The sequence below is a fragment of the Streptomyces sp. RPT161 genome (assembly GCF_027533845.1).
Classification (GTDB): Bacteria; Actinomycetota; Actinomycetes; order Streptomycetales; family Streptomycetaceae; genus Streptantibioticus_A; species Streptantibioticus_A silvisoli_A.
In genome coordinates this window covers 625,819-681,591 of the sequence record NZ_JAPZVN010000001.1, presented here as the reverse complement: position 1 = coordinate 681,591, position 55,773 = coordinate 625,819, and the positions used below count along the sequence as shown (strand labels likewise).

At 71.0% G+C, this 55,773-nt stretch carries 55 protein-coding genes and 1 pseudogene (2 of these 56 cut by a window edge); 31 read left to right on the top strand and 25 right to left on the bottom strand.

Annotated elements, in window-relative coordinates:
• Positions 1–222, bottom strand: partial view of a succinate dehydrogenase, cytochrome b556 subunit gene (sdhC, locus tag O5O46_RS03080; RefSeq protein WP_269853616.1) — the 5' portion only. It extends 159 nt beyond the left edge of the window; 222 of the gene's 381 nt are visible here — the first part of the coding sequence; its start codon is at positions 220–222; the stop codon falls past the left edge of the window.
• Between the two features lie 155 nt (positions 223–377).
• Positions 378–1,007, bottom strand: coding sequence for a 2-oxo-4-hydroxy-4-carboxy-5-ureidoimidazoline decarboxylase (locus tag O5O46_RS03075; RefSeq protein ID WP_443072365.1), 630 nt, complete (start codon positions 1,005–1,007; stop codon positions 378–380).
• Between the two features lie 401 nt (positions 1,008–1,408).
• Between O5O46_RS03075 and O5O46_RS03070 the strand changes: the two genes are divergently transcribed.
• The 3 genes from O5O46_RS03070 (at position 1,409) to O5O46_RS03060 (ending at position 5,122) form a co-directional block, all read left to right on the top strand.
• On the top strand, positions 1,409–2,038 hold the full coding sequence (locus tag O5O46_RS03070) for an RNA polymerase sigma factor (RefSeq protein WP_269853615.1): 630 nt from the start codon (positions 1,409–1,411) through the stop codon (positions 2,036–2,038).
• Positions 2,035–3,090, top strand: coding sequence for a hypothetical protein (locus O5O46_RS03065; protein WP_269853614.1), 1,056 nt, complete (start codon positions 2,035–2,037; stop codon positions 3,088–3,090). Before O5O46_RS03070 ends, O5O46_RS03065 begins: the two co-directional genes overlap by 4 nt.
• A gap of 433 nt (positions 3,091–3,523) precedes the next feature.
• Positions 3,524–5,122, top strand: coding sequence for an acyl-CoA mutase large subunit family protein (locus O5O46_RS03060; RefSeq protein ID WP_269853613.1), 1,599 nt, complete (start codon positions 3,524–3,526; stop codon positions 5,120–5,122).
• 98 nt (positions 5,123–5,220) lie between these two features.
• Here O5O46_RS03060 and O5O46_RS03055 read toward each other — a convergent pair whose 3' ends face one another.
• From O5O46_RS03055 to O5O46_RS03045, 3 genes are read right to left on the bottom strand one after another with little or no spacing between them, the layout of a single operon-like run.
• Positions 5,221–6,348, bottom strand: coding sequence for an acyltransferase family protein (locus tag O5O46_RS03055; RefSeq protein WP_443072364.1), 1,128 nt, complete (start codon positions 6,346–6,348; stop codon positions 5,221–5,223).
• Positions 6,345–7,694, bottom strand: coding sequence for an alpha-2,8-polysialyltransferase family protein (locus O5O46_RS03050; protein ID WP_269853612.1), 1,350 nt, complete (start codon positions 7,692–7,694; stop codon positions 6,345–6,347). The genes O5O46_RS03055 and O5O46_RS03050 overlap by 4 nt, the downstream gene beginning before the upstream one ends.
• A complete protein-coding gene (locus tag O5O46_RS03045; protein WP_269853611.1) occupies positions 7,694–8,707 on the bottom strand; it encodes a glycosyltransferase family 2 protein in 1,014 nt (337 codons plus the stop codon). The genes O5O46_RS03050 and O5O46_RS03045 overlap by 1 nt, the downstream gene beginning before the upstream one ends.
• A gap of 187 nt (positions 8,708–8,894) precedes the next feature.
• Between O5O46_RS03045 and O5O46_RS03040 the strand changes: the two genes are divergently transcribed.
• From O5O46_RS03040 to O5O46_RS03010, 7 genes and pseudogenes are all read left to right on the top strand, one after another.
• Complete coding sequence (locus O5O46_RS03040; protein ID WP_269853610.1) at positions 8,895–10,196, top strand: DUF6716 putative glycosyltransferase; 1,302 nt, start codon at positions 8,895–8,897, stop codon at positions 10,194–10,196.
• 47 nt (positions 10,197–10,243) lie between these two features.
• A pseudogene (locus tag O5O46_RS03035) lies at positions 10,244–11,020 on the top strand (acylneuraminate cytidylyltransferase family protein); the annotation flags it as partial.
• Between the two features lie 59 nt (positions 11,021–11,079).
• On the top strand, positions 11,080–12,018 hold the full coding sequence (locus O5O46_RS03030; protein ID WP_269853609.1) for an N-acetylneuraminate synthase family protein: 939 nt from the start codon (positions 11,080–11,082) through the stop codon (positions 12,016–12,018).
• Positions 12,015–13,154 (top strand): hypothetical protein, encoded by a 1,140-nt coding sequence (locus O5O46_RS03025; protein ID WP_443072363.1) that lies wholly within the window; start codon positions 12,015–12,017, stop codon positions 13,152–13,154. Before O5O46_RS03030 ends, O5O46_RS03025 begins: the two co-directional genes overlap by 4 nt.
• On the top strand, positions 13,154–14,053 hold the full coding sequence (locus O5O46_RS03020) for an ABC transporter permease (protein WP_269853608.1): 900 nt from the start codon (positions 13,154–13,156) through the stop codon (positions 14,051–14,053). The genes O5O46_RS03025 and O5O46_RS03020 overlap by 1 nt, the downstream gene beginning before the upstream one ends.
• Before the next feature lie 114 nt (positions 14,054–14,167).
• On the top strand, positions 14,168–15,718 hold the full coding sequence (locus O5O46_RS03015) for a glycosyltransferase family 4 protein (RefSeq protein ID WP_269853607.1): 1,551 nt from the start codon (positions 14,168–14,170) through the stop codon (positions 15,716–15,718).
• A gap of 218 nt (positions 15,719–15,936) precedes the next feature.
• Positions 15,937–17,148 carry a M20 family metallopeptidase gene (locus tag O5O46_RS03010; protein WP_269853606.1) on the top strand — a complete coding sequence of 404 codons (1,212 nt, stop codon included), beginning with the start codon at positions 15,937–15,939 and terminating at the stop codon, positions 17,146–17,148.
• Between the two features lie 6 nt (positions 17,149–17,154).
• On the opposite strand, the gene O5O46_RS03005 is transcribed toward O5O46_RS03010, so the two are convergent.
• Positions 17,155–17,400: a DUF7848 domain-containing protein gene (locus tag O5O46_RS03005; RefSeq protein ID WP_269853605.1), complete on the bottom strand. Its 246-nt coding sequence runs from the start codon at positions 17,398–17,400 to the stop codon at positions 17,155–17,157.
• Entirely contained in the window at positions 17,388–17,612 is a 225-nt protein-coding gene (locus O5O46_RS03000; RefSeq protein WP_269853604.1) for a hypothetical protein, read from the bottom strand. The genes O5O46_RS03005 and O5O46_RS03000 overlap by 13 nt, the downstream gene beginning before the upstream one ends.
• Positions 17,613–17,763: 151 nt before the next feature.
• On the opposite strand from O5O46_RS03000, the gene O5O46_RS02995 reads away from it, so the two are divergent.
• From O5O46_RS02995 to O5O46_RS02950, 10 genes are all read left to right on the top strand, one after another.
• Complete coding sequence (locus O5O46_RS02995; protein ID WP_269853603.1) at positions 17,764–18,600, top strand: helix-turn-helix domain-containing protein; 837 nt, start codon at positions 17,764–17,766, stop codon at positions 18,598–18,600.
• Entirely contained in the window at positions 18,576–18,788 is a 213-nt protein-coding gene (locus O5O46_RS02990) for a DUF397 domain-containing protein (RefSeq protein ID WP_269853602.1), read from the top strand. The genes O5O46_RS02995 and O5O46_RS02990 overlap by 25 nt, the downstream gene beginning before the upstream one ends.
• 124 nt (positions 18,789–18,912) lie before the next feature.
• Positions 18,913–19,134: a type II toxin-antitoxin system HicB family antitoxin gene (locus O5O46_RS02985; protein WP_269853601.1), complete on the top strand. Its 222-nt coding sequence runs from the start codon at positions 18,913–18,915 to the stop codon at positions 19,132–19,134.
• A 350-nt stretch (positions 19,135–19,484) separates the two neighbouring features.
• A complete protein-coding gene (locus O5O46_RS02980; protein WP_269853600.1) occupies positions 19,485–20,543 on the top strand; it encodes a BMP family lipoprotein in 1,059 nt (352 codons plus the stop codon).
• A gap of 218 nt (positions 20,544–20,761) precedes the next feature.
• A complete protein-coding gene (locus O5O46_RS02975) occupies positions 20,762–22,330 on the top strand; it encodes an ABC transporter ATP-binding protein (RefSeq protein WP_269853907.1) in 1,569 nt (522 codons plus the stop codon).
• A complete protein-coding gene (locus O5O46_RS02970; protein ID WP_269853599.1) occupies positions 22,327–23,460 on the top strand; it encodes an ABC transporter permease in 1,134 nt (377 codons plus the stop codon). The genes O5O46_RS02975 and O5O46_RS02970 overlap by 4 nt, the downstream gene beginning before the upstream one ends.
• Positions 23,457–24,740, top strand: coding sequence for an ABC transporter permease (locus tag O5O46_RS02965; protein WP_269853598.1), 1,284 nt, complete (start codon positions 23,457–23,459; stop codon positions 24,738–24,740). Before O5O46_RS02970 ends, O5O46_RS02965 begins: the two co-directional genes overlap by 4 nt.
• Positions 24,737–25,135 (top strand): cytidine deaminase, encoded by a 399-nt coding sequence (locus O5O46_RS02960; RefSeq protein ID WP_269853597.1) that lies wholly within the window; start codon positions 24,737–24,739, stop codon positions 25,133–25,135. The genes O5O46_RS02965 and O5O46_RS02960 overlap by 4 nt, the downstream gene beginning before the upstream one ends.
• A gap of 31 nt (positions 25,136–25,166) precedes the next feature.
• Positions 25,167–26,444, top strand: coding sequence for a thymidine phosphorylase (locus O5O46_RS02955; protein WP_269853596.1), 1,278 nt, complete (start codon positions 25,167–25,169; stop codon positions 26,442–26,444).
• A 97-nt stretch (positions 26,445–26,541) separates the two neighbouring features.
• Complete coding sequence (locus O5O46_RS02950; protein WP_269853595.1) at positions 26,542–27,132, top strand: Uma2 family endonuclease; 591 nt, start codon at positions 26,542–26,544, stop codon at positions 27,130–27,132.
• On the opposite strand, the gene O5O46_RS02945 is transcribed toward O5O46_RS02950, so the two are convergent.
• Positions 27,129–28,385, bottom strand: a complete 1,257-nt coding sequence (locus O5O46_RS02945) for an MFS transporter (protein ID WP_269853594.1) — start codon at positions 28,383–28,385, stop codon at positions 27,129–27,131. The genes O5O46_RS02950 and O5O46_RS02945 overlap by 4 nt on opposite strands.
• 62 nt (positions 28,386–28,447) lie before the next feature.
• Between O5O46_RS02945 and O5O46_RS02940 the strand changes: the two genes are divergently transcribed.
• Complete coding sequence (locus tag O5O46_RS02940) at positions 28,448–29,446, top strand: LysR family transcriptional regulator (RefSeq protein WP_443072362.1); 999 nt, start codon at positions 28,448–28,450, stop codon at positions 29,444–29,446.
• Between the two features lie 161 nt (positions 29,447–29,607).
• Here O5O46_RS02940 and O5O46_RS02935 read toward each other — a convergent pair whose 3' ends face one another.
• Positions 29,608–30,318, bottom strand: a complete 711-nt coding sequence (locus O5O46_RS02935) for an alpha/beta hydrolase (protein ID WP_269853592.1) — start codon at positions 30,316–30,318, stop codon at positions 29,608–29,610.
• Positions 30,319–30,513: 195 nt separating this feature from the next.
• Between O5O46_RS02935 and O5O46_RS02930 the strand changes: the two genes are divergently transcribed.
• Together O5O46_RS02930 and O5O46_RS02925 are read left to right on the top strand one after the other, a co-directional pair.
• Positions 30,514–31,734: an adenosine deaminase gene (locus tag O5O46_RS02930; RefSeq protein ID WP_269853591.1), complete on the top strand. Its 1,221-nt coding sequence runs from the start codon at positions 30,514–30,516 to the stop codon at positions 31,732–31,734.
• Positions 31,735–31,911: 177 nt separating this feature from the next.
• A complete protein-coding gene (locus tag O5O46_RS02925; RefSeq protein WP_269853590.1) occupies positions 31,912–32,241 on the top strand; it encodes a hypothetical protein in 330 nt (109 codons plus the stop codon).
• Positions 32,242–32,323: 82 nt separating this feature from the next.
• Here O5O46_RS02925 and O5O46_RS02920 read toward each other — a convergent pair whose 3' ends face one another.
• From O5O46_RS02920 to O5O46_RS02905, 4 genes are all read right to left on the bottom strand, one after another.
• Entirely contained in the window at positions 32,324–32,866 is a 543-nt protein-coding gene (locus O5O46_RS02920; RefSeq protein ID WP_443072361.1) for a VanZ family protein, read from the bottom strand.
• 76 nt (positions 32,867–32,942) lie between these two features.
• Positions 32,943–33,536 carry a hypothetical protein gene (locus O5O46_RS02915; RefSeq protein WP_269853589.1) on the bottom strand — a complete coding sequence of 198 codons (594 nt, stop codon included), beginning with the start codon at positions 33,534–33,536 and terminating at the stop codon, positions 32,943–32,945.
• Entirely contained in the window at positions 33,533–35,110 is a 1,578-nt protein-coding gene (locus O5O46_RS02910) for a sensor histidine kinase (protein WP_269853588.1), read from the bottom strand. The genes O5O46_RS02915 and O5O46_RS02910 overlap by 4 nt, the downstream gene beginning before the upstream one ends.
• A 31-nt stretch (positions 35,111–35,141) precedes the next feature.
• The gene (locus tag O5O46_RS02905; RefSeq protein WP_269853587.1) at positions 35,142–35,819 is read right to left on the bottom strand and encodes a response regulator transcription factor; all 678 of its coding nucleotides are present in this window, start codon (positions 35,817–35,819) and stop codon (positions 35,142–35,144) included.
• Between the two features lie 204 nt (positions 35,820–36,023).
• Here O5O46_RS02905 and O5O46_RS02900 point away from each other — a divergent pair, with 204 nt between their 5' ends.
• Positions 36,024–36,794 carry a SigE family RNA polymerase sigma factor gene (locus O5O46_RS02900; protein WP_269853586.1) on the top strand — a complete coding sequence of 257 codons (771 nt, stop codon included), beginning with the start codon at positions 36,024–36,026 and terminating at the stop codon, positions 36,792–36,794.
• A gap of 65 nt (positions 36,795–36,859) precedes the next feature.
• On the opposite strand, the gene O5O46_RS02895 is transcribed toward O5O46_RS02900, so the two are convergent.
• Positions 36,860–37,534 carry a uridine kinase family protein gene (locus O5O46_RS02895; protein ID WP_443072360.1) on the bottom strand — a complete coding sequence of 225 codons (675 nt, stop codon included), beginning with the start codon at positions 37,532–37,534 and terminating at the stop codon, positions 36,860–36,862.
• Between the two features lie 128 nt (positions 37,535–37,662).
• On the opposite strand from O5O46_RS02895, the gene O5O46_RS02890 reads away from it, so the two are divergent.
• Positions 37,663–38,031 carry a hypothetical protein gene (locus O5O46_RS02890; RefSeq protein ID WP_269853585.1) on the top strand — a complete coding sequence of 123 codons (369 nt, stop codon included), beginning with the start codon at positions 37,663–37,665 and terminating at the stop codon, positions 38,029–38,031.
• Between the two features lie 36 nt (positions 38,032–38,067).
• Here O5O46_RS02890 and O5O46_RS02885 read toward each other — a convergent pair whose 3' ends face one another.
• From O5O46_RS02885 to deoC, 3 genes are read right to left on the bottom strand one after another with little or no spacing between them, the layout of a single operon-like run.
• Positions 38,068–38,931, bottom strand: a complete 864-nt coding sequence (locus O5O46_RS02885; RefSeq protein WP_269853584.1) for an aldehyde dehydrogenase family protein — start codon at positions 38,929–38,931, stop codon at positions 38,068–38,070.
• On the bottom strand, positions 38,924–40,354 hold the full coding sequence (locus O5O46_RS02880; protein ID WP_269853583.1) for an aldehyde dehydrogenase family protein: 1,431 nt from the start codon (positions 40,352–40,354) through the stop codon (positions 38,924–38,926). Before O5O46_RS02880 ends, O5O46_RS02885 begins: the two co-directional genes overlap by 8 nt.
• A 5-nt stretch (positions 40,355–40,359) precedes the next feature.
• Positions 40,360–41,301: a deoxyribose-phosphate aldolase gene (gene deoC / locus O5O46_RS02875; RefSeq protein WP_269853904.1), complete on the bottom strand. Its 942-nt coding sequence runs from the start codon at positions 41,299–41,301 to the stop codon at positions 40,360–40,362.
• A 286-nt stretch (positions 41,302–41,587) separates the two neighbouring features.
• On the opposite strand from deoC, the gene O5O46_RS02870 reads away from it, so the two are divergent.
• Complete coding sequence (locus O5O46_RS02870; protein ID WP_269853582.1) at positions 41,588–42,205, top strand: PH domain-containing protein; 618 nt, start codon at positions 41,588–41,590, stop codon at positions 42,203–42,205.
• Between the two features lie 501 nt (positions 42,206–42,706).
• Here the strand turns inward: O5O46_RS02870 and O5O46_RS02865 are convergent.
• The 3 genes from O5O46_RS02865 to O5O46_RS02855 form a co-directional block, all read right to left on the bottom strand.
• Positions 42,707–44,374 (bottom strand): phospho-sugar mutase, encoded by a 1,668-nt coding sequence (locus O5O46_RS02865; RefSeq protein WP_269853581.1) that lies wholly within the window; start codon positions 44,372–44,374, stop codon positions 42,707–42,709.
• A gap of 20 nt (positions 44,375–44,394) precedes the next feature.
• Entirely contained in the window at positions 44,395–45,210 is an 816-nt protein-coding gene (locus O5O46_RS02860; RefSeq protein ID WP_269853580.1) for a purine-nucleoside phosphorylase, read from the bottom strand.
• Between the two features lie 221 nt (positions 45,211–45,431).
• Positions 45,432–45,869: a gamma-glutamylcyclotransferase gene (locus O5O46_RS02855; RefSeq protein ID WP_269853579.1), complete on the bottom strand. Its 438-nt coding sequence runs from the start codon at positions 45,867–45,869 to the stop codon at positions 45,432–45,434.
• Positions 45,870–45,977: 108 nt separating this feature from the next.
• On the opposite strand from O5O46_RS02855, the gene O5O46_RS02850 reads away from it, so the two are divergent.
• Both O5O46_RS02850 and O5O46_RS02845 read left to right on the top strand, forming a co-directional pair.
• Positions 45,978–47,423, top strand: coding sequence for an NAD(P)H-quinone dehydrogenase (locus O5O46_RS02850; RefSeq protein ID WP_269853578.1), 1,446 nt, complete (start codon positions 45,978–45,980; stop codon positions 47,421–47,423).
• Positions 47,424–47,598: 175 nt separating this feature from the next.
• Positions 47,599–48,525, top strand: a complete 927-nt coding sequence (locus tag O5O46_RS02845) for a DeoR/GlpR family DNA-binding transcription regulator (protein ID WP_391858290.1) — start codon at positions 47,599–47,601, stop codon at positions 48,523–48,525.
• Position 48,526: 1 nt separating this feature from the next.
• Here the strand turns inward: O5O46_RS02845 and O5O46_RS02840 are convergent, their stop codons facing one another.
• Positions 48,527–49,093, bottom strand: coding sequence for a TetR/AcrR family transcriptional regulator (locus tag O5O46_RS02840; protein ID WP_269853576.1), 567 nt, complete (start codon positions 49,091–49,093; stop codon positions 48,527–48,529).
• Positions 49,094–49,215: 122 nt separating this feature from the next.
• Positions 49,216–50,988 (bottom strand): acetyl/propionyl/methylcrotonyl-CoA carboxylase subunit alpha, encoded by a 1,773-nt coding sequence (locus tag O5O46_RS02835; protein ID WP_269853575.1) that lies wholly within the window; start codon positions 50,986–50,988, stop codon positions 49,216–49,218.
• Between the two features lie 423 nt (positions 50,989–51,411).
• On the opposite strand from O5O46_RS02835, the gene O5O46_RS02830 reads away from it, so the two are divergent.
• On the top strand, positions 51,412–51,861 hold the full coding sequence (locus O5O46_RS02830; protein ID WP_269853574.1) for a hypothetical protein: 450 nt from the start codon (positions 51,412–51,414) through the stop codon (positions 51,859–51,861).
• Here the strand turns inward: O5O46_RS02830 and O5O46_RS02825 are convergent.
• The 3 genes from O5O46_RS02825 to O5O46_RS02815 all read right to left on the bottom strand — a co-directional run bounded on the left by O5O46_RS02825 (position 51,842) and on the right by O5O46_RS02815 (position 54,335).
• Positions 51,842–52,441 (bottom strand): nucleoside triphosphate pyrophosphatase, encoded by a 600-nt coding sequence (locus tag O5O46_RS02825; RefSeq protein ID WP_269853573.1) that lies wholly within the window; start codon positions 52,439–52,441, stop codon positions 51,842–51,844. The genes O5O46_RS02830 and O5O46_RS02825 overlap by 20 nt on opposite strands.
• Positions 52,442–52,502: 61 nt before the next feature.
• Positions 52,503–52,712, bottom strand: coding sequence for an acyl-CoA carboxylase subunit epsilon (locus O5O46_RS02820; protein WP_269853903.1), 210 nt, complete (start codon positions 52,710–52,712; stop codon positions 52,503–52,505).
• Positions 52,713–52,736: 24 nt separating this feature from the next.
• Entirely contained in the window at positions 52,737–54,335 is a 1,599-nt protein-coding gene (locus tag O5O46_RS02815) for an acyl-CoA carboxylase subunit beta (protein WP_269853572.1), read from the bottom strand.
• Positions 54,336–54,492: 157 nt separating this feature from the next.
• Here O5O46_RS02815 and O5O46_RS02810 point away from each other — a divergent pair, with 157 nt between their 5' ends.
• Both O5O46_RS02810 and O5O46_RS02805 read left to right on the top strand, forming a co-directional pair.
• Positions 54,493–55,395 (top strand): biotin--[acetyl-CoA-carboxylase] ligase, encoded by a 903-nt coding sequence (locus O5O46_RS02810; RefSeq protein WP_269853571.1) that lies wholly within the window; start codon positions 54,493–54,495, stop codon positions 55,393–55,395.
• Positions 55,396–55,569: 174 nt separating this feature from the next.
• Positions 55,570–55,773: the 5' portion of an adenylate/guanylate cyclase domain-containing protein gene (locus O5O46_RS02805; RefSeq protein ID WP_269853570.1), read on the top strand. It continues 1,038 nt past the right edge of the window; the window shows 204 of its 1,242 coding nt (coding positions 1–204); the start codon lies at positions 55,570–55,572; the stop codon falls past the right edge of the window.

The following is a 55,773-nucleotide window of genomic DNA, read 5'->3' as shown; positions in this document are numbered from 1 at the left end:
GGCGTGGAAGAGGATGGCCGCGACCAGGCCGTACTCCATCAGGTTCACGATGGGGTTCTTGTAGGTCGCGACCACGTTGTCGTAGGCCTGCGGCGACACGCGAACGAGCGAGGTGTCGAGGACGTGTACGAACAGGAAGAAGAAGATGAGGACGCCGGTGACTCGATGAGCCACCCAGGACCACATACCTTCCCGGCCGCGGTACAGCGTTCCAGCCGGCACTGAAAACCCTCCGGATACGGGATTAGGGGCCTTGCCGGCTTCACTGTCGGTCGGGCCCGGCCGGATACGGTCCACCGGCCCCCGACATCGTAGCGACGCCCTTCCCGACTTGGTGATCGGGGTAGCTCAGGTGTGATCGATCCCGCACGTGCGGGCTACTGCGTCCCCCCGGGGGGTGACCCCCGGGCCCCCAGCCGGGGCGTTTTCCGGCAGGCGGGCCGGGCCAGTCGGGCCAGCCGGCCGCGTGCGAGGGCGCGCAGTTCGTCGGCGGCGACGGCGCGTTCCTCCTCCGGGGTGTTGCCGAGCCGCAGCCGCAGACCGGCCAGCACATGGTCGAGGTGCTCGTCCGGATGAACGCCGTCAAGGCAGACGACGAAGGGGTGGCCGAAGCGCCGCTCGTACTCGGCGAGTCCGACACGCAGCGCGGTGTGCGCCGCCAGCCCGCCGCCCGGCGGCAGCGGCAACGGCCGCTCACCGGCCAGCGCCTCGGCCAGATCACCCGGGGTCAGCCCGTACGCGGCGGTGTCCGCGGCGGCGAGTAGCGAGCCCAGATCGGGGTACGGACGGTGCGCGGCCATGCGGCGCGCCCACCGGCGGCAGCCGCAGCAGGTGAGCAGAGCGGTCTCGGCGGCGGCGGCCGCGGCACGGTTGAGCGCCGCGAGCCCCGTGACGGGGCCGCCGATGGCGCGGTCCTGCCGCGGTATCGGCGTCGACGTTCCGGGGAGGTCGCTGGCCAGCTCGGACTCCTGATGCGATGGATGCGATACGGAAATGTTGCGGAACAACAATCGGGAGAGGACGCCCGGGGAAGCGGCAGAAGATGATGCCGGAAGAGGGACTCGGACAACGTATCGGCGGATGCGCGCACTTGACCGCCAGATGTGCGAATTTCACTCGTACGGGAGAGGAAGCGACCACCAGGTGGACGGGGTGGCCGTAACGGCAGAGGCGACCGGAGTCGCCTCCCCCCACAGGAGCGTCTCCGGTCGCCGTCTCGCGGCGCGTGCCGTTCTGCGCGTCGCTTATTCAAGACAGCGCCAACGGGCGCGAAAGTGTCACACCTGCCGCTCCGGGCCCAACCCCGGCCGGTCCGGCGCGACTTGGACACCATGGTGTGTCGCGCGCTCGGCGGGCACCGGATCGGCAGTCGGAGCGCATAGTCGGATCGGGCATGATGAGGCACGTGGTGGGGGCTGACCAAGACACGGACGAAGCGCGGGTGACGGCTGCCATAGCCGCCGCCCAGCGCGGCGACGAGACCGCCTTCCGCACCGTCTACCGCAGCGTCCACCCCCGTCTGCTCGCCTACGTACGCACGCTGGTCGGCGAGGTGGACGCCGAGGACGTGGCGTCCGAGGCGTGGTTGCAGATCACCCGGGACCTCGAACGGTTCACCGGGGACGCGGACCGGTTCCGCGGCTGGACGGCGACGATCGCCCGGAACCGGGCACTCGACCATCTGCGTCGTGTTGGCCGAAGGCCCGCCGTGGGCGGCGACGAGTCGGTCCTCTACGGCGTGCCGGACGGCGCGGACACCGCGGGGCAGGCACTGGAGGCGCTTGCCACCGACCGGGCCATGGCACTGATAGCGCGACTGCCGGTGGACCAGGCGGAGGCCGTGGTGCTGCGCGCGGTGGTCGGACTCGACGCCAAGGGCGCGGCGGAGGTACTCGGCAAGCGTCCGGGCGCGGTACGCACGGCCGCGCACCGCGGACTACGACGGTTGGCGGAGCTGTTGGAGGGCGGCACGGGGGGCAGTGGGACGGACGACGGTGTGACGTTTGCGGCCGCGCCGACGCAGAAGGACGTGAGATGAGCGGAAGCCGCCATGACTGGCTGGACGAGGAAGCCGCCGAGCGTCTGCTGAGCGGCGAACCAGTCAATGCCGGGGACCCCGCCGACGCCGGGGACGAGGGACGCGACGGAACCCCCACCGTGCGGGCCCTCACCGAGCTGTTGACCGCGGCCACCCGCTCCGCGGTCGAACAGACCCGTGAGGACGCGGTGTTGGCGGCCTTCCGCGCGGCGCGCGAGCAGGCCGCGCCCGCCCCCGCCGTGGCCGCCACGGCGGCCGTCGGCGTACCGCTGCCGCCCGAGGAGCCCGTCGCCGGGAGTACGGACAACGCTGTCCCCTTCGCGCCCGAGCGGCGCGGGCGGCTGCGGCGGCTGCGCGGACTGTCCGGTTCGGCGAAGGTCGCGGTGGCCGCGGCCTTTGCGGCGACCGCACTGGTCGGCGGGGTCGCCGCGGCGGCCGGTACCGGGGTGATCCCGTCGCCGTTCAGCAGCAGTGACAAGTCGCCGGAGTCGACCGACGGCTCGCAGGCGCCGTCCCTGGACGGCAGCGAGGTGCCGCAGGCCCCCGGCACGGTCGGCTCGCCCTCGACGGTGCCCGCCTCGCCCGGCGCCAGCACCGGGGCGAAGGGCGGTGCCGGTACGCAGCCGCCGTCCCAGTCGCCCAGCGGTTCGGGTACGCCCGGCGCGCTCGGTGGAACCAACGGCTCCAAGCCGGGTGGCGGTGACCACGGGCAGGGCCAGGGGAACTGGGACCAGGGTTCCGACGGCCACGACCCGGACACGTTGTGCCATGCCTACCTGGCGGGGGAGAACGGCGGCGGGTTGCAGGGCAACGAGTGGCAGTGGCTGACCAAGGACGCGGGCGGCCAGCAGGCCGTGGACGCGTACTGCCGCCAGCGGCTGGGCCTCGGCGGCGGCGACGACCGGCTCTCGCACGGCACGAACGGCAACGGCAACGGCAGTGGCGGCAACGGCGGGAACGGCAACGGCAACGGCAGTGGCGGGAACAGCGGCGGCAACGGCAGCGGCGGCGGCCGGGGCAACAAGCAGCTGCTCCGTCTGCCGTCCCTCTGAGCTGCCTGTCAGCGGACTGAGCCCGCGTGGCGAGCGCCCGGAAACCGCGCCGCGGCCCGCGCGAAAGGCGCTGTAACACTTTTCAGCCAACCGACGCAGTTGCTTACGGGTCGACTGGTCATCGGCCCGCGGGCATGTTGGTTCCCCCGTTACCGACACAGCCCGCGCCTGACGCGGGTGGGGCGCTTTTCCCCCCGCCCCACCCGCGTCGACAGGCTTGGCACCTGGTCTTCCCCGCTTCTTGGCCCCACGTTGTGACGCGACGCCGCTCGGCGCGGCATGCTGTGCGTAGTGCCGGGCTGTGAGCAAGGTCCCAGCCTGCGGGACTGCACGGCTCGCACGCCCGCCACTACAGTCCGTTGCGAGGACTGGCGGTTACCCACAAGTAACCAGTGAGTCGGTGTCCACATCCGGAAGCGGGAGGCGTAGAGGCATGGCGCGCGAGTCGGGCAGCGACCGTTTGACGGAGTCCGGGCTGCCGATCGAACCGGTCTACGGGCCCGCCGACCTGGCCGGCTGGGACCCGCAGGAGAAGCTGGGCGAGCCCGGTTCGTATCCGTTCACCCGCGGTGTGTACCCCACGATGTACACCGGGCGGCCGTGGACGATGCGGCAGTACGCGGGCTTCGGCACCGCGACCGAGTCCAACGCCCGCTACAAGCAGCTGATCGCCAACGGCACCATGGGTCTTTCGGTCGCCTTCGACCTGCCCACCCAGATGGGGCACGACTCCGACGCGCCGATCGCCTCCGGCGAGGTCGGCAAGGTCGGCGTGGCCATCGACTCGCTGGACGACATGCTGGTGCTGTTCGACGGCATCCCGCTGGACAAGGTGTCCACGTCGATGACGATCAACGCGCCCGCCGCACTGCTGCTCCTGCTGTACCAACTCGTCGCCGAGGAACAGGGCGTGCCCGCCGACAAGATCACCGGCACGATCCAGAACGACGTGCTCAAGGAGTACATCGCCCGCGGCACCTACATCTTCCCGCCCAAGCCCAGCCTGCGGCTGATCGCCGACATCTTCGCGTACTGCAAGGCCGAGATCCCGAAGTGGAACACGATCTCGATCTCCGGCTACCACATGGCCGAGGCCGGTGCGAGCCCCGCGCAGGAGATCGCGTTCACCCTCGCCGACGGCGTGGAGTACGTCCGCACCGCGATCGCCGCCGGAATGGACGTGGACGACTTCGCACCCCGGCTGTCGTTCTTCTTCGTCTCGCGCACCACGATCCTGGAGGAGGTCGCCAAGTTCCGTGCGGCCCGCCGGATCTGGGCGCGGTTGATGCGGGACGAGTTCGGCGCCAAGAACCCCAAGTCGCAGATGCTGCGCTTCCACACCCAGACCGCGGGTGTGCAACTCACCGCGCAGCAGCCCGAGGTGAACCTGGTCCGGGTCGCCGTCCAGGGCCTGGCGGCGGTGCTCGGCGGCACCCAGTCGCTGCACACCAACAGTTTCGACGAGGCCATCGCGCTGCCGACCGAGAAGTCCGCGCGCCTCGCGCTGCGCACCCAGCAGGTGCTGGCGTACGAGACCGATGTGACCGCCACCGTCGACCCGTTCGCCGGGTCCTACGTCATCGAGAAGATGACGGACGAGGTCGAGGCCGCCGCGGTGGAACTGATGCGCAAGGTCGAGGACTTCGGCGGCGCGGTCAACGCCATCGAGCACGGCTTCCAGAAGAACGAGATCGAGCGCAACGCCTACCGCATCTCCCAGGAGACCGACGCGGGCGAGCGGGTCGTGGTCGGCGTCAACCGCTTCAAGCTGGACGAGGAGGAGCCGTACGAGCCGCTGCGGGTCGATCCGGCGATCGAGGCGCAGCAGGCCGAGCGCCTGGCGAAGCTGCGCGCCACGCGCGACCAGGCGGCGGTCGATGAGGCGTTGGCGGCGCTGCGGGCCGCCGCCGAAGGGTCGGACAACGTCCTGTACCCCATGAAGGAGGCGCTGCGCGCCCGGGCGACGGTCGGCGAGGTCTGCAATACGCTCCGCGGGGTGTGGGGAGCGTACGTGCCGACCGACGCGTTCTAGCCGTCCGGCCGGGGTCGGTTCGGACCGCCGGGCAACGCCGCCGCGGTCGCTCGCCGCCGCGGCGAGCGACCACACCGGACCGGCCCGGTGGTGCCGAACTACCGCAAGCCGCGCGCAGCGAGCAGCGCGCGCCGGATGCGTGGTGTGAGCGGCCGTTCCACGGCCGTGTGCAGCAGCCATGCCAGTGCCAGCATCGCCGCCGCGCAGGCGCCCAGTACGACCGGCGCCGGGAGGCGCAGGCCGTGGTGCAGCGCGGGGATCACCACCCAGCCCAGGTGTTCGTGGACCAGGTAGAACGGGTACGTCAGCGCGCCCGCGGTGGTCAGCCAGCGCCAGTCCACCTTGCTCACCGGGGTCAGCGTGACCGCGGCCACCGCGGCGAACGCCAGTGTCACCAGGGCGATCACGGTGAGTTGGGTGCGGTGGTGGAAGGCCGCCACATGCGCGGGGGCCACCAACTCCCGTACCGCGTAGTGCTGGCCGAGCAGCCAGCCGGCGGCCACCACCGCCCAGCCGGTGGCGTCGTGCCCGTACCGGTGCACCAGGTACAGGCCGATGCCGCCGACGAAGAACGGAGCGTAGTCCGGCATCAGCAGCTGCTGCAGCAGCGGTTCACGGGCGGCGTCGGCGAAGACCGCGCCCGCCGTCCACAGCGTGCAGAACAGCAGCACCCGGCGTCTGGACGCGCCGCGCCACAGCACGCACAGCGCGAACAGCAGGTAGAACCGCAGCTCCGCCCAGAGCGTCCAGCACACTCCCAGTACCCGCTTGGCGCCCACCGGCATCTGAAGCATCGTCAGGTTGGTCAGCAGGTCGCTCGGCGAGACCGGATGGAACGCCACCCAGGGCAGTGCGAAGACGAAGGTGATCAGCAGGACCGCCGCCCAGTAGGCGGGCAGCAGCCGACCCGCCCGGGAGGCGGCGAACGCCATGGGGGAGCGGCCCCAGCCGCTCATGCAGATGACGAACCCGCTGATGACGAAGAAGAGTTGGACGCCCAGACAGCCGTAGGAGGCCGGTCCGGCGAGGCTCGGGAAGAGCTTGTGCGGCGAGGCGCCCCAGGCACGGGTGATGTCCCCGCCGCGCCCGGCGTAGTGGTACGCGCACACCGACAGCGCCGCCACCAGCCGCAGCCCGTCCAACGCCCGCAACCGCCCGGTGCGCTTGACGCCGCCCGGCACCGCGGCCGCGACAGGGCGCGCGGCGGTGATCGGCTGGGCGGTCACGAGGTGGCCGCCTGACGGTCCGCGGCCCGCGCGGTCAGCCCCCGGGCCCTGCGCACCACCCTGCGCACCGTACGGTTCCGCGGCAGGAAGGCGAGTTGGGACGGCACGCCGCCGGGAAGCGCCAGCGAGGTGAGCCGCCGCCGCTTGAAGTACCGCCGGGTGTCCCGGTGCGCGGACAGATAGCGGACCGTCTCGTCGCGCAGGTGCGGATAGGCCTTGGACTGCATGCAGTAGCCCACCGCCCGCAGCAGTGCGGTCAGTTCGGCGGTGGACGGCGGCCCGGACGCGGGCTCGCGGTCGTCCAGTGCGGGCAGCAGGGCGTCGACGATGGTGACCGGCACGCGGTTGCTGTTCTGGTACGGCGACAGCCGCTCCAGAAGCAGCCCGGTGCCGGTACGGACCACCGGCAGGCCGAAGAACTGGGACGCGGTGAGCAGGGCGGTGGAGAAGCAGCCGACCACCAGCGCGGGCCGCAGCCGCTGGAACAGCACCTCGGCGAGTACGGGAGTGTCGCAGACGGTCAGCTCCACCCCGAGGTCCGCGGCCTCCTTCTCCAGCAGGTGCGGCCAGTGGGCGGGCGCGGTCGGATGCGGCTTGAACACCGCGCTGCGGTGGCCGCGTGCGGCGATCCCGCGCAGCATGCGCAGGTGCAGCCGCTCCTCCTCCTCGACGGTGAGGATGTCCAGCGCGGACAGGTACTGGCCGAGCAGCAGCGCCGGGCCGTCCGCCGCCACCGGCTTGTCGTCGTGCGGCGTTGCCGCGGCCAGCTCCGCGAGCACCGTGCGGAAGGCGTCTGTCGGCACCACCTCGGGCCGGACACCGTGCTCGGACAGCAGCAGCGGTGTGAGGCCGGGCACGAGATCGAGGTGGAGCAGTCGGCGGATGCGGCTGGTGACCAGCAGCTCCAGCTTGTTGCGGGTGGGGCCGTAGCTCATCAGGCCGTCCGCGTAGACGTCGATGGGGGCGGCCGGAAAGAGCTGGACCAGGGCGAGCGCGGGTTCCACCTGGATGGACTCCACGGCCAGCTCTATCTCGTCGTCTCCCAGCTGCCACAGCAGCCGCAGGTGCCGCTCCAACAGCGGTACGTCGTCCGGGCGCGGAGCCCAACCGCTCGGGTGGAACGGGGAGATGGCCTCGTTCCACGACAGCACCCGGTCGAAGCGGTCGCGCAGCGCCTCGAAGCCCGGCATCCGGTCCAGCGGCGAAGTGGTCTCAGGCACCGGGGCGTTGTTGCTGACCAGCAGGATCCGCCGGTCGGCCGGGCGGAAGCGGTCGGCGTCCAGCGCGGCGGCCACGGTGGCGGCGCCGTAGAGGGTGGACGCCAGGAAGATCTGGGTACGCGCCATCAGGCCGCCGTCTCCTTCCGGTCCGGGCCGCCCGCGTCCCTGGTGGGCAGCAGTCTGTCCATCCAGCGCAGCCGCCTGAGCCGGACCGAGCGGTCCAGGTCCATCGAGTCCAGTGCCGCGGTCAGCAGGTCCTGCGGCATCCGCTTCATCGCGGCGGTGCTCAACGTCTTGAGCCTACGGGCGACCTGCGGTTCGAAGCGGTCGATGTTGGACAGGTGGTGGGCGATGATCGCGCAGTAGGTGCGGACCGCCTTCGGCAGGAACTCATCCGCCCGCGGGTCCTCGGCCGTCTCGGTCAGCACCTGGTCGAAGGAGCGTATGAAGTCCAGTTGCCGCACATCGCCGATCTGGGTGAGTGAACTGGCCACCCCCCTCCGGTAGAAGACACCGAGCAGGCCGAGCACCGCGAACGACTCGGCCTTGCGGTGCAGCCGCCAGATCCACGGCCGGTCCTCGGCGGTGCGCAGCCCGTCCGGGAAGTGCAGCAGTCCCGCGTCCTTCAGCCTGCGGTGGTACATCCCGGCCCAGGCATACGGGTAGTCGACGGAGGTCGAGGTGTCCGCGGGCAGGATCGCGTCGCGCGGGTCCAGCACCTCGCCGCGGCGGCCGTCCGGTACCCGGTGGATCACCCGCTCCCGGCCGGTGCACTGCACATGGTCGGTGCGCACGAAGTCGCAGCCCAACTCCTCGATGCAGGACAGCAGTTGCGGCAGGTAGCCAGGAGCCAGCCAGTCGTCGCCGTCGAGGAACGCCAGGTACTCGCCCTCGGCGGCGTCCAGGCCGGTGTTGCGGGCGGTGGCCAGGCCCTGGTTGCGCTCGTGCCGCACGAGTCTGGCGCCGGGCAGCCGGCCGCCCGCGGCGCGCTCCAGAATCTCCGGCGTCCGGTCCGTCGAACAATCGTCGACCAGAATGAATTCGAAATCCGCGCGTGCATTCGACGCCAGACTTCTCAGCATGTCGGGGGCGAATGTCTGCACGTTGTAGAACGGCACGATGACGGAGAGCTTGGCCACTTGCGGAACGTTATGCGGCGGCTCGCCATTTGGGATTGCGGGCTGCGGACCGTCCGGTGAACGAAGCGTGGCAGAGCCGTGAACCTGGCGCGCCGGACGGCTGTAGACCCTGTCGTCGGCGCGCTGTTAACCATTTGTTGCGGCCTTGTACGCCCACCGCTTTTATTCGATTCCTACGGTCTCCGGCGTGCCAACCAGTGCCACCCCGGTAAAAAAGATCACGGTACTCGCCGATTCGGACACGCGTTGGAAGTGGGGCGCCCAGACCGCTCGCCGAATAGCCGAGGACGCGTGTCTTGACGCGCGGTTGCTGCGTGGGCGGGCCACTCCGACCAGCCGGCAGTTGGCCGAGGTCGGCATGCCCGCGGACTCGATGCGCGAGGTGACCGCCGCGCAGTTCCTGGCCCAGACCGACCGGGACAGCGCGGACGTGGTGGTGCTCGCCTGCGTCGGCGGCACCGTGCAGGCCATGCTGCACGGGCTGGCCCGCGCCTGGCAGGGCCACGAGCGGCGGCCGGTGCTCGTCACCGGATACGTCGGGGTGGTCTACGAGAAGCTCGCCGACGGACTGCTGCTGCGGCACGGTGCGGATGTCGTGCTGGCCAACAGCCGGGACGACGCGGAGCGGTTCCGCGCGGTCTACCGGGGTGTCGGGGCCGACGCGGACTGCGTGGTGGAGAGCGCGCTGCCGTTCCTGACCGGTCAGCCCTACCAGCCGTCCACCGGGCGGCCGTTGACCGTGGTCTTCGCCGCCCAGCCGTCGGTGCCGGACGGCCGCCGGGACCGCGAGTACCTGCTGGAGCGGGCGGTACGGCACGCGGAGGCGCACGCCGACCGCGAGGTGCTGGTGAAGCTGCGCAGCAAGCCGGGCGAGCACACCACGCACATCGAGGAGAGCCCCTACCCCAAGCTGGCCGCGCGCCACCGACTGCCGTCCAACCTGCGGCTGGTGTACGGGCACATGGGCGAAGTCCTCGACCGCACCGACCTGTTGGTGACGGTCAGCTCCACCGCCGCCCTGGAGTCGATGCACCGCGGCATCCCCACCGCCGTCCTCACCGACCTCGGGGTCCGCGAGGCGCTGGGCAACCACCACTTCCTGGGCTCCGGCTGCCTGGCCTCCTGGGACCAACTGGACGCGGGGCTGCTGCCGGAAGCCGACGCCGGATGGCTGCGGCGGCACGGCGTGCTCGGCGACGACCCGTTCCGGGCGGTGCGCGAGCGGGTCACCGCGCTGGCGGACGCGTCCGGCCTTCCGGCGCCGCGGCCGTACTACACCGCCCGGACGGCGCCCGGCTATCTGCCCGGCATCCTCGCCCGGCACCACCTCGACGTGACGGGCGCCCCCCTCCCGGGCGCCCCCGCCCCGGCCGCCCGGGGCCGACTGCGCGGCGCGGTGCGGGAGTTCAGCCGCAATGCCGCGCGCACCCTCTACCGCCAAGGCGTCCAACGCGTGGCGCCGGTCATCCGCCGCTGGGGGCAACTGTGAGCAACGTTCCATCGGATGCGGCGAGTTCGGCGCCACCCGCCTCTGCCGTGGGGCTTCACGCCGTTGCGGCGGGAAGGCCTTCGCCCCTCGTCCTCGCCGTCATCCCGGCCCGCGGCGGCTCAAAGGGCGTGCCGGGCAAGAACCTTGCCGAGGTCGGCGGCGTGCCGCTCGTCGCGCGGGCGGTACGGGCCTGCGTGGACGCGCGACACGTGAGCGCCGTCGTCGTCTCCACCGACGACGGCGGCATCGCCGAGGCGGCTCGCGCGGCCGGGGCCGAAGTGGTGGCCCGGCCGCCCGGCATAGCCGGCGACACCGCGACCAGCGAGGCGGCCGTACTGCACGCCCTCGACGCGTACGAGGCCATGCACGGCGACGTGGTCGACGTCGTCGTGATGGCGCAGTGCACCAGCCCGTTCCTCACCGCGGAGGACATCACCGGCGTGGCCGCCGCCGTACTTGAGGACGGCGCGGACAGCGCGCTGACCGTCGCCCCGTTCCACGGCTTCCTGTGGCGGGCGGCCGACGACGAAGCCGACGCGTACGGCGTCAACCACGACAAGGCCGTCCGGCCGCGTCGCCAGGACCGCCCCCAGGACCTGCTGGAGACCGGCGCGGCGTACGCGATGCGGGTCCCCGGATTCCGCAAGTCCGGCCATCGCTTCTTCGGGCGCACCGCCCTGGTGCGGACCGATCCCGAACGGGTGCTGGAGGTGGACGAGCCGGGCGACCTCGCCCGAGCCCGTGCGCTGGCGCCGCTTCTCGGCACAGGGGGTCTTCCAGGGGCCGCGCCCCTGCGCCCCGCTTCCGAGGCCGCGCCCCTCGACCCCGCCTCCGGGGCTACGGCCCCGGCCCCCCGCAGCAATTGACGAAAGGACCGTCCTCCGTGACCACCACCCTCCCCCGTCTGCGTACGATCGGCGACCGTCTCGTCGGCACCGGCCGTCCCGTCTACATCACCGGCGAGATCGGCATCAACCACAACGGTGACCTGGAGAACGCCTACCGGCTGATCGACGCCGCCGTCTCGGCCGGGTGCGACGCGGTGAAGTTCCAGAAGCGCACCCCGGAGATCTGCACCCCGCGCGACCAGTGGGACGTAGAGCGCGACACCCCGTGGGGCCGGATGACGTACATCGACTACCGGCACCGCGTCGAGTTCGGCGAGGACGAGTACCGGGCCATCGACGCGTACTGCCGTGAGCAGGGCATCCAGTGGTTCGCCTCGCCGTGGGACGTGCCGAGCGTGGAGTTCCTGGAGAAGTTCGATCTGCCCGCGCACAAGGTCGCCTCCGCCTGCCTGACCGACGACGACCTGCTGCGCGCGCTGCGCGCCACCGGCCGCACCGTCGTGCTGTCCACCGGCATGTCCACCCCGAAGCAGATCCGGCACGCGGTGGAGGTACTCGGCAGCGACAACATCCTGCTGTGCCACGCCACTTCGACGTACCCGGCGAAGCACGAGGAACTCAACCTGCGCATGATCCACACCCTGCAGGCCGAGTACCCCAACGTGCCGATCGGCTACTCGGGACACGAGGTCGGCCTGCAGACCACGCTCGCCGCCGTCGCGCTCGGCGCGGTTTTCGTCGAGCGGCACATCACCCTCGACCGCGCGATGTGGGGCTCCGACCAGGCCGCGTCGGTGGAGACCTCGGGCCTGCAGCGGCTGGTGCGCGACATCCGGATCGTGGAGCGGTCGCTGGGCGACGGGGTGAAGCGGGTGTACGAGGGTGAGCTGGGCCCGATGAAGAAGCTGCGCCGGGTGCCGGGCGTGGTGGCGGAGGCCGAGGCGGCGGCCGGACGAGAGCCGGTCTCAGCGTGAGCGGTTCACCAGCCACCGACCCACCACAGGCCACCGGCGCCGTCCCGGCCCCGCGCGCACCCGGCGACCAGTACGAAGCCCTGCGCACCCTGGCGCTCATCGAGTCCCCGGTGCAGCTGCTCAACCTGCTGGAGTGGACGCACGCGCAGCGCGCGGCCGGAACGCTCGACCTTGCCGACTGCACCGTCGTGGTGCTGCCGCCGCGCGACCCGATGAGCCGCGGCCAGCTGCGCCGGATGGCCGAGCTGGCCCGGGACGAGGGGCTGGCGCTGCGCTGGTGCGAGCCGCGCACCGCGACCGCCGGGCCGGTGCGCACGCTGGCGGGCCTGACCCCGCTGCTGCTGCGGGCCAGGCGCCTGGTGCTGGGCGACCCGTTCTCCCGCTTCGTGCAGGCCCTGCTGCCGCTGAGCCGGGCCCGCGACCTGGTGGTGATAGACGACGGCACGGCGACCATGGAGTTCGTGGCGCTGATCGCCGACGGGCAGCGCCTGGTGCGCTGGCACCGCGCCGGGCGCGGCGCCCGGGACGCCGCGTTCGCCGCGGTGGCCGCCAACGCCCGGCGGCGGCTGACCGCGGGTCCCGGCCGCCGGGTGGAGCTGTTCACCGCGATGCCGGTCGTACCACCGCCCGGCACCCGGCTGACCGTCAACCGCCTGGCGTGGACCCGGGCCCGCTTCGGGCCGCCCAGCGTGCGGCGCGGCGCGGACCTGATCGGCACCTCGCTGGTGGAGACCGGCGTGGTGCATCCGGACGCCTACCTCGCCGCTGTCCGCGGCATAGCCGCCGCGCACGGCGCGACCCGCTACTTCGCGCACCGCAGGGAGCGCGAGGACAAACTGCGGCGGCTGTCCACCGAGGCCGGGCTGGAGATCGTGCGGCCCGACCTGCCGCTGGAACTCGTCGCCCGGCGCGGCCCGATCGGCGCCCGCCTGCTGAGCTTCCCGTCCACCGTGGTGCACACCCTGCCCCTCGCCCTGGACGGCACGGGCGTGGAGGTCGCGGTCTGCGAGGTGGACCCGTCGTGGCTGACCAGCGGCGCCTCGCCGCGCGCCCACGGCTTCCTGTCCGGCATCACCAGCGCCGCCCGCAGCCGCCACGGGCTCGGCGCGATCCGCAACCCGGTGGCGGTGACCTGATGAGCGTGGCCCTCGACACCCCCGCGGCCCGGCTGTCCTCCGACGAGGCCGGGGAACTGGCCGCCCGGCACGGGCTGACCCCGGCCGTGCAGCGGCCCCCACTGCCCGAGTACCTGCGGCAGCTGTGGGGCAGACGGCACTTCACCGTCGCCTACGCCCGGGCGCGGCTGACCGCGCTGTACGCCACGGCCCGGCTCGGCCAGATCTGGCACGTGCTGACGCCGCTGTTCAACGTCGCCGTCTACTGGCTGATCTTCGGCTATCTGCTCGACAAGAAGGCCGGGACCGGCGACAACTACATCGCGTTCCTGTCCGTCGGCATGTTCGTGTTCACCTACTCGCGGGAGTCCATCGCCACGGGCACCTGGTCGATCTCCAACCGGATCGAACTGGTCCGCGCCATGCACTTCCCGCGCGCCTGCCTGCCGATCGCCTCCACCCTGGTGCAGCTCCAGCAACTCGTGCTGTCCATGGGCATCGTGATCAGCATCTGCCTGGCCACCGGTGAGCCGTTCGGCGCCCGCTGGCTGCTGCTGGTTCCGGCGCTGGCGTTGCAGACGGTGTTCAACCTGGGCTGCGGGATGCTGATGGCCCGGATCGGCGCCCGCAACCACGACATCGGCGAGCTGGTGCCGTTCCTGCTGCGCACGTGGATGTACACCTGCGGCGTCTTCTACAGCATCGCCAAGGTGACCGGCCACGCCCCGCGGATCATCCGGCTGCTGCTGGAGTCCAACCCCGGCGCGATCTACATCGAGCTGGCCCGGCACGCGCTGCTGGACGGCTACGCCCAGCTCACCCCGCACGTGTGGATACTGGCCGCGGTGTGGGCGGCGGTGGCGCTGGTGACCGGTCTGGTGGTCTGCTGGCAGGCCGAGGACAAGTACGGCCGTGGCTGAACGCGCAATGCCCGGTGCGGCGTTCGGCCCTGATCGATACCTATCCGTGACCCGTTCAACCCGGCGCCACGCGCCCGCCATCCGGTGATCACCGCCGCCGTGTTCTCTTCTTCCATGGGGAGCACACCGCGGAAGGCCGTGCGGATCGCGGTTCTCGCGGACAGCACGCTGGGGAACGACTCACGAGCGCAGCGGGTGGCCCGCGCCGCCGCCGAGGCGGGCTACGACGTCACGCTCATCGGACGCGCCGACGGCCGACCTGCGCCGGTGCTGCCGGGCGTCGCGGTGATCACCGTGGACGTGCCGCAGACGCTGTTCCGCCACCGGACGCACAGGCCACGACCGGGCCTGCGCTGGCCGCTGGCGTACCGCTGCGCGGAGGCGCACCGCTACCGCACCGCACAACTGGCGGTCCGCGAGCAGCTGTTGCGCACTCGGTCCGCCGAACTCGACGTTGTATACCGCCCGTTGGCCCGGCAGGCCGCGGCCCGCGCCGCGTACTCCCTGGCCCGGGCGCGGTACGCGGTGCGCCGGACCTGGACCAGAGCGCGAGCCGCCCAGTACCAGGCCGCGGTGCGCCGCCGCGGTGTGCCGGACGGCTTCCTGGACAACCTCGCCACCGCGCTGTCCCGGCTGCTACCGGTGCGGCGGGCCTGGCGGCGGCTCGATCCGTTGCTGCTCGACCTGGAGGCGGCGTACGGCCCGGTGCTGGACGAACGGCGCCCGCAGCTGATCCACGCCCGCGGACGGCGGGTGCTCGGGGTGGCGCTGCGCGCCGCGGTACGGGCGGAGGCCGCCGGGCGCACGGTGAAGGTGCTGTGGGACGCCGACGAGTGCGCGGTGCTCGCCCCGGCCTCCTCGCGCCGGGCGGCGGTGGCCCGGGACGCGGACGAGCGGGCGCACGCCGCCGAGGCCGACGCGGTGATCACGGTGTGCGAGGCGTACGCGGAGCAGTTGCGCACCCGGCACAAGCTGCCGGCGCCGCCCGCCGTGGTGCTCAACGCGCCCAAGTACCAGGACCGTTCGGCGCCGCGCGACGGCGGCGGGGTGCGGGCGGCCTGCCGGCTGGCGCCCGAGGTGCCGCTGCTGGTGCACAGCGGGGCGGTGGCCCCGGAGCGCGGGCTGCTCACGGTGGTGGAGGCGCTGCCCAAGCTGTACGACCTGCACGCGGCGTTCGTGGTGCCGGAGCCGGGCGCACCGTACGTCCGTACGCTCATCGAGCGGGCCGCCGAGCTGGGGGTGGCCCCCCGGCTGCACATCCTGCCGTTCGTGCCGCCCGAGGAGATCGCCGGGTTCCTGGCCTCCGCCGACATCGGAGTGGTCCCGGTGCACCATCTGCCGCACCACGAAGTGGCGCTGGCCGCCCGCTACTTGGAGTACGCGCACGCCCGGCTACCGGTGGTGGTCAGTGACGTACGGGTGATGGCCGCGGCCACGCTGTCGCTGGGCAACGGGGAGGTGTTCCGGGCCGCCGACACCGCCGACTTCGTGCGCGCGGTGGGCGCGGTGCTGACCAACCGGCCGCGCTACCGCAGGGCCTATGAGCGCTCGCCTATGCTGGGCCAGTGGTCCTGGCAGCGCCAGTCGGCGCCGCTGCTTGAGGTGTACGCGCGGCTGGTGGGAGCGCCAACGATCGCCGGACCTGCGCTGCTCGCCCGAACCTGACAGGTATCGGCGCCTTCACGCACGAACCTGACCGAGTCTCCGCCGTCCGGGGCCGTTGCCGAGCAATCGGTCGCGCCTTGGTCCACCATGGAGTGGAAGGGAAGACGAAGGCTTAACAAGTGGAGATACCCGCGGCGGCGCCGAATATGCACCACAGGGGTGATGATCTCGTCACTTGAAGGCTGGAATTTTTCACTGACGACACACCAGGAGTGGTCATGAGTCCTACGCTGTCGGGGGTGGACCACTCACTACCCGCGCCCGCGTCCGGCGCCCTGCCCGAGGAACTGTTCGCCGAACTCGTCGCATTCCGCCGTGACTTGCACATGCACCCGGAGCTGTCCCGCGAGGAGTTCCGCACCACCGAGGCGATCAGGAGACGCCTCGCGCAGGCGGGCCTTGAGCCCCGGGTGCTGCCCTCCGGAACCGGCGTGATCTGCGACGTCGGCGGCGACGAGTCCGGCCGTGGCCGTCTCGCGCTGCGCGCCGACATCGACGCGCTGCCGATCCCGGACGTCAAGAAGGTTCCGTACCGCTCGACGGTGAAGGGCAGGGCGCACGCCTGCGGTCACGACGTCCACACCACAGTCGCCCTCGGCGCGGGCCTGGTCCTCGCCGAGCTGGACCAGGCCGGGAAGCTGCCCCGGCCGGTGCGGCTGGTGTTCCAGCCCGCCGAGGAGAGCATGCCGGGCGGCGCCCTTGACATGCTCAAGGCCGACGTCCTGGACGGGGTGGAGCGGATCCTCGCCGTGCACTGCGACCCCAAGGTCGAGGTCGGCCGGATCGGGCTGCGCACCGGAGCGATCACTTCCGCCTGCGACCGCCTTGAGCTGCGGCTCGACGGCGCGGGTGGCCACACCGCGCGCCCCCATCTGACCACCGACCTGGTGACGGCGCTGGCCAAGATCGCCACCGAGCTGCCCGCCGCCCTCGCCCGCCGGATCGACCCGCGCGCGGGTGTCTCGGTGGTCTGGGGCCGGATCGAGGCGGGCCATGCGTGCAACGTGATCCCGCAGCACGCGGAGCTGGAGGGCACCGTCCGCTGCCTCGACCTCGACGCGTGGCACGAGGCGCCGGACCTGATCCACGAGGTGATCGACCAGATCGCCGCGATCTACCGGGCCAAGTGGGAGCTGACCTACCACCGGGGCGTCCCCCCGGTGGTCAACGAGGCGACCTCCGCGGACCTGCTCCGCGAGGCGATGACCTTCCGCCACGGCGCCCACGCGGTCGAGGACACCGAGCAGAGCCTGGGTGGCGAGGACTTCTCCTGGTACCTGGAACACGTCCCCGGCGCCCTGGCCCGGCTGGGCGTCCGCCCGGTGGGCGACCCCACCATCCGTGACCTCCACCGAGGCGACTTCGACGCGGACGAGGAAGCGATCAGGGTCGGTGTCGAGCTGTTCACCGCGGCGGCACTGCTGGAGTGAGGGCGCTCAGCGCAGCAGCGTCGCCCGCCAGAAACGGTGGATGATCTCCCGGAAGCCGGTGTGCGAGGGGTTGCGGCCCACGTGCTGGAAGGCCCAGTCGCGGACGTCCTCGAACTCCTCGCTCGCCTGCGACGCCTCGTCGCACCGCATGCACTCCATCTCGAACACGATCCGGGGCGCCTCCGGCGCGGTCTCCGGACCGATCATCCAGTCCGCGCGGCGGATCACCGTGTGCGCGCTCAACGAGCCCACCTCCGCGCGGCGTTGACCTCCGCCACCTTGGCGCGCAGGGTGTCGCTGGGGCCGGCCGGGGAGACGTCCCTCGGGTGGGCGACCCACGGTTCGCCGTCGCCCGCCGGGCGCAGGTGCACCATCCCCGCCCGGACGTACAGCACCACCCCCACCCGGTCCTGTGCCCTGTCCAGCACCACTGCCCCCGTCTCGGGGATCTCCGCCGCCTGCATGTGCCGCCCTTCCGCTGCCGCCTTTGCGCTCCGCTTACCGTGCGCAAGCGGTTCTTTACTGGTTGTTCCCCACGGTGGCGCCTGCGGCGCTAGGCTGAACAGGGGGTCTGGGGTTACTGCGGTGTGAGTAAGGCTGGGGGTAACGCCACGGATGGCCAAGCGACTTGAGCAGGGTTCGCTGCGCGAGCTTCTGGGCAAGGAGGTACGGCGCCGCCGCACGGAGGCGGGGCTCACCCAGCAGCAGTTGGGCAACATCATCCACGTCGTGGACAGCAGGATCGCGCAGATTGAGACGGCGACCGGCGCAAAGGTGACCTACGACCTTTGCGCCGCGCTTGACGCTGCGCTGGGCACGGGCGGCTTGCTCTCGGAGTTGTACGAGCACCTTCGTAAGGAGACGCTTCCCGACTGGGTTCGGAGGTTCCTGGACCTCCAGGCGCGGGCGCGCGTCATCCACGAGTTCTCGCAGATCATCCCAGGGCTTGTCCAAACGGAGGCGTACGTAAGGGCGTTGTTCGAGTCCGGTCGGGTTTACGCCAACGGAGATCTGGAGGAGAAGCTCGCCTTCCGGCTGGGCCGTCAAGAGATCCTGAAGGGGTCTAATCCGCCGTGGTTGTGGATCGTGCTCGACGAGTCCGCGCTGTACCGGGAGGTCGGGGGACCGGAAGTGATGAACGAGCAGTTGGCGCGCCTGCTGGAGCTGGGCGAGCATCCGCGCGTCGACGTACAAGTGTTGCCGTTCAATAGTCGTGAACTCGCCGCTATCGGCTCCAACTTGAGCTTGGTGACGCTACCCAATGGCGAGAAGGTGGCCTACACCGAGGGGATTCTTGCCGGGCTCATCTTCGAAGACCTGGAAGACGTCACCAGGTTCACCGTCATCTACGATCGGCTCAGGGCCAACGCCCTGCCGCCTGCCGAGTCCGCGGCCTTGATCCGCAAGGTGATGGAGGAGCGCTACTCATGTCCGCCGTCCGACCCGATCTGACCGCCGCGATGTGGCGCAAGAGCAGTTACAGCAGTGCGCATGCCGACAACTGCGTCGAGGTCGCCGAGGGCGTCCCCGGTCACATACCCGTCCGTGACAGCAAGGACCCGCAGGGTCCGATGCTCCTCTTTACCGCCGAGGCGTGGAACGCCTTCGTGCGGACCGTAAAGTCGGGACGCTGGGCCTGAGGGTGCCGCTACGGCGGGGTTTCTTGGGGTAGGCCGAAGAGGCGCCCTGGCGCCAGCCACTCGATCGGGCGGAGTCACAGCGCAGCCCAGGCGGCCGGCGCATCCGCGTGCCAGACTGGCCGCTATGACGCAGCATGCCTTGCATATCACCGCCGCTGTGACGCACGAGGACGACTGGTACGTCGCCCGCTGCCTCCAGGTTGAGGTGGCCAGCCAGGGCAAGACCATCGAAGAGGCTCTCGACAATCTCCGTGAGGCCTTGGAACTGTACTTCGAGGATGAGCCCGCGCCCGAGGCATACGAGACCGACGTGATCACCGCGCCGATCGAGGTCCGTGTCGCGTGACCCCTCCCATCCCTCGTGGTCTGTCGGGAGCGCAGGTCGCCTAGGAGCATTCCCGTCGACGGGTCGCGCAGGCGCCCGGCGCGCCTACCCTCTCCGGCCGTGCCGGACCCGTACCCCACCGTGCTTCCCGGCCGCCGTAGGCGTGCCGCACTCGTACCGCCCCGGCGCAGCCGGACCCCAGTAGGGAAGGGCTCACACCTCCGCCACCCGGGCGTCCCTGGCCGGAAACCGACCGTTGGGCTCGATCTGGTAACAGGTTCCCAACCCCCCTTTACCTGGCATCTACGCGCGTTAAGCTCCCGTTCGACCAGCGCCGGACGGGGCGCTATCTGGATGAAGGGGTACCCCTCGTGCGCCGGGTAACCACAACACTTGCCGCCGCAGGCATAGCCGCGGCCCTTGCTGTCAGCGCCACCGCGTGTGGGGCCAGTTCGACCCAGTCCTCCTCCGGTTCGAGCGCCTCGGGCTCGACCGGCGGCGGTATGAAGGTCGGCATCGCCTACGACGTGGGCGGTCGCGGTGACCACTCGTTCAACGACTCCGCCGCGCGTGGTCTGGATCAGGCCACCAAGCAGTTCGGCGGCACGCCGAAGGAGCTGACCGCCAAGACCACGGACACCGAGTCCGACCGTGAGCAGCGGCTGTCCGACCTCGCCACCGCCGGTTACAACCCGGTTGTCGCGGTCGGCTTCGCCTACGCCGACTCGGTCAAGGCGGTCGCGTCCAAGTTCCCGAAGACCACCTTCGGCATCGTCGACTCGCAGGTCGCCGGGGCCAACGTCGACAGCATGACCTTCGCCTCGCCGGAGAGCTCCTACCTGGCGGGCGTCGCGGCGGCGCTGAAGTCCAAGAGCGGCCAGGTCGGCTTCATCGGCGGTGTGGACAACGAGCTCATCAAGGGCTTCCAGGCCGGCTTCCAGCAGGGCGTCACGGACACCAAGCCGAACGACAAGGTCACGGTGCAGTACCTGACCACCGGCTCCGACCTGTCCGGCTTCAGCAGCCCGGACCTGGGCAAGAGCGCGGCCAGCGGCATGCTGTCCAAGGGCATCGACGTGATCTACACGGCGGCCGGAAGCTCCGGCTCCGGTGCGATCGAGGCCGTGCACGGTCAGAAGGGCGCCTGGTCGATCGGTGTCGACTCCGACCAGTACCAGGACCCGGGCCTGGCCCAGTACAAGGACTCGATCCTGACCTCCGCGGTCAAGAACGTGGACGTCGCGGTGCTCGACCTGATCAAGAGCGTGCACGACGGCAAGCCGCTGACCGGCAACAACACCTACGGTCTGAACAACGGTGGCGTCAGCCTGGCCACCAGCGGCGGGTTCATCAACGACATCCAGTCTCAGCTCGACGCGGTGAAGAAGAAGATCGTGGACGGCCAGATCAAGGTCAAGTCCACTCCCTGACCGGGAGATCGCTGAACGGCACGGCGCACGGGGCCCGGTGGCGGAGGCAGTACTTCTCCGCCGGGCCCCGTTCCGCACGTGACCGCGACACCCCCCCCGTGAGCGGCCGCCCGCGCGGCCGCGGAAAACGTCGCTGAACCTACGCGCGTAGAAAGCAAGTTGCGCGGTACGTTCGCCCCTCCCATCGCCCCACTCCTTCGCCCCGAGGAGAGTGCGCCATCAACGCGTCAGCCCCTCCCCCCGCAGTCCAGCTCAAGGGAATCACCAAGCGGTTCCCCGGAGTTGTCGCCAACCACGACATTGACATCACCGTCGCCCGCGGCACCGTGCACGCCCTGGTGGGCGAGAACGGCGCCGGCAAGTCGACCCTGATGAAGATCCTCTACGGCATGCAGAAGCCGGACGAGGGCACCATCGCCATCGACGGCGAGCAGGTGACGTTCCACCACCCCGGCGATGCCATCGCCCGGGGCGTCGGCATGGTGCACCAGCACTTCATGCTTGCCGACAACCTCACCGTGCTGGAAAACGTCGTGCTCGGCAGCGAGAAACTGCACGGCATCGGCGCCAAGGCACGCGCCAAGATCCTTGAGATATCCGACAGTTACGGCCTGGGCGTCCGCCCCGACGTGCTGGTCGAGGACCTCGGCGTGGCCGACCGCCAGCGGGTGGAGATCCTCAAGGTCCTCTACCGCGGCGCCCGTACGCTGATCCTGGACGAGCCCACCGCGGTCCTCGTCCCGCAGGAGGTCGACGCGCTCTTCGACAACCTGCGCGGACTGAAGGCCGAGGGCCTGACCGTCATCTTCATCTCGCACAAGCTGGGCGAGGTGCTGTCGGTGGCCGACGAGATCACCGTCATCCGCCGTGGCACCACGGTCGGCTCCGCCGACCCGAAGACCACCACCCCCAAGCAGCTCGCCGAGCTGATGGTCGGCAGCGAACTGCCGTCCCCGGAGACCCGCGAGTCCACGGTCACCGACATCCCGATGCTGACCGTCGAAGGGCTGCGGCTCACCGCGCCGGACGCGGACGGCATCGAGCGCACGGTGCTGGACGACATCGCCTTCACCATCCACAAGGGCGAGGTCCTCGGCCTCGCGGGCGTCGAGGGCAACGGCCAGGCCGAGCTGGTCGAGGCCGTCATGGGCATGCGCCACCCGGACGCCGGTGTCATCACCCTCGACGGCACCGACATCTCCCAGGCACCCACCCGGCAGCGCAGGGAGAACGGCATCGGCTACGTCCCCGAGGACCGCCACCGGCACGGGCTGCTGCTGGAGGCCCCGCTGTGGGAGAACCGCATCCTCGGCCACGTCACCGAGAAGCCCAACAGCAAGGGCGCGCTGCTCGACCCCAACGCGGCCCGCAAGGACACCGAGCGGATCGTCGCCGAGTACGACGTGCGCACCCCCGGCATCGACGTCACCGCGGCCTCGCTGTCCGGTGGCAACCAGCAGAAGCTCATCGTCGGCCGGGAGATGAGCCACCACCCCAAGTTGCTGATCGCGGCCCACCCCACCCGCGGTGTGGACGTCGGCGCGCAGGCGCAGATCTGGGACCAGATCCGCGAGGCACGCCGTGAGGGCCTCGCCGTGCTGCTGATCTCCGCCGACCTGGACGAGCTGATCGGCCTGTCCGACACCCTGCGGGTGATGTACCGCGGCCGGCTGGTCGCGGACGCGGACCCCGCCACGATCACCCCCGAGGAGCTGGGCTCCGCCATGACCGGCGCGGCCTCCGGCCACCTTGAGCACTCCACCGCCGCTGGGGGAGAGGACCGATGAAGAAGTTCGCGAAGATAGACAAGGAGCGGCTGCTGCTCGGCCTGGCCGCTCCGGTGCTCGCCCTGCTGGCGGCGTTCATCGTCACCAGCCTGGTACTGCTCGCCACCGGCAAGCAGCCGTTCGACGCCTTCCAGATCATGGGCAGTTACGGCGTCAAGAGCGACAGCCAGGTCTACATCCTGAACAAGGCGACCACCTACTACCTGGCGGGTCTCGCGGTGGCCATCGGCTTCCGGATGAACCTGTTCAACATCGGTGTGGACGGCCAGTACCGGCTCGCGGCCTTCGTCGCCGCGGTGGTCGGCGGCGCGGTGAGCCTGCCCAGCTTCCTGGAACTCCCGCTGATCATCATCGTCGCGATGCTGGTCGGCGCGGCGTGGGCGGGCCTGGCCGGTCTGCTCAAGGTGGGCCGGGGCGTCAGCGAGGTCATCGCCACGATCATGCTGAACTCGATCGCCACCGCGATCATCGGCTACCTGCTGCAGCCCGGCCGGCTGGCGCACCTGGACGCCAACACCAACAGCGTGCACACCACGGTGCTGCCGAAGTCCGGCTGGTTCTTCACCTTCACCGCCAACCCCGCGGCCGGTCCCATCGAGGGCTTCATCGTCATCGCGGCGCTGGCGGGTGTCGGCTACTGGTTCGTGCTCAACCGCACCCGGTTCGGCTTCGACCTGCGCACCGTCGGCCAGTCCGAGTCGGCCGCGCAGGCCAGCGGTGTGAACGTCAAGCGCATGGTGGTCACCAGCATGCTGATCTCCGGCGCGGTCGCCGGTCTTGTCGGCATGCCCACCCTGCTCAACGAGTCGCACCAGTACGCCACCGACTTCCCCACCGGAATCGGTTTCACCGGTATCGCCATCGCGCTGCTCGGCCGCAACCACCCGGCCGGCATCGCGGTCGGCGCACTGCTGTGGGCGTTCCTCGACCGGACCTCCAACTGGCTTGAGTTCAACGGCTACGACAAGGAGATCGTCGGCGTCATGCAGGGCGTCATCGTGCTCTCCGTCGTCGTCGCCTACGAACTCGTCCGCCGCTACGGCCTCGGCCGCCAGCAGCGCCGGGTGGGCGAGGAACTCGCCGCCGCCGCGGCGCGCAAGACCACCGTGAAGGAAGAGGTGACGGCATGAGCGCCACCACGACCGCCGTCCAGGCCACCGCGCCCAAGGCCCCGCAGGCCAAGGGCACCGGGCGCCTCTCCTACCCCGTCATGCTGGTGCTGTTCGCGGGCGTGCTGCTCGCGGTCTGCGCGGTACGGGCGATCACCGGCGCGCAGGACGTGACGTCCTCCGGCCAGATCAGCGGCATGCTGCAGATGGCGGTGCCGATCGGCCTCGCCGGTCTCGCCGGTCTGTGGTCGGAGCGGGCCGGTGTGGTCAACATCGGTCTTGAGGGCATGATGATCCTCGGCACCTTCTTCGGTGCCTGGGTCGGCTGGCAGACCAACCCGTGGTTCGGCCTGCTCGCCGGAATCCTCGGCGGCATGCTCGGCGGACTGCTGCACGCGGTCGCCACCGTCACCTTCGGCGTGGACCACATCGTCTCCGGTGTGGCGATCACCCTGCTCGCCCAGGGCATCACCCAGTACCTGGCCAAGCGCTGGTTCAACACCGGCCACGCGGCGACGCTCGGCGGCAACCCCAAGCAGTCGCCACCGATCAAGTCGGTGCCGACGATCACCGTGCCGGGCCTGTCCGACTGGCTGCTGAGCATCGAGCACCACCACTGGTTCCTGGTCTCCGACCTCGCGGGCATCCTCGGCGGCCTGGTCACCGGGCTGTCCTACTTCACCGTGCTCGCCGCGCTGCTGTTCGCCGCCACGTTCTACGTGCTGTGGCGCACCGCGTTCGGCCTGCGGCTGCGCTCGTGCGGTGAGGCGCCGATCGCCGCCGAGTCGCTCGGCGTGAACGTGTACTTCTACAAGTACGCGGCGGTCGTGCTCTCCGGTGGACTCGCCGGTTTCGGCGGCGCGTTCCTCGCGATGGTGCCGTCGCACATCTACAACGAGGGCCAGACCGGCGGGCGCGGTTACATCGGTCTCGCTGCGATGATCTTCGGTAACTGGCGGCCCGGTGGGCTGGCCATGGGCGCGGGACTGTTCGGCTACACCGACAGCCTGGCGCTGCGCAGCGGTGGCCCGGCGGCGCACGCGCTGCTGTTGCTGCTGGTGATCCTGCTCGCCCTTCTGGCGGGTTGGAAGGTCTACCGCAAGAGTTACCGGCAGGGCGTGCTGAGCGCGGTCTTCGCGGCGCTGCTGCTGTTGTGGTTCGTGATGACGGACACCATCCCGAACGAATTCGTCTCCGCCACCCCGTACGTGGCCACGCTGCTGGTGCTCGCGCTGTCCGCGCAACGGCTGCGGATGCCGAAGGCGGACGGCAAGCCGTACCGGAAGGGCCAGGGCAAGTGAGCGACCAGCCGATCGACTGGGAGGCGCTGCGCGCGGCGGCCCGGGACGTGATGTCCCGGGCCTACGCCCCGTACTCCGGCTTCCCGGTCGGCGCCGCCGCCCTCGTCGACGACGGCCGGACCGTCGTCGGCTGCAACGTGGAGAACGCGGCCTACGGGGTCGCGCTGTGCGCCGAGTGCGGCCTGGTCTCCGCGCTGCACGCCTCCGGTGGCGGTCGGCTGACCGCGTTCACCTGCTGCGACGGGCAGGGCCGGGTGCTGATGCCGTGCGGGCGCTGCCGCCAACTGCTGTGGGAGAACGGCGGCCCGGAGCTGCTGGTCGACACCGCGCGCGGCATCCGCCCGATGCGCGAGTTGCTTCCGGACGCCTTCGGAGCCGAGGATCTGGACCGCTAGGGCAAACTGACGTAAGGAACGCGAACACCTCATGGACGTCATCTCCGTCATCCGTACCAAGCGCGACCGTGGTCGTCTCAGCGACGAGCAGATCGACTGGGTGATCGACGCTTACACCAAGGGCCAGGTCGCCGACGAGCAGATGTCCGCGCTCGCCATGGCGATCCTGCTCAACGGTATGGACCGGGCCGAGATCGCCCGCTGGACCGCCGCGATGATCGCCAGCGGTGAGCGGATGGACTTCTCGTCGCTGCCCCGGCCGACCGCCGACAAGCACTCGACCGGCGGCGTCGGCGACAAGATCACGCTGCCGCTGGCCCCGCTGGTCGCCGCGTGCGGCGCCGCCGTACCGCAGCTGTCCGGCCGTGGCCTCGGCCACACCGGCGGCACGCTGGACAAGCTGGAGTCCATCCCCGGCTGGCGTGCGCTGCTGTCCAACGACGAGATGATGGGTGTGCTGCGTGACGTGGGCGCCGTCATCTGCGCCGCGGGAGACGGGCTGGCACCGGCCGACAAGAAGCTGTACGCGCTGCGCGACGTCACCGGCACGGTGGAGGCGATTCCGCTGATCGCCTCCTCCATCATGTCCAAGAAGATCGCGGAGGGCACCGGTTCGCTGGTGCTGGACGTGAAGGTCGGCTCCGGCGCCTTCATGAAGAACCGCGAGGACGCGGCCGAACTCGCCCGCACCATGGTCGGGTTGGGCACGGACCACGGCGTGAAGACGGTGGCGCTGCTCACCGACATGTCCACCCCGCTGGGCCTGACCGCCGGCAACGCGCTCGAAGTGCGCGAATCCGTCGAGGTGTTGGCGGGTGGCGGACCGGCCGACGTGGTCGAGCTGACGCTGGCGCTGGCCCGCGAGATGCTCGACGCGGCGGGCCTGAAGGACGCCGACCCGGCGAAGGCACTGCGCGACGGCTCCGCGATGGACCACTGGCGCCGCATGATCTCCGCCCAGGGCGGCGACCCGGACGCGACGCTTCCGGTCGCCCGTGAGCAGCATGTCGTGACGGCCTCCGCCTCCGGTGTGCTCACCGGGCTGGACGCCTACGCGGTAGGCGTCGCCGCCTGGCGGCTCGGCGCGGGCCGGGCTCGCAAGGAGGACCCGGTGCAGGCGGGCGCGGGCATCGAGATGCACGCCAAGCCCGGCGAGACGGTCACGGCTGGCCAGCCTCTGCTGACCCTGCACACGGACACCCCGGAGCGCTTCGACTACGCCTTGCAGGCGCTGGAGGGCGGGGTGACCATTTCGCCGTCCGGCACGGAGTTCAAGCCGCAGCCGATCGTGCTGGAACGTATCGCCTGATTTTCGGCTCACTCGTACGCATGAACGGGACTGATGGACGCCCATCGGTCCCGTTCGTCATGCTGGGATCGGTGACGTACCGAACGAGGAGACCACCATGAGCGCACTGCCCGTCGAGCCAGTGCCCAGCGACGATTACAGCTGGGACGATCTCGTCCGTATCTGGGAGGAGACGGACGTACCCGAGGGCTGCAAGGTGGAGATCATCAAGGGGCAGCTCGTCGTGACGCCACCGCCTGCGAACTTCCACAACAGCATCGCGTCCAGGCTGCAGCGGATGCTGTTGACCGTGATCCCCGAAGACTGGGGCGTTTTCCAGACGCTGGGTGTCGCCGTGCCCTCGCGCAGTGGGCTGTTCATTCCGGACCTCGCGGTAGCCCCCGAGAGTGTGGTGGACGTACCAGGCAACTTCATCATGGCCGGCGAGACAGAGCTGATCGCGGAGATCACGTCAAAGTCGAACGCTGAACAAGACAGGGTCGTGAAGCCAGCGGGCTACGCCCAAGCCGGGGTTCCGCTCTACCTACTGATCGACCGCTGGGCGCCAGGAGGCCCCACGATCACGCTTTTCGGCGAGTCGAACGATGGCGTGTACCGGACGCTGCAGGCAACCAAGTTCGGCGAGAAGATCCACCTACCTGCCCCCTTCGACCTCACCATCGACACCAGCGTCTTCCCCGGCGCCTAGACGACCGCCGCCGCCCGCCGCGCCGCCCGCGTCCCGTACAACGTGATCCCCGCCGCCGCGACCATCGCCGCCAACCCCACCGCCGTCGCGGCGGGCCAGCCGTCGGCATGATAAGCGGTGGCGCCCACCGTGCCGCCCACGCTGTTGCCGACGTAATACGCCGTCAGGTAAAGGGCGCTGGCCTGGGCGCGGCCCGAGGTCGCCGTGTGGGAGACCGCGCCGGAGGCGACCGAGTGGCCGGTGAAGAAGCCCGCCGTGATCAGCACAAGTCCCGCCAGAACAGCGGCGATCGAGTCGGCCAGGCTGAGCAGCAGGCCCGCCGCCACCGCGCCTATCCCGCAGTACAGCGCACCGCGCCGACCGAGCCGGGCGACCAGCTTCCCCGCCGCCGCCGAGCTTGCCGTACCCACCAGGTAGACCAGGAAGATCGAGCCGACCAGGCCCTCCGGCAGATCGAAGGGCGCCGCCGTCAGGCGGTAGCCGAGCACCGTGTAGACCGAGCCGAAGACCGCCATGAACAGCATGCCCAGCAGGTAGAGCCGCAGCAGCAGCGGATTGCGGACGTGCCCGGTGAGCGTGGCCAGCAGCGCGCGCGGGCTGATCGGCGACGGTGTGAAGTTCCGGGCCTTCGGCGCGAGCAGGATGAACGCCACCGCGCAGCACAGCGACAGCACGCCCAGCACACCGAGCGCCACCCGCCAGCCCGCGAACTGGGCGACGAAACCGGCGATCACCCGGGAGGCCATGCCGCCCAGGCTGTTGCCCGCGACGTACAGGCCGATCGCGGAGGCGATCGCCTTCTTGGAGACCTCCTCCGCCAGATACGCCATGGCGGTGGCCGGCAGCCCGGCGAGCGCGACGCCCTGCAACGTCCGCAGCACCACCAGCACCGCCAGGTTCGGGGAGAACGGAATCGCGAGCCCGACCAGCGCCGCGCTGACCACCGCGACCGCCATGACCGGCGTACGGCCGTACTTCTCGGAGAGCGCGCTGACCGGGATCAGCGCCACGGCGAGCCCGGCCGTGGTCATCGCCACCGTCAGGCTGGCCTGCGCCGGGCTCACCGCGAGGTCGGTGGAGATCGCGGGCAGTAGCCCCTGGGTCGAGTACAGCAGGAGGAACGTGGCCGCCCCGGCGGCGAACAGCGCCAGGATCGCCCGGCGATAGGCGGCACTGCCGGGTAGGAGCTTGGTCTCCGCGGCGGCGTCCGTGGTCGCGGTGCGAGCGGACGCCGGGGTATCGACATCGGGCATACCCCGAACGTACGACCGGCACATTGATGCGTCCAATGCATGGAATGGCGATAATCGATCCCATGCAGCATGACCGCAGGTCAGCGCGGGGTGCGTCATCGCTCCGCAAAGAAGACGACATCGAGGCGACAAATATCCGTCAACGTAAGGCAGACGGGCGCAACTGGCCCGCGGTGCTCGCGCCGCGGCTCGCGCAGTTCGCCGCCGTCGCCCGCCATGAGCACGTGACCCGCGCCGCCCATGAACTGGGCGTACCGCAGTCCAGCCTCAGCCGGGCCATCGTCCGCCTTGAGGACGACCTCGGCGTCACGCTGCTCGCCCGGCACGGCCGCACCGTCTCGCTGACCCCCGCCGGGCGGGCGTTCCTCGGCTCGGTGGAGCGCGCCCTCGACGGCGTGGAGCGCGCCGCGGAGACGGTACGGGCCGACGCCGACCCGGCGACCGGCCGGGTCTCCTTCGGCTTCCTGCACACCCTCGGCCCGGAGACGGTGCCGGGCCTGCTGCGGGAGTTCCGCGCGGATCATCCGGGGGTGCGCTTCCAACTCGTGCAGAACTACGGCGAGGCGATGCTGGAGCGGCTGCGCGCGGGGGAGTTGGACCTGTGCCTGACCGCGCCGCTGCCCGACGCGCCGGACCTCGTGGTGCGCCGCCTCGACGAGCAGCGGCTGCGGCTCGTGGTCCCCGAGGGGCACCGGCTCGCCGGCCGCAAGCGGGTGCGGCTGGCGGAGACCGCCGACGAGTGGTTCGTCACCCTGGAGCCCGGGTACGGGCTGCGCCGCATCACCGACCGGCTCTGCGCGGAGGCCGGGTTCACCCCGAAGATCGCCTTCGAGGGCGAGGAGGCGGAGACGTTGCGCGGCCTGGTGGCCGCGGGGCTCGGTGTGGCGCTCTTGCCCCCGCCGCCTGTCCCGCGCCCCGGCGTCGCGGAGTTGACGGTCTCGGGGACCCGGGCGGTCCGCGAGATCGGCGTGGCCTGGCTGGACGGGCACGCCGACACGGCCCCGGTCGCGGCGTTCAAACGGTTCCTGTTGGGGCGGCGGGGGCGGCTGCTGGCGCCTTAGCGGTCACTACTGCCGTGGGCCGGGCCATCCGCCCAGGTCCACACGTCGCTCAGGCAAGGGCCTCGCGTTCCGCCGCATCCATGATCTCGCGGCTCTCGGCGAGGGCAGCGCTCTCACCGTAGCGGGGCCCACACGGGCGCCCAGAAGCGTCGAGCGCGTTTTCATACCTTCGTGCGAAGGTGCCTCCCGAACCCCGCCGCCAGCGGCATCCGCAAGCCCAAGGGCGGCGGAGCCGCCAAGGCGTCGACCACCGGGCGCGACAGCGCCCTGTCGCACAGCGTGCCGAGGGTGAAGTCGGCCGTGAGCGCGAGGACTTCGGGGCGGTGCTGGTGGAGGAAATGGCCGTCGGAGTGCACCTCGAAGCGGCAGACGTTGGGGTTGACCTTCTTGACGCGCTCCGCGAGCCGATAGGACAACTCTGGGTCGGATGTGACGTCGTTGGTGCCGTGCACCATCAGCACATGACGGCCCGCCAGATGTTTCACCGGATCGGGTTCCTGGCCGCGCGGCAGCCAAGGGGCGATCGCCGCAACGGAGTTGACGGCCGGGTGGCCGCCCGCCCGTAGCGCGGCGCGGGCGCCCATGTCGATGCCGACCAGGCACAGCGGTACGTCCCCGTACCGCCGTACGATCTCCTCGGCCGCCCACGCGGCGTCCTCAGCCGGATGCGCGTGGTTGCCGTTCCAGCCGCGGTAGCGGTAGTGCACCACATGCGCCACCAGCCCCTCCGGACGCCCCGCCCGCACCAGCGCGCGGGCCAGCGGCCAGGCCGTGGCGGCCGACAGCGCGGAACCGCGCCGGTTGCTGACGGCGCGGCCCGCGGGCAGCACCAGTACCGCGGCGCGCACCGCGGTACCGGCGACGGCACCCATGGCCCGTCCCAGCCGAGCACCACGCGGGGGCGCCGCGCCTTTGCGTGGGGTGGCCCCCGCACCCCCGAGCGATTGCGAAGCCATGGCAAAACCTTGGCAGAAAGGGCGGTGTGCTTTACCTGGCCGGTAGGTCAATGTTCGGTATCGGAATGGCACCAACCGGATTTCTACGCGCGTAGGCGCTAGCATCGGCCAATGGAGAAGACAAGCCAGCTCACGAACCAGCTGGAGCAGACCCTCGGCGACGTCGCCTCCGCGACGCCGGACCGGATCCGCCGGGCCCCCAAGGTGCTGCTCCACGACCACCTCGACGGTGGTCTGCGCCCCGAGACGATCATCGAACTCGCCCAGGAGATCGGCTACGAGAACCTGCCCGAGACCGACCCCGCGCGGCTCGCCGTCTGGTTCCGGGACGCCGCCAACTCGCCCGCCAAGGAGGGCGGCGCCGGTCTCGTGCGCTATCTGGAGACGTTCTCGCACACCTGCGCCGTGATGCAGACCCGGAACGCGCTCTACCGGGTGGCCGCCGAGTGCGCCGAGGACCTGGCCGCCGACGGTGTGGTCTACGCCGAGATCCGCTACGCCCCCGAGCAGCACCTGGAAGCCGGGCTCACCCTCGAAGAGGTCGTGGAGGCGGTCAACGAGGGCTTCCGGGAAGGCGAGCGCCGGGCCATGGCCGCCGGGCACCGCATCCGGGTGGGCGCGCTGCTCACCGCCATGCGGCACGCCGCCCGCTCGCAGGAGATCGCCGAACTCGCCAACCGCTACCGGGACCTGGGCGTCGTCGGCTTCGACATCGCGGGCGCGGAGGCCGGCTTCCCGCCCACCCGGCACCTGGACGCCTTCGAGTACCTCAAGCGGGAGAACAACCACTTCACCATCCACGCCGGCGAGGCCTTCGGCCTGCCGTCGATCTGGCAGGCGATCCAGTGGTGCGGTGCCGACCGGCTCGGCCACGGCGTACGCCTGATCGACGACATCCACGTCTCCCAGGACGGCTCGGTCAAGCTGGGCCGACTCGCCTCGTACGTGCGGGACAAGCGGATCCCGCTGGAGATGTGCCCGACCTCGAACCTGCAGACCGGCGCCGCGGACAGCTACCACGAGCACCCCATCGGGCTGCTGCGGAGGCTTCACTTCCGGGTCACCGTCAACACCGACAACCGGTTGCTGGGCGGGACGACGCTCAGCCAGGAGTTCGGCCACCTGGTGGACGCGTTCGGTTACACGCTCGACGACCTGCTGTGGTTCACCGTCAATGCGATGAAGTCCGCGTTCATTCCTTTCGATGAACGTCTGGCCATGATCAATGACGTGATCAAGCCCGGCTACGCCGAGTTGAAGGCCGAGTGGCTGTTCCGTCCGGCGACCGCGCAACCGCCGCTGGCCAGCGATTCTCCCGCTGAGCGGGACTGACGGGCAGGCGCCGCAACGCGCTTGGGGCCGTGCGGTCACGGTGGCGCGCGCGGCCCGGTCGGCCTGTTTGCGCCGACGACGCAGCGTCACTACGGTGCTGCGAACGGTGATCGCCTCATGACCCGGCGTGGTCACGCTGCCGTCGGGCCGCCACAAGCCACCAGAGGATTTGAAACGATGAAGAACGGAACCATCAGGACCCTCGGTGCCGCAGCGCTCGGTGTGGCCTTCGCCGCCGCCGCTGCCGGCACCGCGAGCGCCGCGGACGTCGCCCCGTCGGCGCTCCCGGCCGTCAACCCGGCCACCGCGCTGGACGGCCTGACCCAGAAGCTCCCGGTCCAGCAGGCCACCAACCTGCTGCCCGGCGTGGGCACCACGGTCGAGTCGGCCCAGGGCGTGCTGCGGGGCCTGTCCGGTCCGGACGGCAACGGCCTGCTCGGCGGGCTGAAGCCGGGCACCCTGCCCATCTCCTCGGTCACCGACGCGGTGGGTGCCGTCGGCCACTGACGCCCATCCTCCTTCGGGCGTCGGACCGGAGCGGGCCGTGTTCTACCCCCGGGACACGGCCCGTTCGCACGCCCGGCGCGGGTTACCGGGTGGCGCTGAGCCCGGACATCGCGGGCGTCCTGCTCTGCGGCTCACGCTCCGGTCGGCGCTCGTGCCGCCGGTGGCCGCGCCTGCGCAGTGCCGCCCGCGCGGCGGGCACCACCAGCAGATGGGCCAGCGCCACCCCGGCCGTGTTGAGCAACAGCGCGTCCACGTCCAGCACTTGACCGGCCATCCAGGTGCGCACCGCCTCGATGCCGAACGAGAGCATCAGCCCGGTGAAGACGGTACGGGCGAAGGAGACCGCCGGGGGTACGTCCAACCGCCCACCGGCCAGCGGCAGCAGCACACCGAGCGGCGCCAGCAGCGACAGCCCGCCGCCGATGTTCCGTAGCGCCGCCGCGGGGCCGAGGGCGAGGTCCGCCCGAATGGTGTGCAGCGGGGTGAAGCTGCCCGCCGCCATCCAGGTCGCCGACATCGGTCGCAGGGTGAGCCAGCAGACCACCGCCAGATACACCGCGGTCAGGACCGCGCCCAGGGGTCGCGCCCAGGTCAGGGTCAGTGGCTGCCGCTCATCTCGCTGCACGCCGGGAATGACGCTATGTGACCTGCGGCGGTTCCTTGGTCCCGCCGGACGAGACCTACGTCATGTCGCACTCGGGTCAAGAGGCCCTGGTGCCCTCGGTCGCCCCGGCGTCCGGGCGGGTGCGCAGCGCGTCGTCACAGCGGTAGCGCAGTGCCGGGGTGCTCCTGTCCGGCCCGCCGAGCACCACGGAGCGGTCCGCGGCGCCCGCCGCGGTCCCGGCGAAGGTGCACACCAGCTGGCCCACCGCGAAGGACGGCAGGTCGTCGGGGTCCTGGTTCAGCCGCAGGGCCTCCGCCGGATCCCCGGGGAGCGGCCCGCTCACCGTCAGTCCGCCCGGCACCTCGGAGGCGAAGCCGCCCTTCTCCTCGGCCTGGTCGGGCTTGTGCTGCAACTCCGTCAGCAGCGTCCGGGCCGTGCCGAGCCGGTCCTGGTGCTGGTCGGACACGATCCGCCGCACCGGTGAGACCCGTTGGCTGCACACCAGGTAGACGTCCACGGCCACCCTGCCCGGCGCCTGGCTCGGCGCGGTGCGCGGCTGGTCGCAGGAGACCCGGGTCGGCGCGGCGCCCGCGTCGACCGGCACCGAGGTGGCGCGGATCCCGCACCCCGCCGTACCGAGGGCCAGCGCCAGCACCAGTCCCGCGCCCAGCAGCCGCCTTGGCGACGTCAACTCCGCCCCTCCTCCGGCTCGTTCGGCTCGCCGTGGTCACACGGATCGCCGGAGTCATGGTGTTCCGCGGGCGGGATCGGCAGTCGTAGCGTGAACACGGCGCCACCCTCCGGCCGGTTGGCCGCGGTGATGGTGCCGCCGTGGATGTGCGCGTTCTCCATGGCGATGGACAGACCGAGCCCGCTGCCCTCCGAACGCGCCCGGGAGGCGTCCGCCTTGTAGAAGCGGTCGAAGACATGCGGAAGGACATCCTCCGGAATGCCCGGTCCATTGTCCGCCACCTCCACGACCAGTTCCGCCCGTCGGCCGCCACCGGCCTCAACGGAGGCGCCGCGCGCCGCGGTGCCGTCCTCGGTGCGCACCGTGACGCGCACCGGAGAGCCGCCGTGCTTCAGCGCGTTGCCGATCAGGTTGGCCAGGATGACGTCGAGACGCCGGGGATCGAGGCGGACCACGATGCCGCGCGGCGCGTCCAGCTCGACCGCGTCCAGCCAGGCGCGGGTGTCGATGCAGGCGGTCACCATGTCGGCGACGTCCACCTCGTCGGCGCGCAGCTTGGCGGTGCCCGCGTCGAAGCGGGTGACCTCCATCAGGTTCTCCACCAGGTCGCCCAGCCGCCGGGTCTCGGTGACCACCAGCCGTACCGCCGGCTCGATCATCGGGTCGAGGGCGTCCGCCTCCTCCTCAAGCACCTCGGTCACGGCGGTGATCGCGGTCAGCGGAGTGCGCAGCTCGTGCGACATGTCGGCGACGAACCTGCGGGACGCCTCCTCCCGGCCGCTCAACTCCTCGACCCGGCGCTGCAACGCCTCCGCCGCGCTGTTGAACGTCCTTGACAGTTCGGCGAGTTCATCGGTGCCGGAGACCCGCAGCCGGGTGTCCAGACGCCCCTCGCCGAGCCTGCGCGCCGCGTCCCCGAGCCGCTGTACCGGCCGCAGCACCGTGGAGGCGGCGGCCTGGGCGAGCAGCGCGGCGCCGATCAGCGCGAGCGCGGTGGCGATGCCCAGCGACCAGGCGAGCGAGTTGAGGTCGGAGCGCTCGGCGTCCAGCGACTTGTACATGTAGCCGGTCGGGCCGTTGCCCATCATCTTCGCGCCACCGACCAGGAACGGCCGCCCGCCGGGCGCGGTCCGCTGCCAGTACAGGTGGTACGCGGCCTCGTTGCCGCCCTTCAGCGGCCGGGGGTTGTTCACCGCCTTCTGCAACGCGGCCGGTACCTGGTCCAGGGTGAACACGTCGCGGTCCGAGGTGGCCGCGCACTCGTTGCCCCCGCCGTCCTTGGCGATCAGCAGCACCTGGTAGCTCTGCGTGCTCGCCGCCATGCGGTTGGCGGCCTCCTGCAACTCGTCGCACGGTGGATTCACCGGCAGCGAACCCACGTTGCGGGTCATCGACGCGCGGAAGTCGTTGAGCGCCGCGTTCTGCGCCCGTGTGAGCACCGCGTCCCGGTTCAGCCAGTACGCGATGCCGGAGACGGAGACCGCGGCGGTCAGCGCCACCGCCGCGAACACCGCGACCAGGCGCAACCGCAGGCTGCCGAACCGCAGTCGGGACACAGCGGCCCTGAGCTTCACCGCGGCCTCGCTATCGCCCGTACGTCCGTCCTCACTGCGGCGGGTCCAACCGATAGCCGACACCACGCACGGTACGGATCAGCTTCGGGGACGACGGGACGTCCTCCACCTTGGCGCGCAGCCGCTGGACGCACGCGTCAACCAGCCGGGAGTCGCCCAGGTAGTCGTGCTCCCACACCAGCCGCAGCAACTGCTGCCGGGACAGCGCCTGCCCGGGGCGGCGGCTCAGCTCAAGCAGCAGCCGCAGCTCGGTCGGGGTCAGCTGGAGGTCCTGGCCGTCCTTGGTCACCGTCATCGCGGACCGGTCGATGACGATCGAGCCGAACGCCGCCGAGTCCGTGCTGTCCCGTTCGCCGCGCCGCAGCACCGCGCGGATCCGGGCGTCCAGCACCCGCGGCTGGATCGGCTTGACCACATAGTCGTCGGCACCCGACTCCAGGCCGACCACCACGTCGATGTCGTCGCTGCGCGCGGTGAGCAGGATGATCGGCAACTGGTCGGTGCGGCGGATCCGACGGCACACCTCGAACCCGTCGATACCCGGCAGCATCACGTCCAGCACGATCAGGTCGGGACGCTGCTCGCGCAGCCGTTCCAGACCCTCCTCGCCGGTCGCGGCGGCCACCACGCGGTGGCCCTGCCGGGATAGGGCCAGTTCGAGGCCCGTACGGATGGCGTCGTCGTCCTCGATAAGCAACAGGAAGGGCACGCAGGCCATTGTGTCGCACCGGAGGGTGCCACCGCGTACACCCCAGTGGGCGAAGCAAGGTCGCGGAGCGCTGTGACAGTGCTGTGACACTCGACGGACAGGCTCATGAAAGTGGTCCGCCAGAGTTGTGGTCAACAGCGGGAAGCCCCGCTGGGGACTACCACGAAATCCAGACCTGACCGGTTCCACTCACGGGGGCACGAGATGAGCGCAATGCACACCACCACCTCCGCCGCGATCGTGCGGCCGCGTCCGCACACCGCCCAGTGGAACAGCGAAGGACTGTCCGGTGCCGCAAGCGGGCGGGGGTGCGCACGCGGCACCGGGCGCAACACGGTCGGCTCGGCGATGGTGCGCCAGCGGGTGCCCTACCTGAGCGCGATCGACGGCGGGGCCGCGGGGGCTGCCGCCAACACCGCGTACGGGGAGGCGGCGAGCGCGCGGAAGGCGGTCAGCGAGGCGGACTTCACCGCCTACGTCGCCGAGCGCCGCGCCTCCCTGTACGCGACCGCCTACCACCTGACCGGCGACCGGCACGAGGCGGAGGACCTGCTGCAGAGCGCGCTGTTCTCGACCTACCGTGCCTGGGACCGGATCAGCGACAAGGCGGCGCTCGGCGGCTACCTGCGCCGCACCATGACCAACCTGCACATCAGCGCCTGGCGGCGGCGCAAGCTGAACGAGTACCCGACCGAGGAACTCCCCGAGACCATCGGTGAGTGCGACGCGATGCGCGGCACCGAACTGCGCGCCGTGCTGTGGCAGGCGCTCGCCAAGCTGCCCGAGCAGCAGCGCACCATGCTGGTGCTGCGGTACTACGAGGGCCGCACCGACCCGGAGATCGCCGAGATCCTCGGCATCAGCGTCGGCACCGTCAAGAGCAGCATCTGGCGCTCGCTGCGCCGGCTGCGCGACGACGAGGTGCTGGCCCAGGGCCGCGACGAGGCCGAGGCGTTCGACGAACTCGTCGCCTGAGACTGGGGGAAAACGGGGAACGGGGGCCGAAGGGGCGGGACCGCGAGGTCCCGCCCCTTCGGGCGTTACGCCCGCACCGGTTCCCGCGCGCCCGCGGCGGCCAGGATCCGCCCGAGCGCCTCACCCTGCCCGCAGGGCACCGCCTTCAGCGCGGTCTGCCGCGCGACGACCTCGTGCTCCGCCCGCATCAACCGCCAACCCCTGCGGAGCAGATACGGGACCGACTTGCGTCCCTCGCGCAGATCCCGCCGGAACCGCCGCCAGGCGGTGACCAGCGGACGCCCGCTCAGGCACACCGCGTCACCCAGCACCCCGGCCGCGCGGCAGCGCTCGACGATCTCGGCAGCGAAGATCCCCTCGGCGACGAACACCGGCGCGCCGCCCAGTTCGAACTCGGTCATGCCGACGATCGAGCTGGTGGCGATGGAGTACACCGGAACCACCGCGGTACCGCCGCGCGCCGCCGTCTCGATCGCGGCGACCGCCGCGTCCGCGTCCCAGGACAGCGGCGAGTCCCAGTCCGTACCGCCACCACCCGGCAGGGCGGGCAGAGTTGGGTCGTCGCCCTCCTTGTAGAAGTCGTCGAGGTTCAGCACCGGAAGCCCGGTACGGGCGGCGAGCGAACTCTTTCCGGAACCGGAGGGCCCGGCCAGCAACACGACCCGGGAGGAGGGAGAGGGCGCCGGGCGCGAAGCGCCTCGATCGAGGGCGGAGGCGGGCGACGGGTTGGAGGCAGTCACGGGACACCAGTGTGAGGCATACGACGCGCGGAAGCGCTGGTGGACCGTGCGTAATGAATCAACTACGCTGGGTGTTTACAGGTTTGTAGGTCAATGCCCTTGATGTCGGGTAAGTCAGGTAGGTCGCCATGTCGTTCCGTATCCCAGCAGGCCGCGCGCTGCTCCGTACCGCGGTCGCCCTGTCCACCGCCGCGGGGGCCCTGGCGGCCAGCGCGGGCGCCGCCTCGGCCCGCAGCGAACTGCACCTGCCGGGCGGCGCGGACGTGGTGAGCGGCACGTTGCAGGGCCTGGACAGTTCGGTGGGCCCGGTCAAGCGCCTCCAGCTGTACCCGCTGGCGAAGACCACCGTCGACCCGCTGACCAACACCGTGGGCACCCAGATCGCCGACTTCAAGCCGATCAGCACCAAGGCGCTGACCAAGCCCTTCTCCGACGGCGACTCGCTGTCCCAACTCCCGCTGGTCGGCCCGATCACCAAAATCCTGCCGGGGGGCTGACCGCGAACGGCCGCCCCCCGGCAGGACCAACGAGGGTCACACCCCGATCGGATGCCAGACGGTCTTGGTCTCCAGGAACGCCAGCAGCCGGTCGGTGCCGGGCTCGGCCGACCAGTCCTCGTCACGCGGCCGCAGCACCCGCTTGAGGTTGTCGGCGGCGGCCGTCTCCAACGCGGTCGCCAACTCCGCGTCCGCGCCCGTCAGGTCGATCGCGTTGACATCGCCGTGCGCGGCCAGGTGCGGGCCCATCTCGGCCGCCTTGCCGGACAGCACGTTGACCACACCACCGGGCAGGTCCGAGGTGGCCAGCACCTCGCCCAGCGACAGTGCGGGCAGCGGAGACCTCTCCGAGGTCACCACCACGGCCGTGTTACCGGTCGCGATCACCGGTGCCAGCACCGAGACCAGCCCGAGGAACGAGGACTCCTGCGGCGCCAACACGGCCACCACACCGGTCGGTTCGGTGGTGGAGAGGTTGAAGTACGGCCCCGCGACCGGGTTTGCGGCGCCCGCGATCTGACCGATCTTGTCGGTCCAGCCCGCGTACCAGACCCAGCGGTCGACCGCCGCGTCCACCACGGCCGCCGCCTTCGACCTGGACAGCCCCTCGGCCTCGGCCACCTCGCGGACGAACTGCTCGCGACGGCCCTCCAGCATCTCGGCGATCCGGTAGAGGATCTGGCCGCGGTTGTACGCGGTCGCCCCCGACCAGCCGCCGAACGCCTTGCGTGCGGCGACCACCGCGTCCCGGGCGTCCTTGCGGGACGCCAGCGGGGCGTTGGCCAGCCAGTTGCCCTTGGGGTCCGTCACCTCGTACACCCGCCCGCTCTCGGACCGGGGGAACTTGCCCCCGACGAACAGCTTGTAGGTCTTGAAGACGCCCAACCTTGACTCAGACATTGAGGTACGCCTCCAGACCGTGACGGCCGCCCTCGCGACCGAAGCCCGACTCCTTGTAGCCGCCGAACGGCGAGGTCGGGTCGAACTTGTTGAACGTGTTGGCCCACACCACGCCGGCGCGCAGCTTGTCGGCCATCCACAGGATGCGGGATCCCTTCTCCGTCCAGATGCCCGCCGACAGTCCGTACGGGGTGTTGTTGGCCTTCTCCACCGCCTCCGCCGGAGTACGGAAGGTCAGCACCGACAGCACCGGGCCGAAGATCTCCTCGCGGGCGATCCGGTGTGCCTGGGTGACGCCGGTGAACAGCGTCGGCGCGAACCAGTAGCCGGTGGACGGCAGTTCGCACCGCGGTGCCCAGCGCTCCGCGCCCTCGGCCTCGCCGCTGTCCGCCAGGGACTTGATGCGGGCCAGCTGCTCGGCGGAGTTGATCGCGCCGATGTCGGTGTTCTTGTCCAGCGGATCACCGACCCGCAGCGTCGACATGCGGCGCTTGAGCGCCTCCAGCAGCTCGTCCTGGACGGACTCCTGGACCAGCAGCCGGGAACCGGCGCAGCAGACGTGCCCCTGGTTGAAGAAGATGCCGTTGACGATGCCCTCGACGGCCTGGTCGATCGGCGCGTCCTCGAAGACGATGTTCGCCGCCTTGCCGCCGAGTTCCAGCGTCAGCTTCTTCTCGGTGCCCGCGACGGTACGGGCGATCGCCTTGCCGACCTCCGTGGAGCCGGTGAACGCCACCTTGTTGACGTCCGGGTGGGCGACCAGCGCGGCGCCCGTACTCCCGTCACCGGTGAGGATGTTGACGACACCCTTGGGCAGCCCCGCCTGGCGGCAGATGTCCGCGAAGAACAGCGCCGACAGCGGTGTGGTCTCGGCGGGCTTGAGCACCACCGTGTTGCCGCAGGCCAGCGCGGGGGCGATCTTCCACGCCAGCATCAGCAGCGGGAAGTTCCACGGGATGACCTGACCGGCCACGCCCAGCGGCTTGGGGTCGGAACCGAAGCCCGCGTGGCCGAGCTTGTCCGCCCAGCCCGCGTAGTAGAAGAAGTGCGCGGCGACCAGCGGCAGATCGGCGTCCCGCGACTCGCGGATCGGCTTGCCGTTGTCCAGCGACTCCAGCACCGCCAGCTCACGCGAGCGCTCCTGGATGATCCGGGCGATCCGGAACAGGTACTTGGCGCGCTCGGCACCCGGCAGCGCCGACCACTTCTCGAACGCCTTGCGGGCGGCCCTGACCGCCGCGTCCACATCCGACTGACCGGCCTGAGCGACCTCGGAGAGGACCTCCTCGCTGGACGGTGAGACGGTCTTGAAGACCTTGCCGTCCTCCGCGGGGCGGAACTCGCCGTCGACGAACAGCCCGTAGGACGGCGCGATGTCGACAACAGACCGCGACTCGGGCGCCGGTGCGTACTCGAAAGCCATGTTGATCAGTCCACCGTCACGTAGTCGGGACCGGAGTACCGGCCGGTGCTCAGCTTCTGACGCTGCATCAGCAGGTCGTTCAGCAGGCTGGAGGCGCCGAAGCGGAACCACTCCGGGGTCAGCCACTCCGCGCCCAGCGTCTCGTTCACCATCACCAGGTACTTGATGGCGTCCTTGGTGGTGCGGATGCCGCCCGCGGGCTTCACGCCGACCTGTACGCCGGTGGCGTCGCGGAAGTCCCGTACCGCCTCCAGCATCAGCAGGGTGTTCGGCGGGGTGGCGTTGACCGCGACCTTGCCGGTGGAGGTCTTGATGAAGTCGGCGCCCGCGAGCATCGACAGCCAGGAGACCCGGCGGATGTTGTCGTAGGTCGCCAACTCGCCGTTCTCGAAGATCACCTTGAGATGCGCGGCGGTACCGTCGGGACGGGCGCAGGCCGCCTTGACCGCCTTGATCTCCTCGAAGACCTGAAGGTAGCGGCCGGACAGGAAGGCGCCGCGGTCGATGACCATGTCGATCTCGTCCGCGCCCGCGGCCACCGCGTCGGCGGTGTCGGCCAGCTTCACCGGCAAGGCGGCGCGCCCGGCCGGGAAGGCGGTGGCGACCGACGCCACGTGGATGCCCGAGCCGTCGAGCGCCTCCTTGGCGGTCTTCACCATGTCCGGGTAGACGCAGATCGCGGCGACCTTGGGGGCCGTACGGTCGGTCGGGTCGGGGTTGACGCCCTTGGCGCACAGCGCCCGGACCTTGCCCGGGGTGTCGGCGCCTTCCAGGGTCGTCAGGTCGATCATCGAGATCGCCAGGTCGATGGCGTACGCCTTCGCCGTGGTCTTGATCGAACGGGTGCCGAGCGTGGCGGCACGGCCTTCGAGGCCGACCGCGTCGACGCCGGGCAGCCCGTGCAGGAACCGGCGCAGCGCTGCGTCGGACGCGGTGACGTCGGCCATCGACGCCAGCCGCTCCGCGGCCTGCGGGCTGTATGCGGGCGTGAGGTGCCCGGGGGTCTGCATGGTCACCAGCAGAGCATATCTACGCGCGTAGCGCTTGACTAGCCCTCGGGGGCGACGACCGTGCGCGACGCAGGCCCCGGCCGGGCGCGAAGCGCCCACGGGCGGTGCAGCGGTGAACGTAACGCATCCCGGATGGGGCCGTGTCCCGGGCCCCGCTCCCGGAGGGCAAGTTCACGTCGGGGAGCCGTCGGAAAAACCGCTCCCGTCGTGCAGAATCGTCCACATGACGAGCGAGCAGAAGTACGCCGACCGGGCGTTCCGGTCACCGATGGGCATTGCCGGGGGAGTGCTGCTGCTCGCGATCGGCGGATGGCTGGTCGGCGACGCGGTGGCGCACGGCACCGGCCGGACGCCCTGGCTGGCGCTGGCCGCACTGCTGCTCGCCGCGCCGTTGGTGATCGCCTTCACCATCCGCCCGGTGGTCTATGCGAGCGACTCGCGGATGCTGGTGCGCAATCCGTTCCGCTCCATCACCATCCCGTGGGCGGCGGTGGAGGCCGTCCGCTCCGGTTACTCCAGCGAAGTCCTCGCCGGTGGGCGGAAGTTCCAGCTCTGGTCGGTCCCCGTCTCGCTGCGCGCCCGTAAGCGCGCCGCCCGCCAGGCCGCCCGGGCGACCGCCGAGGACCCCTTCGGCCGCGGCCCGCGCGCCCTGCGCCTGCGCCCCGACGCACCCCTGCGCGCCCCCGCCGACCAGGCCGTGGACGACCTGCGGGAACTCGCCGAGCGGCACGCGGGGGGCGAGGCCGCCAAGGGCGAGATCAGCGTCCGCTGGGCGTACGAGATCATCGCGCCCGCGGTCGTCGGCGGCATCGCTCTCGTGGTGCTGCTGGCTACTGGCTGAGCTGCCGCTCAGACTGGCTTTTGGGGTGGTTCCCGGCCGCCCACCGGTTTGCCGTTCGGCTTGCTCGTTGTTGCGTACGGTGGCGTGGGTGTTGCGGTGCTACTGCGCTGCGAGTGCGTGTTTTTTAGGCGGTACGCCCGCCCACCCACCCGTTTGCCGTCGGCCTTTGGGTGCCGTCGCGCTCTGTCGTCGGTGGGTCGGGGACGCGCCGGGGTGACTCCTCGGGTGGCTCCCTGCGCCCGAACCGGAACTTTCCGGGAAGTTCGATCGCCACACTGCGGGGACACCCCGGCACGTCCCCTTCCGCCGGTTTCCGCGCTGCGACGGCCCCCAAAGGCGGGCAGGGGGTGCGTTTGCATTTGCGCTTGCCCCTTCGGGGCTCTCGCTCCCGCCCGGCCGCAGCTCGGCGATTCACGGAAGGAGACCGTGCGCGACGGTGCGCGAAGGCCGACGGGCAAACGGGCGGGCGGGCGGAAACCCGCCCGCCCACCAGGCGAACCGTCAGATACCGGCCGCGGCCGACAGATCCTTCTTGAGCGCCGCCAGCACCTCGCTGGCGGCGCCCCGCGCGGACGCCAGCGCATCGAGCCCGGCCACCGGGACAACCGCCTCCAGGTAGCACTTCAGCTTCGGCTCGGTGCCGCTCGGCCGGACGATGACCCGTGCCGCAGAGACCGTCCCGTCGCCCGCGAGGTGGTAGCGCAGGCCGTCGGTCGGCGGCAGCTGGTCGCTGCCCTGGCTCAGGTCCTCCGCCGAGGTGACGGCGAGACCGGCCAGCTGCGAGGGCGGCTGCTCGCGCAGCCGCCGCATCGCGTCGGCGATCAGCGTCAGATCGGCGACCCGCACCGACAACTGGTCGGTGGCGTGCAGCCCGTGCCGGACGGCGAGTTCGTCCAGCAGGTCGCTGAGGGTGCGGCCGTCAGCCTTCAGACCGGCCGCCAGCTCGGCGACGAGCAGCGCCGCCGTGATGCCGTCCTTGTCCCGTACGCCCTCGGGGTCGACGCAGTAGCCGAGCGCCTCCTCGTACCCGTACCGCAGACCGGGCACCCGGGCGATCCACTTGAATCCCGTGAGGGTGTCCTGGTACGGCAGCCCGGCCGCCGCGGCGATCCGCGACAGCAGCGAGGACGACACGATCGAGGCCGCCAGCGTGCCCTTCGCGCCCCTGCGCACCAGGTGCTCGGCGAGCAGGGCGCCCACCTCGTCACCGCGCAGCATCCGCCAGCCACTCGCCGCGGCGGCGTCCGGTACGGCCACCGCGCAGCGGTCCGCGTCCGGGTCGTTGGCGATCACGATGTCCGGGCGCTCGGCACGGGCGTGCGCGAACGACAGGTCCATCGCCCCCGGCTCCTCCGGGTTGGGGAAGGCCACCGTCGGGAAGTCCGGATCGGGCTGCGCCTGCTGCGGTACGACCGCCGGGGCCGGGAAACCGGTCCGCGCGAACGCGGCGGTCAGCACGTCGGCGCCGACGCCGTGCATCGGCGTGTACACGACGGAGACATCGCGCGGGCCGCCCGGGGCGACCACGGTCCCGGCGCGGGTGAGGTACGCCTCGACGATTCCGTCGTCCAGCGTCCGCCAGCCGCCGTCGGCCAGCGGCACCTCGGCCAGCGCGCCGATCGCGGCGATCTGCGCGGCGATCCCGGCGTCCGCGGGCGGCACGATCTGCGAGCCGTCACCGAGGTAGACCTTGTAGCCGTTGTCCCGCGGCGGGTTGTGACTGGCGGTCACCATCACACCGGCCGCCGCGCCCAACTCCCGGATGGCGAAAGCCAGTACCGGCGTGGGCAGCGACCGCGGCAGCAGGGCGGCACGCAGTCCGGCACCGGTCACCACGGCCGCGGTGTCCCGCGCGAAGTCGTATGACTTGTGGCGGGCGTCGTACCCGATCACCACCAGGCCGTCGGCGTGGCCCTGCGACCTGAGGTACGCGGCCAGGCCCGCCGCCGCACGGATCACCACGGCGCGGTTCATCCGCATCGGTCCCGCGCCCAGCTCGCCCCGGAGTCCGGCGGTGCCGAACTGGAGGGTCCCGGAGAAGCGCTCGGCGATCTCCGCCTCCGCCTCCGGCGTACCGGCGTCGATCAGCGCGGCCAGCTCGGCCCGGGTCTCCGGATCGGGGTCCTCGGCCAGCCAGGCGCGAGCCCGGGTCAGCGTGTCCATTGCCATCTGCGGCTCCTTGCGGTGAGTTAGATGCGGCCGAGCACCTGGGCGAGGAGGCTGCCCATCCGGGTGGCGGAGTCGCGGCCGGCTTCCAGGACCTCTTCGTGGTTGAGCGGCTCGCCGGTCATGCCCGCGGCGAGGTTGGTCACCAGCGAGATGCCCAGCACCTCGGCGCCCGCCTCACGGGCGGCGATCGCCTCCAGCGTGGTCGACATACCCACCAGGTCGCCGCCGATCGCCCGGACCATGCCGATCTCGGCCGGGGTCTCGTAGTGCGGGCCGGGCAGCTGCACGTAGACGCCCTCGGTCAGCGTCGCGTCGACCTCCTTGCACAGCGCGCGCAGCCGCGGCGAGTACAGGTCGGTGAGGTCCACGAAGTTGGCGCCCACGATCGGCGAGGTCGCCGTCATGTTGATGTGGTCGCTGATCAGGACGGCTTCGCCCGGCTTGAACGTGGGGCGCAGGCCTCCGCAGCCGTTGGTCAGCACGACGGTCTTGCAGCCCGCGGCCACGGCGGTACGGACGCCGTGCACGACGGGGGCCACGCCGCGGCCCTCGTACAGGTGGGTGCGGCCCAGGAAGACCAGGGCGCGCTTCTCGCCGATCCGGACGGAACGGATCTTGCCCGCGTGGCCGGCGACGGCCGGCGGGGGGAAGCCGGGGAGCTCGGTGACGGAGAACTCGTGCTCGGGGTCGCCGAGGGCGTCGGCGGCCGGGACCCAGCCGGAGCCCATGACGAGCGCGACGTCGTGGGTCTCGGCGCCGGTCAGCTCGCGCAGACGGGTCGCCGCCTCGCTTGCGGCGGCGTACGGGTCGGTGGGGAGATTTGCGGTTGCGTTCACGCGGAGAGGGTAGCGCGCGTATGGCTACGCGCGTAGATGCATTTCATCACGTTTCCGCTCACGCTGGTTTTCGGGTTTACGGCCAAGCCGCCCGCCCGTTCGCCGTTGGCCTTTGCCTGATCGTGGCGAGCGGGTGCGGGTTGGGGGGCGCGGCTGCGCCGCGGGTGCGGGGGTGGGGGTTCGCCGACTGCTGGGTGGCGGGCGGAATCGTTGGTGCGCCGCTAGCAGGGGCGCTTGCGCAGTTCCATGACGTAGTCGTGGGGCGCCCCGCAGGACTCCGCCGCGTCGGCGATCTCGCCGAGATACCGGGCCGAGGGCAGCCCGCCCTCGTAGTCGTTCAGCACGTAGACCCACGCCGCGACGTCCCCGTCCAACGTGTGCACCCGTACCGTCGTACGACGGTAGATGCCCAGCGGCAGGCCCTCCCATCGGTCCATCGACTCCTCGTCGATGGACGCGATGTCGTAGAGACCTACGAAAACCTGGTGCAGGGGGTCTTCGACCAGCGTCGCCAGCGCGCCCTCCCACCCCATCTGCTCGCCGCCGAACGTCAGCCGCCAGCCGTTGAGCCAGCCCGTGCCGCGCAGCGGCGAATGGGGTGCGCGGCGGGTCATCAGTCGCGCATCGAGGTTCCCGGCGTAGGCGGCGTAGAGCGACATGGCGGCAAGGGTACGGGAACCGGCTCTCAGCCGGGTACGCAAGATCCAGATCGGTCCTGACCCCGGAGAGCGGCCCCGAGGAGAGAAGAACGGCCCGGGTGCGGGACAATGGAGCACGTGACTCGGATCGTGATCATCGGTGGCGGACCCGGCGGATACGAGGCGGCGCTGGTCGCGGCCCAACTGGGCGCGGAGGTGACCGTCGTTGACTGCGACGGTCTGGGCGGAGCGTCGGTGCTCACCGACTGCGTACCGTCGAAGACGCTGATCGCCACAGCCGAGGTCATGACGACCTTTGACTCTTCCTACGAGGAGCTCGGCATCATCGTGGCGGACGACACGCCCGCCATCGAGCAGTCCGCCCGGGTCGTCGGGGTCGACCTGGGCAAGGTCAACCGCCGGGTGAAGCGCCTGGCGCTGGCCCAGTCGCACGACATCACCGCCTCCGTGACCCGCGCCGGCGCCCGGGTGCTGCGCGGCCGGGGCCGACTGGAGCCGCAGCAGGCGGCGGACGGCTCGCGTACCGTCACGGTGACCGCCGCCGACGGATCCACCGAGACGCTGACCGCCGACGCCGTACTGATCGCCACCGGCGCGCACCCGAGGGAGATCCCGGACGCCCTGCCGGACGGCGAGCGGATCCTGAACTGGACGCAGGTCTACGACCTCGACGAGCTGCCCGAGGAGCTCATCGTGGTCGGGTCCGGGGTGACCGGCGCCGAGTTCGCCGGTGCCTACCAGGCGCTGGGCTCGAAGGTGACCCTGGTCTCGTCGCGCGACCGGGTGCTGCCCGGTGAGGACCCGGACGCCGCCGCCGTGCTGGAGGACGTCTTCCGGCGGCGCGGCATGAACGTGATGGCCCGCTCCCGGGCCGCCGCCGCCAAGCGGGTCGGCGACCGGGTCGAGGTGACGCTGGCCGACGGCCGGGTGATCACCGGTACGCACTGTCTGATGGCGGTCGGCTCGATACCGAACACCGCCGGGATCGGCCTTGAGGAGGCCGGGGTCAAGCTCAAGGAGTCCGGCCACATCTGGACCGACAAGGTCTCCCGTACCACGGCGCCCGGTGTGTACGCGGCCGGTGACTGCACCGGTGTGCTGGCGCTGGCGTCGGTGGCGGCGATGCAGGGCCGGATCGCGATGTACCACTTCCTCGGTGACGCGGTCGCCCCGCTGAACCTGAAGACGGTGTCGGCGAACGTGTTCACCGACCCGGAGATCGCCACCGTCGGCTACAGCCAGGCGGACGTGGACAACGGCGTCATCGACGCGCGGATGGTGAAGCTGCCGCTGCTGCGCAACCCGCGGGCGAAGATGCAGGGCATCAGGGACGGTTTCGTGAAGCTGTTCTGCCGTCCGGGCACCGGCATCGTGGTCGGTGGTGTGGTGGTTTCCCCGCGTGCCAGCGAACTGATCCACCCGATCTCGATCGCGGTCGACAACAACCTCACGGTCGAGCAGATCGCCAACGCCTTCACGGTCTACCCGTCGCTGTCGGGTTCGCTCGCGGAGGTCGCCAGGCAGTTGCACAACCGCAAGACGACCAACGCGTAGCAACCGACGCACGGTCACCGAAGGTAGTGCGCCCGCGCCCCTGGTTCCTATAGCACTCGCACGGCGCGCACATGAACAACTTCTGTTAATTGGTGCAAACTGCTGAAACTAGACGCCTGTTGGCATTACTGTCAGTTTCGTGTTCGCAGCAGAACGTCGTCAGTTGATCCTCGAAATGGTGCGAGCGAACGGGGCGGTCTCGCTCCGTGAACTCGCCCGCGTCGTCCAGACCTCCGAAGTGACCGTACGGCGGGACGTGCGGGCGCTTGAGGCCGAAGGACTGCTCGACCGCCGGCACGGCGGTGCCGTGTTGCCGGGCGGTTTCACCAGGGAATCCGGCTTTCCGCAGAAAACCCATCTAGCGACCGCGGAGAAGACGGCGATCGCCGATCTCGCGGCTGGTCTCGTCGAGGAGGGCGAGGCCATCGTCGTGGGTGCCGGGACCACCACGCAGGAGCTGGCCCGTCGGCTCGCGCGCATTCCCGGCCTCACCGTGGTCACCAACTCCCTACTGGTCGCACAGGCGTTGGCACACGCCAACCGGGTCGAGGTCGTCATGACCGGTGGCACGTTGCGCGGCTCGAACTACGCACTCGTCGGCAGCGGCGCCGAACAGTCACTCCAGGGGCTACGGGTGACCAGGGCGTTCCTGTCCGGCAGCGGGCTGACCGCGGAGCGCGGTCTGTCCACCTCCAACATGCTCTCCGCCAGCGTGGACCGCGCCCTGGTGCAGGCCGCCGCCGAGGTCGTGGTGCTGGCCGATCACAGCAAGCTCGGCACGGACACCATGTTCCAGACCGTGCCGTCCGATGTCATAACCCATCTGGTCACCGACGAGCCCCCGATGGGCGATGACCGCGCGGCGACCGAACTACAGGCGCTCGCTGACTGCGGTGTGCGCATCACTGTCGCTTCCGTTTCACCCTCGGACGGGGGTGAGGCGAGCGGCGGGCGGACCCGAAGAGACGTTCCGGTGCCGGGCCCGCGCCGGCATGTCCGGCCGGGCGGCGGCCAGCCGGGGGCGACCCTGCGCAGCGCCCCGCTGCCACCGGAGCAGTCGACCGCGGGCCGGGTCGCCGATCTCGCCCCGCGCAGAAGGTAGTTCAGTTCGCACGTAGCCCGTACAGCGTGAGCGTGAGGAGCCGTTCGGCGATCTCCGGGTCGTCGGGGGTCTTCTCCGCGGCCAGGCCGATGACATGGGTGAGCTGCAACAGGTCGGGTATGTTCGCGTCCTCGCGTACCAGCCCGGCCTGTTGGGCCCGTGCCAGCAGTTCGCCGCCCGCCTCGCGCATCGGGACCTTGCACGCGGTCATCGTGGCGCCCGCACCGCGCGCGTGGTCCGACTCCATCAGCGCGGCGGCCAGACCGCGGTACGTGCTGGCGTGCCGCAGCACCGCCCGCAGCCACTCGGCCAGACCCTCGAAAGGATCGTCGGCGTCGCCGAGTTCGGCGGCGTAGGCGACCAGCTTGTCCACTTCCTCCTGGTACACCGCGTCGATCAGGGCGATACGGCAGGGGAAGTGGCGGTACAGGGTGCCGATGCCCACTCGGGCGCGGCGTGCGATGTCCTCCAGCGAGGCGTTGGTGCCCTGCTCAAGGAACGCGGTCTTGGCCTCCGTCACCAGGCGCTCGTAGTTGCGCCGCGCGTCGGCCCGCATCGGCTTCGCCATTGCCCGACCCTTCCGTACCGCTTCCGCCCCCGACTCTCCTGCTTCCAGAATCGCATTCTCCCCACGAACAACGATGGCCCGGCCGACGCGTGCGTCGGTCGGGCCATCGGCTGTTGGCGGGTTCAGTCCTTGATCTCGCAGATGACGGCGCCGGAGGAGAGGGAGGAGCCGACCTCGGCGGTGAGGGACTTGACGGTGCCGGAGCGGTGGGCGTTGATGGGCTGTTCCATCTTCATCGCTTCCAACACCACGATCAGGTCGCCCTCGTTGACCTCCTGGCCCTCCTCGACCGCGACCTTGACGATGGTGCCCTGCATCGGCGAGGCCAGGGCGTCGCCGGAGGCGGCCGGACCGGACTTCTTGGTGGCCTTGCGGCGCGGTGCCTTCTTCGCGCCCGCCGGAGCGGCGGCGGTGGTGACGCCCAGCGATGCCGGAAGTGTCACTTCCAGGCGCTTGCCGCCGACCTCGACGACCACGGTTTCGCGGGCGTTGTCGGTTTCTTCCTCGTCCGTGGCCGCGCCGGTGAACGGCGGGATGGTGTTGGCGAACTCGGTTTCGATCCACCGGGTGTGGACGGTGAAGGGGTCGGTGGAGTCGGTGAGTTCGGGGGCGAAGGCGGGGTCGGTGACCACGGCGCGGTGGAAGGGGATGGCGGTGGCCATGCCCTCGACGTCGAACTCGGCCAGCGCTCGCCTGGCGCGCTGCAGGGCCTGCTTGCGGGTGGCGCCGGTGATGATGAGTTTGGCGAGCAGGGAGTCCCAGGCGGGGCCGATGACGCTGCCGGTCTCGACTCCGGCGTCCAGGCGCACGCCGGGGCCGGCGGGCGGGCTGAAGCGGGTGACGGTGCCGGGGGCGGGCAGGAAGTTGCGGCCGGGGTCCTCGCCGTTGATGCGGAACTCGAAGGCGTGACCGCGCAGGGGCGGGTCGTCGTAGCCCAGTTCCTCGCCGTCGGCGATGCGGAACATCTCGCGGACCAGGTCGATGCCGGTGACTTCTTCGGTGACCGGGTGTTCGACCTGCAGGCGGGTGTTGACCTCCAGGAAGGAGATGGTGCCGTCCTGGCCGACGAGGAACTCACACGTTCCGGCGCCGACGTAGCCGGCCTCCTTCAAGATGGCCTTGGAAGCGCGGTACAGCTCGGCGTTCTGCTCGGGGGTCAGGAACGGTGCCGGGGCTTCCTCGACCAGTTTCTGGTGGCGGCGCTGCAGGGAGCAGTCGCGGGTGGAGACCACCACGACGTTGCCGTGGGTGTCGGCCAGGCACTGGGTTTCGACGTGGCGGGGGCGGTCGAGGTAGCGCTCGACGAAGCATTCTCCGCGGCCGAAGGCGGCCACGGCCTCGCGGACGGCGGATTCGTAGAGTTCGGGGACTTCTTCGAGGGTGCGGGCGACCTTCAGGCCGCGTCCGCCACCGCCGAAGGCGGCCTTGATCGCGATGGGCAGGCCGTGCTGCTGGGCGAACTCGACGACCTCGTCTGCGCCGTTGACGGGGTCGGGGGTGCCGGCGACCAGGGGTGCTCCGGCGCGTTGGGCGATGTGCCGGGCGGCGACCTTGTCGCCGAGGTCGCGGATAGCCTGGGGCGGCGGGCCGATCCAGATCAGTCCGGCGTCCAGGACGGCCTGGGCGAACTCGGCGTTCTCGGACAGGAAGCCGTATCCGGGGTGGACGGCGTCCGCGCCGGAGTCGGCGGCGGCCTTGAGTACCTTGGCGATGTCCAGGTAACTGGTGGCGGGCGTGTCGCCGCCGAGTGCGTAGGCCTCGTCGGCCGTGCGCACGTGCAGCGCGTCCCGGTCCGGGTCCGCGTAGACGGCCACGCTGGCGATACCGGCGTCCTGGCAAGCACGAGCGACACGAACGGCGATTTCACCGCGGTTCGCGATCAGCACCTTACGCACGATGGCTCCCTCCTTGAAACAAGGTGAGTTTAGGGACTGCCGACACGTCGTGCCGAGCCACCCCTATGGGTGACCTTGCCCACACGCAGGGTGGTGCCACGTTCCCGGAGGACGCTTTGACCCTTGTCGCACCAAGGTACGCCCGTGTTTCGCCACTGATCACCGGCCCTGTGGCAGGGTTGGCGCGATGCGCCGGGACATGGGATGTGGCGCGATTTCTTTGTGGGAACTCCACGACTCCGGGGCGGAAAGTTTGCCGGGTGTTGGCGCACGCCAGGCTGACGGCGGCGCAGCCCCTGAGACCCCCTAGCGCACGACTCTTGTCCGGACCATTACCCGTTAGTAGCGTCGGTTTCGTCGATACCGGCGGTAACGAGTGGGGCGAAGGGCTCGAACCCGGCGCCCTTGGGGAGGTGGGGGAGGATGCGCAGACCGGTGGCGGCGGTCGCGGCGGGCGTGCTGGTCATCGAGGCGGTCGTCATCGCGTTCGTCAACCTCGTGCTCGGGTTGGCGGTGAAACGTCAAAGCATGTCGCTCGGCGGGCTGGCGCCCGGCGCCATGTCGACCGGGGCGTTCGCCGCGGGGGCGGCCTTCGCGCTGTTCCTGCTCTGCTGTGCGGCGATAGCGGTGCGGGCGGCGATCGTCGACCGCTCGCCCGGACGGTTCGCCCGGATCGCGCTGGTGGTCTGCGCGGTGCTGCACTGCGTGCTCGGCGCGGCCGTGGTGGGGATGGTCGGGTGGCTGGCGTTCGTCGCGATGATGGTGACGCTCGGGCTGGTGGTGGCGACACTCGTGCTCTACGCCGAGCTGGGTGCGCCGCGAAACGGCGCGGCACCAGAGGGCGGTGGAACCGCTAGCCCCACAAGTCCGTGATGCGAACGCCCAGTTGGGACAGCAGCCGCCGCAGCAGCGGCAGCGAGAGGCCGATCACATTGCCCGGGTCGCCGTCGATGCCCTCGATGAACGGGGCCGAGCGGCCGTCCAGGGTGAACGCGCCCGCCACATAGAGCGGTTCGCCGCTGGCCACGTACGCCTCGATCTCTGCGTCGTCCGGCGAGCCGAACCGTACGGTCGTTGAGGCCGTCTCGCTGACCTGCCTGCCGCTCGCGGTGTCGATCACGCAGTGCCCGGTGCGCAGCACGCCGGTGCGGCCACGCATGGCCTGCCAGCGGGCCATGGCGTCGGCGGCGTCCAGCGGCTTGCCCAGCGCGCGGCCGTCGAGGTCCAGCACCGAGTCGCAGCCGACGACGAGTTCGCCGCCGGTCAGCCCGTCCGCCACCGCGGCCGCCTTGGCCTCGGCCAGCACCCGGGCCAGTTCGCCCGGGGTCGGCGCGCTGATGGCGTCCTCGTCGACCCCGCTGACCACGACCTTCGGGTCCAGCCCGGCCTGCTTGAGCAGGCCCAGGCGGGCGGGGGAGGCGGAGGCGAGGACGAGGGGACGCGCAGGGGTCATGGGCATCAGGGTAGTCAGCCCGGGACCGGCCCTGGGACCGGCCCCGGCGGCGGCCCCGCGGTCAGGCCGGCCAGTACGTGCTGCGCCAGGCCGTCGGGCCTGGCCGCGGCATTCGGCGCAGCGTGATGTTGCGCGCCGGGTCGGCCCAGGCGTTCAGCGGGCGCGCGCCGCCCGTCCCGCCTGGGACGGCCGCCGCGCGCGCCTGTACCACCGCCAGCGCGGCGGCCAGCTCCTCGGGGGTCGGATTGCCCCTTACGACCTTGATCACGATCAACGGCCCTTCTCGCGGCGGAAGTTACAGCGGGATGTTGCCGTGCTTCTTGGGCGGCAGGCTCTCGCGCTTGTTGCGCAGCGTCCGCAGCGCCTTGACGATGTGGCCGCGGGTCTCGGACGGCGGGATGACCGCGTCCACATAACCGCGCTCGGCCGCGATGTACGGGTTGAGCAGCGTGTCCTCGTACTCGGTGATCAAGTCCTGGCGCAGCGCGTCCGGGTCGGCGGCCTCCGCCAGGCTGCGCCGGTGCAGGATGTTGACCGCGCCCTGGGCGCCCATCACCGCGATCTGGGCGGTGGGCCACGCCAGGTTGAGGTCCGCGCCGAGGTGCTTGGAGCCCATGACGTCGTAAGCGCCGCCGTACGCCTTGCGCGTGATCACCGTGATCAGCGGGACCGTCGCCTCCGCGTACGCGAAGATCAGCTTGGCGCCGCGCCGGATGATGCCGTTCCACTCCTGGTCGGTACCGGGCAGGAAGCCGGGCACGTCCACGAAGGTCAGCACCGGGATGTTGAAGCTGTCGCAGGTGCGGACGAAGCGCGCCGCCTTCTCGGAGGCGTCGATGTCCAGGCAACCGGCGAACTGCATCGGCTGGTTGCCCACCACCCCGACCGGATGGCCCTCGACCCGCCCGAAGCCGGTGAGGATGTTCGGCGCGAACAGCGCCTGCGTCTCCAGGAACTCGCCGTCGTCCAGCACGTGCTCGAAGACCGTGTGCATGTCGTACGGCTGGTTGGCGGAGTCCGGGATCAGCGTGTCCAGCTCCAGGTCCGCGTCGGTGACCGTCAGGTCGGCCTCCTCGGCGAACGCCGGCGGTTCCTGGAGGTTGTTGCTCGGCAGGTACGCCAGCAGCGCCTTGACGAACTCGATGGCGTCCTTCTCGTCGGCCGCCATGTGGTGCGCGTTGCCGGACTTGGTGCTGTGGCTGCGGGCGCCGCCCAACTCCTCGAAGCCGACGTCCTCTCCGGTGACCGTCTTGATGACGTCGGGCCCGGTGATGAACATGTGCGAGGTCTGGTCGACCATCACCACGAAGTCGGTGATCGCGGGCGAGTACACCGCACCGCCCGCGCACGGCCCCATGATCAGCGAGATCTGCGGAATCACGCCCGACGCATGGGTGTTGCGCCGGAAGATCTCGCCGTACATGCCCAGCGAGGCCACGCCCTCCTGGATGCGTGCGCCGCCGGAGTCGTTGATGCCGATGACCGGGCAGCCGGTCTTCAGCGCGAAGTCCATCACCTTGACGATCTTCTCGCCGAACACCTCGCCGAGCGCACCGCCGAAGACCGTGAAGTCCTGGGAGAACACCGCCACCGGACGGCCGTCCACGGTGCCGTAACCGGTGACCACACCGTCGCCGTACGGACGGTTCTTCTCCAGTCCGAAGTTGGTGGAGCGGTGCCGGGCGAACTCGTCCAACTCCACGAACGAGCCTTCGTCCAGCAGCATGGTGACCCGCTCACGCGCGGTCAGCTTGCCCTTGGCGTGCTGCTTCTCCACCGCCCGCTCGGAGCCCGCGTGGGTGGCCTGCTCAATGCGACGGCGCAGGTCCGCCAACTTGCCAGCGGTGGTGTGACTGCTTACCCCGGATTCCGGGGCGTTCTCCGGCTCGGCCATCTCAGGCGGCTCTCCTGCTCTCGTCGGTGTCTCGTCGAAGGGTTCGTACGGGCACAGGTGACTGGCGGGTAACGCTGTCGTAGCGTAACGGCGCGGGTGCGCGGTGGGCACTGCGGCGTTGGACACACTGCGCAGGCGCGCCCCCTAGGCTGCGGGTATGACCTCCTCAAACCGCTGGTCGGACCTGGAGCGGCCGCCGCTCAACGAGTCCACGTTGCGCCGCGCGCTGCTCACCTCGCCGGGCCTGTGGACCGCGTTGGACGTGGTCGCCGACACCGGCTCCACCAACAGCGACCTGGTGGCCCGCGCCAAGGCGGGCGCCGCCGAGGGCGCGGTGCTGGTGGCCGAGGGGCAGTCCGCGGGGCGCGGCCGCCTGGAACGCCGTTGGACGGCGCCCGCCCGCTCCGGTCTGTTCTTCTCCATACTGCTCCGGCCCGGCCAGCCGACGCCGGACGGCAGGCCGGCGGTGCCAGTGGACCGGTGGGGGTGGCTGCCGCTGCTCGCCGGGGTGGCCACCGCCGCCGCCGTGTCCCGTACGGCGGGCGTCGACACCGCGCTGAAGTGGCCCAACGACCTGCTGGTGTCGGTCGGCGGCGAGGAGCGCAAGGCCGCCGGGATCCTGGCCGAGCGGGCCGACGACACCGGGCTGGTCATCGGCGTCGGGCTCAACGTCAGCCTGCGCGAGGACGAACTGCCGGTGCCCACCGCCGCCTCGCTCGCCCTGGCCGGTGCGCCGGTGCTGGACCGCGACCCGCTGCTGCGGGCCGTGCTGCGCTCGGTCGCCGAGTGGTACGGGCGGTGGCGGGCGGTGGACGGCGATCCGCACGAGTGCCGTCTCCAGGAGGCGTACGCGGCCGGATGCGCGACCCTCGGCCGCACTGTTCGGGCCGAACTGCCCGGTGGGCGCGAACTGGTCGGCGAGGCGGTGGCGGTGGACTCCGACGGGAGGCTGGTGATTTCCGCCGGGGGACGGCAGGAGCCGGTCGGCGCGGGCGATGTGGTGCACATACGGCCGGTGGCGGGCTACGACGCGGAACGCGACCGGGGAGACGAGCGGTGACGGTGCGCCGGATGGCCGACGGCGGTGCCTCGCGCGGTGGTGCGAGCGTGAGCTACGGCACACTGCCGTATTGTTGACGGGACGTTCCCCAGGGCTCGCGGCGTCAGCCGTCACGGTGTCCGGGACCCCAGTGATCGGAAGGGCAGTGATCAGGGATCAGGCAGGGGGCGGCCGGTGAGCGCGGACGACGCGGCGAACTCGCCGCACCACGCGGCCGGTGACTCCGGCTCGCCGGAACCGCCGGGCGGTCGAGGACCAGCGGACGCGGGCGGGCAGGAGGCGTTCGACGAGCGGGCGACGCCGGACGAGCAGGCGACGCCGGACGAGCGGGCCGAGCAGGAGGCGGCTGAGTCGGCCGAAGTGGCTGAAGCGGCCGAG

Excerpts from the sequence above, each read along its gene's own strand:
- O5O46_RS03065 (WP_269853614.1), top strand. The coding sequence starts at position 2,035 with ATGAGCGGAAGCCGCCATGACTGGCTGGACGAGGAAGCCGCCGAGCGT.
- O5O46_RS03060 (WP_269853613.1), top strand. The coding sequence starts at position 3,524 with ATGGCGCGCGAGTCGGGCAGCGACCGTTTGACGGAGTCCGGGCTGCCG.
- O5O46_RS03050 (WP_269853612.1), bottom strand. The coding sequence starts at position 7,694 with ATGGCGCGTACCCAGATCTTCCTGGCGTCCACCCTCTACGGCGCCGCC.
- O5O46_RS03020 (WP_269853608.1), top strand. The coding sequence starts at position 13,154 with ATGAGCGTGGCCCTCGACACCCCCGCGGCCCGGCTGTCCTCCGACGAG.
- O5O46_RS03015 (WP_269853607.1), top strand. The coding sequence starts at position 14,168 with ATGGGGAGCACACCGCGGAAGGCCGTGCGGATCGCGGTTCTCGCGGAC.
- O5O46_RS03010 (WP_269853606.1), top strand. The coding sequence starts at position 15,937 with ATGAGTCCTACGCTGTCGGGGGTGGACCACTCACTACCCGCGCCCGCG.
- O5O46_RS03000 (WP_269853604.1), bottom strand. The coding sequence starts at position 17,612 with ATGCAGGCGGCGGAGATCCCCGAGACGGGGGCAGTGGTGCTGGACAGG.
- O5O46_RS02995 (WP_269853603.1), top strand. The coding sequence starts at position 17,764 with ATGGCCAAGCGACTTGAGCAGGGTTCGCTGCGCGAGCTTCTGGGCAAG.
- O5O46_RS02990 (WP_269853602.1), top strand. The coding sequence starts at position 18,576 with ATGTCCGCCGTCCGACCCGATCTGACCGCCGCGATGTGGCGCAAGAGC.
- O5O46_RS02985 (WP_269853601.1), top strand. The coding sequence starts at position 18,913 with ATGACGCAGCATGCCTTGCATATCACCGCCGCTGTGACGCACGAGGAC.
- O5O46_RS02970 (WP_269853599.1), top strand. The coding sequence starts at position 22,327 with ATGAAGAAGTTCGCGAAGATAGACAAGGAGCGGCTGCTGCTCGGCCTG.
- O5O46_RS02965 (WP_269853598.1), top strand. The coding sequence starts at position 23,457 with ATGAGCGCCACCACGACCGCCGTCCAGGCCACCGCGCCCAAGGCCCCG.
- O5O46_RS02955 (WP_269853596.1), top strand. The coding sequence starts at position 25,167 with ATGGACGTCATCTCCGTCATCCGTACCAAGCGCGACCGTGGTCGTCTC.
- O5O46_RS02950 (WP_269853595.1), top strand. The coding sequence starts at position 26,542 with ATGAGCGCACTGCCCGTCGAGCCAGTGCCCAGCGACGATTACAGCTGG.
- O5O46_RS02945 (WP_269853594.1), bottom strand. The coding sequence starts at position 28,385 with ATGCCCGATGTCGATACCCCGGCGTCCGCTCGCACCGCGACCACGGAC.
- O5O46_RS02940 (WP_443072362.1), top strand. The coding sequence starts at position 28,448 with ATGCAGCATGACCGCAGGTCAGCGCGGGGTGCGTCATCGCTCCGCAAA.
- O5O46_RS02935 (WP_269853592.1), bottom strand. The coding sequence starts at position 30,318 with ATGGGTGCCGTCGCCGGTACCGCGGTGCGCGCCGCGGTACTGGTGCTG.
- O5O46_RS02930 (WP_269853591.1), top strand. The coding sequence starts at position 30,514 with ATGGAGAAGACAAGCCAGCTCACGAACCAGCTGGAGCAGACCCTCGGC.
- O5O46_RS02925 (WP_269853590.1), top strand. The coding sequence starts at position 31,912 with ATGAAGAACGGAACCATCAGGACCCTCGGTGCCGCAGCGCTCGGTGTG.
- O5O46_RS02900 (WP_269853586.1), top strand. The coding sequence starts at position 36,024 with ATGAGCGCAATGCACACCACCACCTCCGCCGCGATCGTGCGGCCGCGT.
- O5O46_RS02890 (WP_269853585.1), top strand. The coding sequence starts at position 37,663 with ATGTCGTTCCGTATCCCAGCAGGCCGCGCGCTGCTCCGTACCGCGGTC.
- O5O46_RS02885 (WP_269853584.1), bottom strand. The coding sequence starts at position 38,931 with ATGTCTGAGTCAAGGTTGGGCGTCTTCAAGACCTACAAGCTGTTCGTC.
- O5O46_RS02880 (WP_269853583.1), bottom strand. The coding sequence starts at position 40,354 with ATGGCTTTCGAGTACGCACCGGCGCCCGAGTCGCGGTCTGTTGTCGAC.
- deoC (WP_269853904.1), bottom strand. The coding sequence starts at position 41,301 with ATGGCCGACGTCACCGCGTCCGACGCAGCGCTGCGCCGGTTCCTGCAC.
- O5O46_RS02870 (WP_269853582.1), top strand. The coding sequence starts at position 41,588 with ATGACGAGCGAGCAGAAGTACGCCGACCGGGCGTTCCGGTCACCGATG.
- O5O46_RS02865 (WP_269853581.1), bottom strand. The coding sequence starts at position 44,374 with ATGGCAATGGACACGCTGACCCGGGCTCGCGCCTGGCTGGCCGAGGAC.
- O5O46_RS02855 (WP_269853579.1), bottom strand. The coding sequence starts at position 45,869 with ATGTCGCTCTACGCCGCCTACGCCGGGAACCTCGATGCGCGACTGATG.
- O5O46_RS02850 (WP_269853578.1), top strand. The coding sequence starts at position 45,978 with ATGGAGCACGTGACTCGGATCGTGATCATCGGTGGCGGACCCGGCGGA.
- O5O46_RS02845 (WP_391858290.1), top strand. The coding sequence starts at position 47,599 with ATGGTGCGAGCGAACGGGGCGGTCTCGCTCCGTGAACTCGCCCGCGTC.
- O5O46_RS02840 (WP_269853576.1), bottom strand. The coding sequence starts at position 49,093 with ATGGCGAAGCCGATGCGGGCCGACGCGCGGCGCAACTACGAGCGCCTG.
- O5O46_RS02830 (WP_269853574.1), top strand. The coding sequence starts at position 51,412 with ATGCGCAGACCGGTGGCGGCGGTCGCGGCGGGCGTGCTGGTCATCGAG.
- O5O46_RS02825 (WP_269853573.1), bottom strand. The coding sequence starts at position 52,441 with ATGACCCCTGCGCGTCCCCTCGTCCTCGCCTCCGCCTCCCCCGCCCGC.
- O5O46_RS02815 (WP_269853572.1), bottom strand. The coding sequence starts at position 54,335 with ATGGCCGAGCCGGAGAACGCCCCGGAATCCGGGGTAAGCAGTCACACC.
- O5O46_RS02810 (WP_269853571.1), top strand. The coding sequence starts at position 54,493 with ATGACCTCCTCAAACCGCTGGTCGGACCTGGAGCGGCCGCCGCTCAAC.